General features: G+C 69.1%; 50 protein-coding genes (1 of these 50 running past the window's edge). 24 read left to right on the forward strand and 26 right to left on the reverse strand.

Annotation, left to right across the window (positions count from 1 at the left end; translation table 11 throughout):
• On the forward strand, positions 1 to 869 hold an 869-nt coding region (locus H5J31_RS12230), incomplete at its 5' end, for a YbfB/YjiJ family MFS transporter (protein ID WP_181772645.1).
• A 13-nt stretch (positions 870 to 882) separates the two neighbouring features.
• Positions 883 to 2,847 (forward strand): ABC1 kinase family protein, encoded by a 1,965-nt coding sequence (locus H5J31_RS12235; RefSeq protein WP_181772646.1) that lies wholly within the window; start codon positions 883 to 885, stop codon positions 2,845 to 2,847.
• On the opposite strand, the gene lepB is transcribed toward H5J31_RS12235, so the two are convergent.
• The 9 genes from lepB to H5J31_RS12280 all read right to left on the reverse strand — a co-directional run bounded on the left by lepB (position 2,771) and on the right by H5J31_RS12280 (position 10,502).
• Entirely contained in the window at positions 2,771 to 3,505 is a 735-nt protein-coding gene (gene lepB / locus H5J31_RS12240; RefSeq protein WP_181772647.1) for a signal peptidase I, read from the reverse strand. The two genes, H5J31_RS12235 and lepB, sit on opposite strands and share 77 nt — an antisense overlap.
• 120 nt (positions 3,506 to 3,625) lie before the next feature.
• Positions 3,626 to 3,952, reverse strand: a complete 327-nt coding sequence (locus H5J31_RS12245; RefSeq protein WP_181772648.1) for a YnfA family protein — start codon at positions 3,950 to 3,952, stop codon at positions 3,626 to 3,628.
• Between the two features lie 142 nt (positions 3,953 to 4,094).
• Positions 4,095 to 4,502: a metal-sulfur cluster assembly factor gene (locus H5J31_RS12250; protein WP_181772649.1), complete on the reverse strand. Its 408-nt coding sequence runs from the start codon at positions 4,500 to 4,502 to the stop codon at positions 4,095 to 4,097.
• Positions 4,499 to 4,948, reverse strand: coding sequence for a Fe-S cluster assembly sulfur transfer protein SufU (sufU, locus tag H5J31_RS12255; protein WP_181772650.1), 450 nt, complete (start codon positions 4,946 to 4,948; stop codon positions 4,499 to 4,501). Before sufU ends, H5J31_RS12250 begins: the two co-directional genes overlap by 4 nt.
• Positions 4,948 to 6,234 (reverse strand): cysteine desulfurase, encoded by a 1,287-nt coding sequence (locus tag H5J31_RS12260; RefSeq protein ID WP_181772651.1) that lies wholly within the window; start codon positions 6,232 to 6,234, stop codon positions 4,948 to 4,950. Before H5J31_RS12260 ends, sufU begins: the two co-directional genes overlap by 1 nt.
• Before the next feature lie 40 nt (positions 6,235 to 6,274).
• Positions 6,275 to 7,045: a Fe-S cluster assembly ATPase SufC gene (sufC, locus tag H5J31_RS12265; protein ID WP_005152224.1), complete on the reverse strand. Its 771-nt coding sequence runs from the start codon at positions 7,043 to 7,045 to the stop codon at positions 6,275 to 6,277.
• Positions 7,046 to 7,081: 36 nt separating this feature from the next.
• On the reverse strand, positions 7,082 to 8,254 hold the full coding sequence (sufD, locus tag H5J31_RS12270) for a Fe-S cluster assembly protein SufD (RefSeq protein WP_181772652.1): 1,173 nt from the start codon (positions 8,252 to 8,254) through the stop codon (positions 7,082 to 7,084).
• A gap of 2 nt (positions 8,255 to 8,256) precedes the next feature.
• Complete coding sequence (sufB, locus tag H5J31_RS12275) at positions 8,257 to 9,705, reverse strand: Fe-S cluster assembly protein SufB (protein ID WP_181772653.1); 1,449 nt, start codon at positions 9,703 to 9,705, stop codon at positions 8,257 to 8,259.
• A complete protein-coding gene (locus H5J31_RS12280) occupies positions 9,702 to 10,502 on the reverse strand; it encodes a helix-turn-helix transcriptional regulator (protein WP_407925043.1) in 801 nt (266 codons plus the stop codon). Before H5J31_RS12280 ends, sufB begins: the two co-directional genes overlap by 4 nt.
• Positions 10,503 to 10,712: 210 nt before the next feature.
• On the opposite strand from H5J31_RS12280, the gene mptB reads away from it, so the two are divergent.
• The 5 genes from mptB (at position 10,713) to H5J31_RS12305 (ending at position 16,146) form a co-directional block, all read left to right on the forward strand.
• Positions 10,713 to 12,299 (forward strand): polyprenol phosphomannose-dependent alpha 1,6 mannosyltransferase MptB, encoded by a 1,587-nt coding sequence (gene mptB / locus H5J31_RS12285; RefSeq protein WP_181772738.1) that lies wholly within the window; start codon positions 10,713 to 10,715, stop codon positions 12,297 to 12,299.
• A gap of 19 nt (positions 12,300 to 12,318) precedes the next feature.
• Entirely contained in the window at positions 12,319 to 13,245 is a 927-nt protein-coding gene (locus tag H5J31_RS12290) for an ABC transporter ATP-binding protein (RefSeq protein WP_181772654.1), read from the forward strand.
• Positions 13,242 to 14,051, forward strand: coding sequence for an ABC transporter permease (locus tag H5J31_RS12295; protein WP_181772655.1), 810 nt, complete (start codon positions 13,242 to 13,244; stop codon positions 14,049 to 14,051). Before H5J31_RS12290 ends, H5J31_RS12295 begins: the two co-directional genes overlap by 4 nt.
• Positions 14,052 to 14,115: 64 nt before the next feature.
• The gene (locus H5J31_RS12300; protein ID WP_181772656.1) at positions 14,116 to 15,084 is read left to right on the forward strand and encodes a COX15/CtaA family protein; all 969 of its coding nucleotides are present in this window, start codon (positions 14,116 to 14,118) and stop codon (positions 15,082 to 15,084) included.
• A gap of 114 nt (positions 15,085 to 15,198) precedes the next feature.
• On the forward strand, positions 15,199 to 16,146 hold the full coding sequence (locus tag H5J31_RS12305) for an acyl-CoA desaturase (RefSeq protein WP_181772657.1): 948 nt from the start codon (positions 15,199 to 15,201) through the stop codon (positions 16,144 to 16,146).
• 70 nt (positions 16,147 to 16,216) lie between these two features.
• On the opposite strand, the gene H5J31_RS12310 is transcribed toward H5J31_RS12305, so the two are convergent.
• A complete protein-coding gene (locus H5J31_RS12310) occupies positions 16,217 to 17,083 on the reverse strand; it encodes an ATP-grasp domain-containing protein (RefSeq protein ID WP_181772658.1) in 867 nt (288 codons plus the stop codon).
• On the reverse strand, positions 17,080 to 17,388 hold the full coding sequence (locus tag H5J31_RS12315; RefSeq protein WP_034311792.1) for a hypothetical protein: 309 nt from the start codon (positions 17,386 to 17,388) through the stop codon (positions 17,080 to 17,082). Before H5J31_RS12315 ends, H5J31_RS12310 begins: the two co-directional genes overlap by 4 nt.
• 95 nt (positions 17,389 to 17,483) lie before the next feature.
• Here H5J31_RS12315 and H5J31_RS12320 point away from each other — a divergent pair, with 95 nt between their 5' ends.
• Together H5J31_RS12320 and H5J31_RS12325 are read left to right on the forward strand one after the other, a co-directional pair.
• On the forward strand, positions 17,484 to 18,455 hold the full coding sequence (locus H5J31_RS12320) for a quinone oxidoreductase family protein (protein WP_181772659.1): 972 nt from the start codon (positions 17,484 to 17,486) through the stop codon (positions 18,453 to 18,455).
• Positions 18,452 to 18,988 (forward strand): GNAT family N-acetyltransferase, encoded by a 537-nt coding sequence (locus H5J31_RS12325; protein WP_181772660.1) that lies wholly within the window; start codon positions 18,452 to 18,454, stop codon positions 18,986 to 18,988. Before H5J31_RS12320 ends, H5J31_RS12325 begins: the two co-directional genes overlap by 4 nt.
• Positions 18,989 to 19,056: 68 nt before the next feature.
• On the opposite strand, the gene H5J31_RS12330 is transcribed toward H5J31_RS12325, so the two are convergent.
• The 3 genes from H5J31_RS12330 to H5J31_RS12340 form a co-directional block, all read right to left on the reverse strand.
• Positions 19,057 to 19,629 (reverse strand): FKBP-type peptidyl-prolyl cis-trans isomerase, encoded by a 573-nt coding sequence (locus tag H5J31_RS12330; protein WP_181772661.1) that lies wholly within the window; start codon positions 19,627 to 19,629, stop codon positions 19,057 to 19,059.
• Positions 19,630 to 19,639: 10 nt separating this feature from the next.
• Positions 19,640 to 21,895 carry a HelD family protein gene (locus H5J31_RS12335; protein ID WP_407925044.1) on the reverse strand — a complete coding sequence of 752 codons (2,256 nt, stop codon included), beginning with the start codon at positions 21,893 to 21,895 and terminating at the stop codon, positions 19,640 to 19,642.
• Between the two features lie 171 nt (positions 21,896 to 22,066).
• On the reverse strand, positions 22,067 to 23,047 hold the full coding sequence (locus H5J31_RS12340; protein WP_181772663.1) for a heme o synthase: 981 nt from the start codon (positions 23,045 to 23,047) through the stop codon (positions 22,067 to 22,069).
• 298 nt (positions 23,048 to 23,345) lie between these two features.
• On the opposite strand from H5J31_RS12340, the gene tkt reads away from it, so the two are divergent.
• From tkt to H5J31_RS12375, 7 genes are all read left to right on the forward strand, one after another.
• Positions 23,346 to 25,448: a transketolase gene (gene tkt, locus H5J31_RS12345; protein ID WP_181772664.1), complete on the forward strand. Its 2,103-nt coding sequence runs from the start codon at positions 23,346 to 23,348 to the stop codon at positions 25,446 to 25,448.
• A 10-nt stretch (positions 25,449 to 25,458) separates the two neighbouring features.
• Complete coding sequence (tal, locus tag H5J31_RS12350) at positions 25,459 to 26,571, forward strand: transaldolase (protein WP_181772665.1); 1,113 nt, start codon at positions 25,459 to 25,461, stop codon at positions 26,569 to 26,571.
• Positions 26,572 to 26,579: 8 nt separating this feature from the next.
• Positions 26,580 to 28,199, forward strand: a complete 1,620-nt coding sequence (locus H5J31_RS12355; RefSeq protein ID WP_181772666.1) for a glucose-6-phosphate isomerase — start codon at positions 26,580 to 26,582, stop codon at positions 28,197 to 28,199.
• A complete protein-coding gene (gene zwf, locus H5J31_RS12360; RefSeq protein ID WP_181772667.1) occupies positions 28,196 to 29,725 on the forward strand; it encodes a glucose-6-phosphate dehydrogenase in 1,530 nt (509 codons plus the stop codon). Before H5J31_RS12355 ends, zwf begins: the two co-directional genes overlap by 4 nt.
• On the forward strand, positions 29,722 to 30,732 hold the full coding sequence (gene opcA / locus H5J31_RS12365) for a glucose-6-phosphate dehydrogenase assembly protein OpcA (RefSeq protein ID WP_181772668.1): 1,011 nt from the start codon (positions 29,722 to 29,724) through the stop codon (positions 30,730 to 30,732). The genes zwf and opcA overlap by 4 nt, the downstream gene beginning before the upstream one ends.
• On the forward strand, positions 30,729 to 31,484 hold the full coding sequence (pgl, locus tag H5J31_RS12370) for a 6-phosphogluconolactonase (protein WP_181772669.1): 756 nt from the start codon (positions 30,729 to 30,731) through the stop codon (positions 31,482 to 31,484). The genes opcA and pgl overlap by 4 nt, the downstream gene beginning before the upstream one ends.
• Before the next feature lie 481 nt (positions 31,485 to 31,965).
• Complete coding sequence (locus H5J31_RS12375; RefSeq protein ID WP_181772670.1) at positions 31,966 to 33,168, forward strand: sensor histidine kinase; 1,203 nt, start codon at positions 31,966 to 31,968, stop codon at positions 33,166 to 33,168.
• Positions 33,169 to 33,181: 13 nt separating this feature from the next.
• Here the strand turns inward: H5J31_RS12375 and H5J31_RS12380 are convergent, their stop codons facing one another.
• From H5J31_RS12380 to H5J31_RS12405, 6 genes are all read right to left on the reverse strand, one after another.
• Positions 33,182 to 33,523 carry an RNA polymerase-binding protein RbpA gene (locus tag H5J31_RS12380; protein WP_034311760.1) on the reverse strand — a complete coding sequence of 114 codons (342 nt, stop codon included), beginning with the start codon at positions 33,521 to 33,523 and terminating at the stop codon, positions 33,182 to 33,184.
• Between the two features lie 65 nt (positions 33,524 to 33,588).
• A complete protein-coding gene (gene secG / locus H5J31_RS12385) occupies positions 33,589 to 33,819 on the reverse strand; it encodes a preprotein translocase subunit SecG (RefSeq protein ID WP_005152283.1) in 231 nt (76 codons plus the stop codon).
• Positions 33,820 to 33,959: 140 nt separating this feature from the next.
• Positions 33,960 to 34,745, reverse strand: coding sequence for a triose-phosphate isomerase (gene tpiA, locus H5J31_RS12390; RefSeq protein ID WP_181772671.1), 786 nt, complete (start codon positions 34,743 to 34,745; stop codon positions 33,960 to 33,962).
• Entirely contained in the window at positions 34,745 to 35,953 is a 1,209-nt protein-coding gene (locus tag H5J31_RS12395) for a phosphoglycerate kinase (RefSeq protein ID WP_328701464.1), read from the reverse strand. The genes tpiA and H5J31_RS12395 overlap by 1 nt, the downstream gene beginning before the upstream one ends.
• 9 nt (positions 35,954 to 35,962) lie before the next feature.
• Positions 35,963 to 36,967, reverse strand: a complete 1,005-nt coding sequence (gene gap, locus H5J31_RS12400; RefSeq protein ID WP_093934256.1) for a type I glyceraldehyde-3-phosphate dehydrogenase — start codon at positions 36,965 to 36,967, stop codon at positions 35,963 to 35,965.
• 178 nt (positions 36,968 to 37,145) lie between these two features.
• Positions 37,146 to 38,333, reverse strand: coding sequence for a winged helix DNA-binding domain-containing protein (locus H5J31_RS12405; RefSeq protein ID WP_181772673.1), 1,188 nt, complete (start codon positions 38,331 to 38,333; stop codon positions 37,146 to 37,148).
• Between the two features lie 109 nt (positions 38,334 to 38,442).
• Between H5J31_RS12405 and H5J31_RS12410 the strand changes: the two genes are divergently transcribed.
• Positions 38,443 to 39,405, forward strand: a complete 963-nt coding sequence (locus H5J31_RS12410) for a GNAT family N-acetyltransferase (protein WP_181772674.1) — start codon at positions 38,443 to 38,445, stop codon at positions 39,403 to 39,405.
• A gap of 267 nt (positions 39,406 to 39,672) precedes the next feature.
• Here H5J31_RS12410 and H5J31_RS12415 read toward each other — a convergent pair whose 3' ends face one another.
• The 3 genes from H5J31_RS12415 to H5J31_RS12425 are packed head-to-tail and all read right to left on the reverse strand — an operon-like array spanning position 39,673 to position 46,412.
• Positions 39,673 to 44,151: a hypothetical protein gene (locus tag H5J31_RS12415; RefSeq protein ID WP_181772675.1), complete on the reverse strand. Its 4,479-nt coding sequence runs from the start codon at positions 44,149 to 44,151 to the stop codon at positions 39,673 to 39,675.
• A gap of 9 nt (positions 44,152 to 44,160) precedes the next feature.
• The gene (locus H5J31_RS12420) at positions 44,161 to 44,901 is read right to left on the reverse strand and encodes a hypothetical protein (protein WP_181772739.1); all 741 of its coding nucleotides are present in this window, start codon (positions 44,899 to 44,901) and stop codon (positions 44,161 to 44,163) included.
• Between the two features lie 56 nt (positions 44,902 to 44,957).
• On the reverse strand, positions 44,958 to 46,412 hold the full coding sequence (locus H5J31_RS12425; protein ID WP_181772740.1) for a hypothetical protein: 1,455 nt from the start codon (positions 46,410 to 46,412) through the stop codon (positions 44,958 to 44,960).
• Between the two features lie 109 nt (positions 46,413 to 46,521).
• Here H5J31_RS12425 and H5J31_RS12430 point away from each other — a divergent pair, with 109 nt between their 5' ends.
• The 5 genes from H5J31_RS12430 (at position 46,522) to H5J31_RS12450 (ending at position 52,185) form a co-directional block, all read left to right on the forward strand.
• Positions 46,522 to 46,959: a PPOX class F420-dependent oxidoreductase gene (locus H5J31_RS12430; RefSeq protein WP_181772676.1), complete on the forward strand. Its 438-nt coding sequence runs from the start codon at positions 46,522 to 46,524 to the stop codon at positions 46,957 to 46,959.
• Between the two features lie 302 nt (positions 46,960 to 47,261).
• Entirely contained in the window at positions 47,262 to 49,820 is a 2,559-nt protein-coding gene (locus H5J31_RS12435; RefSeq protein WP_181772677.1) for a PQQ-dependent sugar dehydrogenase, read from the forward strand.
• Between the two features lie 217 nt (positions 49,821 to 50,037).
• On the forward strand, positions 50,038 to 50,640 hold the full coding sequence (locus H5J31_RS12440) for an RICIN domain-containing protein (RefSeq protein WP_181772678.1): 603 nt from the start codon (positions 50,038 to 50,040) through the stop codon (positions 50,638 to 50,640).
• Positions 50,640 to 51,632, forward strand: a complete 993-nt coding sequence (locus H5J31_RS12445; RefSeq protein ID WP_181772679.1) for a hypothetical protein — start codon at positions 50,640 to 50,642, stop codon at positions 51,630 to 51,632. Before H5J31_RS12440 ends, H5J31_RS12445 begins: the two co-directional genes overlap by 1 nt.
• 43 nt (positions 51,633 to 51,675) lie before the next feature.
• Positions 51,676 to 52,185 (forward strand): NUDIX domain-containing protein, encoded by a 510-nt coding sequence (locus H5J31_RS12450; protein WP_181772680.1) that lies wholly within the window; start codon positions 51,676 to 51,678, stop codon positions 52,183 to 52,185.
• Here the strand turns inward: H5J31_RS12450 and H5J31_RS12455 are convergent.
• Entirely contained in the window at positions 52,160 to 52,771 is a 612-nt protein-coding gene (locus tag H5J31_RS12455; RefSeq protein WP_328701462.1) for a TetR/AcrR family transcriptional regulator, read from the reverse strand. The genes H5J31_RS12450 and H5J31_RS12455 overlap by 26 nt on opposite strands.
• An 86-nt stretch (positions 52,772 to 52,857) precedes the next feature.
• On the opposite strand from H5J31_RS12455, the gene H5J31_RS12460 reads away from it, so the two are divergent.
• Positions 52,858 to 53,724 (forward strand): sterol desaturase family protein, encoded by an 867-nt coding sequence (locus H5J31_RS12460; RefSeq protein ID WP_181772681.1) that lies wholly within the window; start codon positions 52,858 to 52,860, stop codon positions 53,722 to 53,724.
• Here the strand turns inward: H5J31_RS12460 and H5J31_RS12465 are convergent.
• Positions 53,721 to 54,725: a glucosyl-3-phosphoglycerate synthase gene (locus tag H5J31_RS12465; protein WP_181772682.1), complete on the reverse strand. Its 1,005-nt coding sequence runs from the start codon at positions 54,723 to 54,725 to the stop codon at positions 53,721 to 53,723. The genes H5J31_RS12460 and H5J31_RS12465 overlap by 4 nt on opposite strands.
• Positions 54,726 to 54,835: 110 nt before the next feature.
• Complete coding sequence (locus H5J31_RS12470) at positions 54,836 to 55,744, reverse strand: alpha/beta hydrolase family protein (protein WP_181772683.1); 909 nt, start codon at positions 55,742 to 55,744, stop codon at positions 54,836 to 54,838.
• 60 nt (positions 55,745 to 55,804) lie between these two features.
• Between H5J31_RS12470 and H5J31_RS12475 the strand changes: the two genes are divergently transcribed.
• Positions 55,805 to 57,671: the 5' portion of an FHA domain-containing protein gene (locus H5J31_RS12475; RefSeq protein ID WP_328701463.1), read on the forward strand. The gene runs 1,115 nt beyond the window's last position; only the first 1,867 of its 2,982 coding nucleotides appear in the window; its start codon is at positions 55,805 to 55,807; the stop codon falls past the right edge of the window.

Genomic DNA, 57,671 nt, shown 5'->3' on the forward strand with positions numbered 1-57,671 from the left:
CCCCCTCGCTCGCGGACGCGGTCTCGCGCGTCGTCCGGGTGACCCGCCGCGATCGCGCCCAAGCCGTGGTCAACGCCGGAACCGGGCTGGGTGTCCTGGTCTCCGGCCCGGTCTCGCTGCTCGCCATCGGCGACTGGCGGCTGGCGTGGTGGGCCTTCGCGGCGGCGTCCGCCCTGGTGACACTGTGGATCGCCCGCGTCGTGCCGCCGGTCCGGGAGCAGGCGAAGACCGGACTGCCGTCACCGCTGTTCCCGCCCTCCACCAGACGGCTGCTGCCCGCCGCCGCGATGCTCGGCATGGCCAGTGCCGCGATCTGGACCTTCGGCCGGGACATCGCCGTGAGCATCGGCGGCCACGGCGAGACCGCGTCGACCGTCGTGTGGATCGTCCTCGGCGTGGTCGGCCTGGCGGGCGCGTTCACCGCCGAACTGACGTCGCGGACGGGGCTCCGCCGGACCTGGTCGGCCGGGATGATCCTGTTCGCCGTCGCGACGGCGCTGTTCGCGGTCGCCACCCGATCGCTGCCCGCGCTGATCGTCGCGGCGGCGCTCTTCGGAGCCGTCTACATCGGACTGACCGGCGTGCTGATCCTCTGGGGCACCAGGGCATATCCGGCCTCCCCCGCGTTCGGTGTCGGCGTGGCCTTCCTGATGCTGGCACTCGGCCAGGCCGCCGGGGCGCCGCTCATCGGGTTCCTCGGCGACATCGCCGATCTCCGCGTCGGTTTCCTCGCCGCCGCCGTGATGGCGATCGCCGGCGTCCTGTTCGCGCCCCGGGAGGCGACCACGACCTACAACTTCGGGGTCCGCTCCCTCTCAAGGGTGAGTTCCGTCCCGCCGGAGCGGGAATCCCGGGCGGGCCGCGCGTGATGTCCTTCTCGGCATGAACCTGCTGCTCGGCCTGCTCACCCTGCCCGTCTACGCGCTCATGCTGTGGCCGCTCGTGGTCGCCGCCCGCCGCGTGCTGGGTGTGCGGATCGGCGTGGTCCGCGCGTTCTGCGCGGCCGGCTTCGGCTGGCTCGTCGCGGGCGGCATCGTCAGCGCGTTCCCGAGGGAGATGATGACCAACGGGGCGTTCGCCGGGCTGATCATCCCGGTGGCGGGCGGCGCCTTCCTGGCGACGCTGATCTTCCTGTTCGTCGCGGAGTTCGTCCTCCCGGCGGGTTCCGGGCTCGGGCTGATCGGCCGGATCCGCTCCCTGCGCCGTCGCGCGGCCCGGACCCGGCGGTACTCGCAGATCACCCGGATCGCGATCAAACACGGCCTCGGCCGTTACCTCACCGGCCGTCGCGAACCCGGCCTCGCCCAGGTCCGGCACGCCAAACTGGCGCGTTCGCTGCGACGCGCGCTGGAGGAGGGCGGCGTGACGTTCGTGAAGCTCGGCCAGCTGCTCTCGACGCGGTCCGATCTGCTCCCGCCGGTGTTCATCGACGAACTCGGCAAACTCCAGGACCAGGTCGCCTTCGCCGACGCCGACGAGGTCGCGACGGTGCTGCGGGAAGAGCTGGGCGGGGACCCGGACGAGATCTTCGCCGAGTTCGACCCGGAACCGATCGCCGCCGCGTCCATCGCGCAGGTCTACCGCGCGAAGCTGCGAGACGGACAGGACGTGGTCGTCAAGGTGCAGCGGCCCGGCGTGCAGACACTGGTCGAGCGGGACCTCGACATCGTCCGCCGGGTGGCCGCCGCCTTGGACCTGCGCGCGGACTGGGCCCGCTCGCTCGGCGTCATCGACCTCGCCGAAGGATTCGCCGACGCGCTGATCGAGGAACTCGATTTCCGCACGGAGGCAAGGAACATCGAGGCCGTCAGCGCCGCCTACCCGCACGCCGACGTCGCCCTGCCGACCGTCCACAAAGCACTGTCCACCGAACGTGTCCTGGTAATGCGCCGCCTCGACGGCAAACCGCTCGCCGCCGCCCGGGAGCAGGTCCCGGTCGCCGAGCGGGCCAAACTCGCGCGGTCGATGCTGCGCTGCGTGCTCGGCCAGGTGATGGGCAGCGGCGTCTTCCACGCCGACCCGCATCCCGGCAACGTCCTGCTGCTCACCGACGGCAGGCTGGGCCTGCTCGACTTCGGTTCCGTCGGACGGCTGGACTCGGGACTGCGCGGCGGGCTGCAGAACCTGATCCTCGCCCTCGACCGCGGCGACCCCGCGGCGTTGCGCGACGGCCTGCTGGAGATCGTCGACCGGCCGGACGAGATCGAGGAGCAACGGCTGGAGCGCGCGCTGGGTGCGTTGGTGGCCAAGCACTTCAACCACGGACAGGCACCGGATCTGGACATGTTCACCGACCTGTTCCGGGTGATCGCCGACTTCCGGCTCAGCGTGCCCCCGCCGATCGCCGCGGTGTTCCGCGCACTGGCCACTTTGGAGGGAACGCTGGCCGCGCTGGCGCCGGGATTCAACATCGTCGTCGAATCCCGCGCCTACGCCGCCGAACAGGTGGGCGCCGGCTTGCGGCCGGAGTCGCTGCGCTCCACCGCGACCAACGAACTGATGGCCCTCCTGCCGGTGCTGCGCCGGCTGCCCCGCCGTATCGACCGGATCGGCAACGCGCTGGAGCAGGGCAGGCTTTCGGTCAACGTCCGGCTGTTCTCCGACGAACGCGACCGCGACGTGGTCACCGGCCTGGTGCACGAACTGCTGCTGGCCTTCGTCGGCGCGGCGACCGGGTTGATGGCCGTCCTGCTGCTGGGCGGCGCGACCGGCCCGGAGGTGCTGCCGGGGGTCACGCTGCACCAGATGTTCGGCTACAACCTGCTGGTGGTCAGTGCGCTGGTGGGGTTGCGGCTGCTCTTCGTCGTTTTCCGGCGGACCGGGCAACGATCACGATCGAACCGATGAAGCCGATCAGGAAGAGCCCGGCCCCGGCGACGACGAGATTGCGGTAGTCGACGAAACCGGTGTCGCTCAGCGGCTCGCCCGGGAGGCCCGCGTCGACGAACGCCGTGGTCCGCGGAACCGGCTCGGCGGCCAGGACGTGCCCGATCCCGACTACGATTCCATAGACCTTGGAGAGTTCGATGGCGCCGTTTCCGGGCTCATCGGCGTAGATCCGCGAATCGCGGGAATTCGTCCGGTCGTCTCCGGCGACGAAGATCGCCCCCGGTGGCACGGTCACCGCCTTGAAGCGAATGAAGTCTTCGAGACCACTGTCCGGCTTCCGGGCGACGTACGGCTCTTTGACCGGCTTCCCGTTGACGGTGATCGCATGGTGCTCGTCGTTCTCACAACAGGACACCACGTCACCCGCCACCGCGATGACCCGTTTGAGCATCAGCCCGCGTTCACCGCCGCTGTCCGGCAACGCGGAAAGGTCGAACACGACCAGATCACCACGGCTGACGCCCGACTCCCCGGCCGAACGATAGACCAGCCTCGTCTCGCCGGGGATCGTCGGCCCCATGGAGGAGTCGTCGCCGACGATCACCATTTGATAGCCGAAGAGCCGGAACAGGCCGAAGCCGGTACCGCCGACGCCCAGGAGCGCGACGAGGATCATCACGAGCAGGAGAGGAGAGAATCTTCGCTTCGGCCCGGGCCTCTCGACGGGCGGAGCGGGGAAGTCCGTTTCGGTCACAGCGCACATTAACGCCGCGCTCCGACATTTTCCGGCGAACACTCAAGTTCGGGGCGCGTACATGATGACGCCGACCCCGGCCAGGCAGATCAGCGCGCCGACGACGTCGTAGCGGTCCGGCCGGTAGCCGTCGGCGATCATGCCCCAGGCCAGGGATCCCGCGACGAACACTCCCCCGTACGCGGCGAGGATACGGCCGAAGTTCGCGTCGGGCTGCAACGTCGCGACGAAACCGTAAAGGCCCAGTGCCACGACACCCGTACCGATCCAGAGGTAGCCGCGATGTTCCCGCACGCCCTGCCAGATCAGCCAGGCGCCGCCGATCTCCAGCAGCGCGGCGAGCGCGAACAGCGCCATCGAGCGGATCATGCGGTTACCCAATCAAACACCCGGGCGGCCTTGAGGTGCCAAAAGTCCGTGAAGGCCTCCTTGAGGGACCCTGGGTCCCTCAAGGAGGCCTTCACGGACAGCGGCGATCCAGCCCAGAGCGTTCCAGGCGCAAAAGAGAAGGTCAGACGGTGAAGCCCAGGGCGCGCAGCTGTTCGCGGCCGTCCTCGGTGATCTTCTCCGGACCCCACGGCGGCATCCAGACCCAGTTGATCCGGAAGTCCTTGACCAGACCCGTTCCCCCGCCGACGAGCGCGGCACCGGTCTGGTCCTCGATGACGTCGGTCAGCGGGCAGGCCGCGGACGTCAGGGTCATGTCGATGGTGGCGGTGTTGTCCGGCTCGACATGGATGCCGTAGACCAGGCCGAGGTCGACGACGTTGATGCCGAGTTCGGGGTCGACGACGTCGCGCATCGCCTCTTCGACGTCCTCGACCTTCGCCACGTCGGCGCTGTCCGGGGCGGCGGCGGTCTCGGCGTCGAGGTCGGCGGCCGTGCGCCCCTCGCGGGTTTCGGTCTGCTGTTCGGTCATGCCGTCTCAACTCCGTTGGTCGTGCGGGCGACGGCGTCCTTGAACGCCATCCATCCGAGCAAGGCGCATTTCACGCGGGCCGGGTACTTGGCGACGCCGGCGAAGGCGATGCCGTCCTCCAGCACTTCCTCGTCCGGTTCGATCTGTCCCTTGCCCTGCATCAGCTCGACGAAGGCGTCCATGGTGGTGAACGCCTCCTCCACGGTGTGCCCGACGACGAGATCCGTCAAGACCGACGTGGAAGCCTGGCTGATCGAGCAGCCCTGGCCCTCGTAGGAGACGTCGGCGACCTTCCCGTCGGCGACCTTCACCCGCAGCGTCACCTCGTCGCCGCAGGTCGGGTTGACCTGGAACGACTCGCCGTCGAACGGCTCGCGCAGACCGCGGCCGTGCGGGTTCTTGTAGTGGTCCAGGATGATCTCCTGGTACATGCTCTCCAGGTTCATCAGGCCACCCCGAAGAACTTCTGCGCCTCGCGCACACCCTGCACCAGGGCGTCCACTTCGGACAGTGTGTTGTAGACGTAGAACGACGCGCGCACGGTCGCGGGGACCGAGCAGGCCCGGTGCAGCGGCCAAGCGCAGTGATGCCCGACGCGGACGGCGATGCCGAGGCTGTCCAGCACCTGGCCCGAGTCGTGCGGATGCACGCCGTCGATGACGAACGACACCAGCCCGCCGCGGTCGGCCATGTCGGTGGGGCCGATGATCCGGACGCCCGGGATCTCCCCGAGGCCGGCCAGCGCCGCCTCGGTGAGGAGGTGTTCGTGCGCCGCGACGCGGTCCATGCCGATCGCCGACAGATAGTCCGCGGCCGCGCCGAGGCCGACGGCCTGCGACGTCATCGGCGTGCCCGCCTCGAACCGCTGAGGCGGCGGGGCGAAGGTGGTCTGCTCCATGCGGACCAGCTCGATCATCGAGCCACCGGTCAGGAACGGCGGGATCGTTTCGAGCAGCTCACGACGGCCGTAAAGGACGCCGATGCCGTACGGGCCGACCATCTTGTGCCCGGCGAAAGCGGCGAAGTCGACGTCCAGCGCGTGGAGATCGACCGGGAAGTGCGGCACCGACTGGCAGGCGTCCAGCACGACCAGCGCGCCGACCTTGCGGGCCTTCTTCACCAGGAATTCGACCGGGTTGATCGTGCCGAGCACGTTCGACTGGTGCGTGAACGCGAGTACCTTGGTCCGCTCGGTGATCAGCTCGTCCACATTGGACAGGTCGAGACGACCGTCGGCGGTGACGGAGAACCACTTCAGCGTCGCGCCGGTGCGCTGGCAGAGTTGCTGCCACGGCACCAGGTTCGCGTGGTGCTCCATCTCGGTGATGACGATCTCGTCGCCCGGGCCGAGCCGGAACCGCTCGGCCTCGGGACCGGCCGTGGCGGCGTTGCTCATCGCGTAGGCGACGAGGTTGATGCCCTCGGTGGCGTTCTTGGTGAACACCAGCTCGTGCGGGGAGGCGCCGACGAACTCCGCGATCCGCACGCGGGCGGATTCGTAGGCGTCGGTCGCCTCCTCGGCGAGCTGGTGCGCGCCGCGGTGCACCGCGGCGTTCGAGGTCTCGAGGAACCGGCGCTCGGCGTCGAGCACCTGCACCGGTTTCTGCGACGTCGCACCGGAATCCAGATACACCAAGGGTTTCCCGTCCCGAACGGTCCGGGACAGGATGGGGAAGTCGGCCCTGATGGCCGCCACATCTAGCGGTACAGAGTTAGCCGTGGTGGTGGTCATCGGGCCAACTCCTCTCGGTGTAGTCGCGAAATTCCCAGGATCAGACAGCGGCCGTCTCGGCGGAGCCGGTGTACTTGACGTACCCGTTCTCCTCCAGCTCGTCCGCGAGCTCACGGCCGCCGGACTCGACGATCTTGCCGCCGGCGAAGACGTGCACGAAGTCGGGCGTGATGTGCCGCAGGATCCGCGTGTAGTGCGTGATCAGCATGACGCCCGCGTCGTTGTTCGCCTTGAACTCGTTGACGCCCTCGGAGACGACACGCAGCGCGTCGACGTCGAGGCCCGAGTCGGTCTCGTCGAGGATGGCGATCTTCGGCTTGAGCAGCGCCAGCTGCAGGATCTCGTGGCGCTTCTTCTCGCCGCCGGAGAAGCCCTCATTCACCGAACGCTCGGCGAACTCGGACGAGATGTCCAGCTTGCCCATCTCCTCCTTGACCTCCTTGACCCAGTGACGAAGCTTGGGAGCCTCGCCACGGACCGAGGTGACCGCGGTGCGGAGGAAGTTGGACATGGACACGCCCGGAACCTCGACCGGGTACTGCATGGCGAGGAACAGGCCCGCGCGGGCGCGCTCGTCGACGCTCATCTCGAGCACGTCCTCACCGTCGAGCAGGACCTGCCCGGAGGTGACTTCGTACTTGGGGTGACCGGCGATGGCGTAGGACAGCGTGGACTTGCCCGAGCCGTTGGGGCCCATGATCGCGTGGGTCTCGCCCGACTTGATGGTCAGGTTGACGCCCTTGAGGATCTCCTTGGGGCCTTCCTCGGTCGTGACCGAGGCGTGCAGATCCTTGATTTCCAGCGTAGGCATTTCTTTCCTAAAAGTCTCTTGTGGACGGACGGGGGCTCAGACGCCCACAGCTTCGAGTTCGGCTTCGATCGCGGCTTCGAGGCGCTCGCGCACCTCGGGGACACCGATCTTGACCAGGATCTCGTGGAAGAACCCGCGCACGACCAGCCGCCGCGCGGCGTCCTCGCCGATTCCGCGCGACTGAAGGTAGAACAACTGCTCGTCGTCGAACCTTCCCGTCGCACTCGCGTGTCCGGCGCCTTCGATCTCGCCGGTCTCGATCTCCAGGTTCGGGATCGAGTCCGCCCGCGCGCCCGGCGTCAGCACCAGGTTGCGGTTGAGCTCGTAGGTGTCGGTCGCCTCGGCGGCCGCCCGGATCAGCACGTCGCCGACCCACACGGTGTGCGCGCCGTCGCCCTGCAGAGCGCCCTTGTACATCACGCGGGACTTGCAGTTCGGCACCGCGTGGTCGACGAAGAGACGGTGTTCCTGGTGCTGTCCTTCGTCCGCGAAGTACAGGCCGAGCATCTCGACGTCGCCGCCCTTGTCGGCGAAGGTCGCCGTCGGCGAGACGCGGACGAGGTCACCGCCCAGGGTGATGACGATGTGCTTGAGCGTGGCGTCGCGGCCGAGCTTGAGGTGCTGCTCGGACACGTGCACCGCGTCGTCGGCCCAGTCCTGGACGCTGACCACGGTCACGTTCGCCGAATCGCCGATGACGAACTCGACGTTGTCCGCGTACGTGCCGGAGCCGACGTGGTCGAGGACGATGACGGCCTCGGAGAACTGCTCGGCGCGCACCTGCAGGTGCCCGTAGGCGACCTTGCCCTCGCCGGGGCCGGTGATCTTGATCGTCGACGGCTTCGACGCCTTGGTCTCCTTGGGCACCGTGATGACGGTGGCCTCGGTGAACGAGGAGTACGCCTGCGCGGCGATCCGATCGCTCGGGACACCCGCGACGCCGAGGCGCTCGTCGTCCCGGCCTGCCTGCTCGATCTTCAGTTCGGGCGCGGCGTCGTGGTCCACGGTGGCCGAACCCGAAGCGGTGGCGGACCCGTCGTGCAGTCCGCGCAGCCGCTTCATCGGGGTGAAGCGCCAGTTCTCCTCACGACCGCCGGGGACCTCGAAGGCCTCGACGTCGTGAGAGGTGAAGCGCTCCGCGCGGGACGTGGCCGGGATGACCACGCCCTCGCGCATCGCTTCGGAAACGTTGTTCTCGGTAACCGACATGACTAGCCGACGGACCCTTCCATCTGAAGCTCGATCAGGCGGTTCAGCTCGAGCGCGTACTCCATCGGCAGCTCACGCGCGATGGGCTCGACGAACCCGCGCACGATCATCGCCATGGCCTCGGCCTCGTCGAGACCGCGCGACATGAGGTAGAACATCTGGTCTTCGCTGACCTTCGAGACGGTCGCCTCGTGGCCCATCGACACCTCGTCGTTGCGGATGTCCACGTACGGGTACGTGTCCGACCGCGAGATCGTGTCGACCAGCAGCGCGTCACAGACCACGCTGGAACGCGAGTGGTGCGCCCGCTTCGCGATCTTGATCAGGCCGCGGTAGGAGGTGCGGCCACCGCCGCGCGCCACCGACTTCGACACGATGGTCGAGGAGGTGTGCGGCGCCAGGTGCTCCATCTTCGCGCCGGCGTCCTGGTGCTGGCCTTCGCCCGCGAACGCGACCGAAAGGACCTCGCCCTTGGCGTGCTCGCCCATCAGGAAGACGGACGGGTACTTCATCGTGACCTTGGAACCGATGTTGCCGTCGATCCACTCCATGGTCGCGCCCTCTTCGCACTTGGCGCGCTTGGTGACCAGGTTGTAGACGTTGTTCGACCAGTTCTGGATGGTCGTGTAACGGCAGCGGGCGCCCTTCTTCACGATGATCTCCACGACCGCCGAGTGCAGCGAGTCGGACTGGTAGATCGGCGCGGTGCAGCCCTCGACGTAGTGCACATAGGCGTCTTCGTCGACGATGATCAGGGTCCGCTCGAACTGACCCATGTTCTCGGTGTTGATGCGGAAGTAGGCCTGCAGCGGGATGTCCACCTTGACGCCCTTGGGGACGTAGATGAACGAGCCGCCGGACCACACCGCGGTGTTCAGCGCGGAGAACTTGTTGTCCCCGGCCGGGATCACGGAGCCGAAGTACTCCTTGAAGAGCTCCGGGTGCTCCTTGAGCGCGGTGTCGGTGTCCAGGAACAGGACGCCCTGCGCCTCCAGATCCTCGCGGATCGAGTGGTAGACGACCTCGGACTCGTACTGCGCGGCCACACCGGCGACGAGGCGCTGCTTCTCCGCCTCGGGGATGCCGAGCCGGTCGTACGTGTTCTTGATGTCCTCGGGCAGGTCTTCCCAGGAGGTGGCCTGCTTCTCACTGGACCGCACGAAGTACTTGATGTTGTCGAAGTCGATCCCGGAGAGGTCCGCACCCCAGTTGGGCATGGGCTTCAGGTCGAAGAGCTTGAGAGCCTTCAGTCGTGCTTCGCGCATCCACTCCGGCTCGGACTTCTTCGAGGAGATGTCGGTGACGACGTCCTCGTTCAGTCCGCGACGGGCGCTGGCGCCCGCCTCGTCGGAGTCCGCCCAGCCGAACGCGTACTTGCCAAGGGACTCGATGGTCTCTTCCTGGCTCATGGGCGCGGTGGTGGGAGTGCGCTGCTCGGCAGCGGCAGTCATGCGGGTTTCCCTCCATTCGGGATCCGTGCTGTGCGCCCTGGAGAGGGCGCCGTGCTTCCCGGCCGGGGTGTGGCCGGGTGACCCGCCGAAGCGACGGGTACGTGTGTGGTGCACGCGTTGTCACCGCGCGCGATGGTCGCCAGCCGCTGCACGTGAGTACCCAGAAGTTCCGCGAAAGCCTCTGTCTCGGCTTCACACAACTGGGGGAACTCGGCGGCGACGTGGGCGACCGGGCAATGGTGCTGGCAGAGCTGTTCGCCGGCACCGACCTGACGGGTCGACGCAGCGTAACCCTCCCTGGTCAGCGCCGCAGCGAGGGCCTCGGCGCGAGCGGTGGGGTCCGTGTGCTTGGTGATGGCGTCCTGATGCGGGCCGACCAGCGAAGCGACACGAGCCTCGGCGAAGGCCTTCACGGCGTCTTCCCCGGCGTGTTCGGAGAGGAACCGGATGGCCGAGGACGCGAGGTCGTCGTAGGCGTGCCCGAACCGGGCGCGACCGGCCTCGGTGAGGAGGAAGTTCTTGGCGGGACGACCGCGTCCGCGCGGCCCGCGGCGGGGCGCGTCGCGGGTCTCGGCCTCGCCGTCGGCCAGCAGCGCGTCCAGATGACGGCGGACGGCGGCGGCGCTGATCCCCAGCTGCTCGGCGACCACGACGGCCGTCATCGGCCCCTGTTCCAGCAGCAAGCGGGCCACTTCGTGCCTGGTCCGCCCCTCGGGGCCGACCTGCACGGGGACAGGCTGGACCTCGGCACGGGGCATGTCGCCACCGGCCTCGTCCTGCGTCCCCGTCTTTTTCACAACACAAGTGTGACGTATTTCCGGGGAGACGGCAAAGAGGGGTGCCTCACGGAGTGGCGTGGGTCACGTCGGCGGCCGATCGCACGGGGGTAACCACGTACCCGCTCGGTCTGTTCCCGCGATCGCTACCCTTCGTGCGTGGCAGTGGGCGAACACCCGGCACGGCGGGACACGGACGGGGCGGTACCGGAAGACCCGGCCGCGGGATCGGTGGCGACGCTGTCCCCGGTGCGCCCGCACGAACCCGAACCGCTCGACGACAAGGAACTGCGCGCGCTGAACGTCGTCCGCCGGTTCGGCGCGGTCGGCTCGCTCTTCCTGGCGCTCGGCTCGCTCGGCGCGGGTGCCGCGCCGGTGATCAACCCGGTGCAGAACATCCCGGTCCTGCGGCTGTTCACCCGGATCCCCACCGTCTCGCTCGCGATGGGCCTCGCCGGGATGGCGATCATCGTGCTCAGCTGGCTGCTGCTCGGCCGGTTCGCCCAGCCCGCGCGCCGCCGCCTCGCTACCCAGGGCCAGCTCGCCCGCACGATCGCGCTGTGGTGCGCGCCGCTGCTGTTCATCCCGCCGCTGTTCTCCCGCGACGTCTACAGCTATCTCGCGCAGAGCGAGATCGTCGCCCGCGGGATGGACCCGTACTCACTCGGCCCGGCCGAGGCGCTCGGCGTCTCCGACCCGCTGACCTCGGGCGTCTCCAACATGTGGCGCGAGACCCCGGCGCCGTACGGCCCGCTCCTGCTGCGCCTCGGCGGCTGGCTCGCGCCGCTGAGCAGCGGCAACATCGTCACCGGAGTGCTGCTGCAGCGCGGGCTCGCGCTGATCGGCGTCATCCTGATCATCTGGGCGCTGCCCCGGCTCGCCCGCCGGTTCGGTGTCCAGCCCGCGACCGCGCTGTGGCTCGGCGCGGCGAATCCGCTGCTGATCTTCCACTTCGTCGCGGGCGCCCACAACGACGCGCTGGCCATCGGGCTCATGGTGGCCGGACTGGAGATCGGCATCCGGCGCCTGCCGGTGCGGATCAAGGGCGACAGTCCCCCGCCGCTGGCGAAGGGCGAATTGCTGTTCATCGGACTCGGGGTGGCCCTCATCACCCTCGGCGTCGCGGTGAAACTGAACGCGATCCTGGCGCTGCCGTTCTTCACGGTGATGGTGGCCAGACGCTGGCACGGCCGGATCAAGGACCTGATCACCGCGGCGGTGCCGATGGCGCTGCTGTTCGGTGTCGTGCTGGTGGCGGTCTGTTACGGCACCGGCCTCGGCTTCGGCTGGGTCGGCGCGCTCGGGACGCCGGGGCTGGTCCGCTCGTGGATCTCGCCGACGTCGGAACTGGCCGCGCTCGGCGGTGTCCTCGGCATCGCGCTCGGCCTCGGCAACCACACCAACGCGCTGGTGCCGATCCTCGGCTCGCTCGGCTACCTCGTGGCGGGCGCGGTGACGGTCAAGTTCCTCTGGGACAGCTTCAACTGGCGCTACCGGCCGATGATCGGCCTCGGCGTCTCGCTCGGCGCGGTGATGGTCCTGCACGTCGCGCTGCAGCCCTGGTACCTGCTGTGGGCGATCATCCCGCTCGCCGCGTCCGCCGGGACCTCACGCTTCCGTATCGCCGCGACCATCGTCACCGCGGTGCTGCCGTTCCTGCTGCCCACGACGGGCAGCACCTTCGACGGCCGGGGTTACGTCCTGCCGTTCGCGTGGGTCGCCGCCGGGGCCGTCACGCTCCTGGGGCTGTTCATCGTCCACCGCGTCTCGCCGCTGCTGCTGTCCAGACCGTCCCCGGAGCATTCGGTCCCCGCGTGAGGCCGTATCGTGACCTGTCGTGAACACCCCCGCCGTCGAGATCACCGGGCTGGTGAAACGCTACGGATCCACCACCGCGGTCGATGGACTCGACCTGCGGATGGAACGTGGCACGCTGCTCGCTCTGCTCGGCCCGAACGGGGCCGGCAAGACCACCACCGTCGAGATCTGCGAAGGTTTCCTGCGGCCTGACGGCGGCGAAGTGCGAGTGCTGGGCATGGACCCGTCGAAGGACGGACCGGCGCTGCGGCCGCGGATCGGCGTGATGCCGCAAGGCGGCGGCGCGTATCCCGGCGTCCGCGCCGACGAGATGCTCGGCCTGGTCGCCGCGTGCGCCGCGAACCCGCTCGATCCCGCGTGGCTGCTGGACATCCTCGGACTCGCGGCGGCACGCAAGACGCCGTTCAAGCGGCTCTCCGGCGGGCAGCAGCAACGGCTCTCGCTCGCCTGCGCGCTCGTCGGACGTCCGGAACTGCTCTTCCTCGACGAGCCGACCGCGGGGATGGACCCGCAGGCCCGGCGGCTGGTGTGGGATCTGCTCGGCGCCCTGCGCGCCGACGGCGTCAGCGTCCTGCTCACCACGCATCTGATGGAGGAGGCCGAAACGCTGGCCGACACCGTGGTGATCGTGGACCACGGCAAGGTCGTCGTCGAAGGGTCTCCGCAGTCTCTGACCGTCGAGGCCGGTGAGGCCGCGCAGCTGCGCTTCAAGGCGCGTACGCGGCTCGACACCGGCCTGCTGACCGCGGCCCTGCCCGAGGGACACCTCGTGCACGAGTCCGCGCCGGGGACGTACCTCGTCGAAGGCGCGATCGACCCGCAGGTGGTGTCGACGGTGACGGCGTGGTGCGCGCAGCAGGGCGTCATGCCCGAGGAACTGCAGGTCGGCAGGCGCACGCTGGAAGAGGTCTTCCTGGAGCTGACCGGACGGGAACTGCGCGCATGACGACTCTGCCCACGCCGCCTGCGCCGCGGTTCGCCGCGGGCACGTTCACTCCGGCCCCCGGTCGCGGTTCGCTCGGCAAGATGCTGCGCACGCACGCGAAGGTCGAGGCGAGCCTGACCCTGCGCCACGGTGAGCAGATCCTGCTGACCCTGCTCATCCCGCTCGCGCTGCTGATCGGCCTGTCGCTGCTGGACATCCTGCCGTCGTCGCAGCTCGGTTCGGCGTCCAAAGTGGACTGGATCACGCCGAGGATCCTGGCGCTCGCGGTGATGTCGTCCGCGTTCACCGGACAGGCCATCGCACTCGGCTTCGACCGCCGTTATGGCGTCCTCAAACGACTTTCCGCCACCGCGCTGCCCCGCTGGCTCCTCGTCGCCGGCCGGGTCGCCGCCGCGCTCGTGGTGGTCGCGCTGCAGGCCGTCATCCTCGGTGTGGTGGCCGCGCTGCTCGGCTGGTCGCCGTCGCTCGGCGGAATCCTCGGCGCGATCCCGTTCCTGGTCATCGGCACGTTCGCGTTCGGCGCGCTGGGGCTGCTGCTCGGCGGGGCGCTGCGCGCGGAAGCCGTGCTGGCGCTGGCGAACATCGTCTGGTTCGTACTGTTGCTCGCGGGCGGCATCCTGCTGGCGCCGTCGACCATGCCGTCGGGGGTGGCGGCGATCGTCGAGCTACTGCCCTCCGGCGCGCTCGCCGAAGGGCTGCGCTCGGTACTGCTGGACGGCTCGTTCGGCTGGAAACCGTTCGCCGTCCTCGTCGGCTGGGGCGTCGTCGCCGGCGCCTTGGCGAGCAAGACCACGAAGCTCACCTGAGGTCGGCGACACAGCGGGAGCGGCCGGTGGAACGCTCTCAGGAACGGCGTTCTAGCATCGGGCGGTGCCGTTCCAGAGCCTTGTAGCGCGTCTGCCGTATCCCTCGTTCGCGGTCCAGCGAGCGGTCGCGATGGCGGCGGTGATCGCCCAGGCCGGAATCGGCGTCACCGGCTCGGTCGTCCGGGTCACCGGATCGGGCCTCGGCTGCCCGACCTGGCCGCAGTGCGTCGAAGGCAGCATCGTCCCGGTGGCACACCCCGAATTCGACGCGCTCACCCAGTGGATCGAGTTCAGCAACCGGATGCTGACCGGCGTCGTCATCGCCGTCGCCGCGCTGTGCGTGATCACCGCGTGGCGCGTGCAGATCGAGCACCCGAACCGTCGTCGTCTGGTGAAGCTGGCCTGGACGATGCCCGCAGGCGTGATGCTGCAGGCCGTCGTCGGCGGGATCACCGTGCTCGCGAAGCTCGAATGGTGGACGGTCGCGCTGCACTTCCTCGCCTCCACTCCCCTGGTGTGGCTCGCGGTCCTGCTGCTGCGCGCGTTCAAGGAAGGCGACGAGCCCGCCCGCTGGCTGATCCCGGACGCGGGCCGCAAGACGCTGATCGTGCTCGCCGTCGCGATGTGGGCCGTCCTCGTCGCGGGCACCACGGTCACCGGTGCGGGCCCGCACGGCGGCGACCCCGGCACCCACCGGCTCCAGGCACCCATCGAGACGCTCACCCAGGTCCACGGCGGCCTGCTGGTGGCCTACCTGATCGTGCTGGCCGTGTTCGGGCTCCAGCTGATGCGCGGCAGCACGCCGAAGCAGTTGTGGCGGCGCTACACCATCGTGTGGGTCATCGCGCTCGCCCAGGGCGTCCTGGGCTCCGTGCAGTACGCGCTGGGCGTGCCGGAGGCGCTGGTCTCGTTCCACGTCCTCGGCTCCGCGGCGGTGATCATCGCGACCGCCGCACTGTGGTGTGGCTCACGCGATCGCGGTCCGGTCACTTCGGCGACCGCGCCGGACCGCGAACTGGCCACCTCGAACTGACCCTCCGGCAAACCGGACGTAACCCCCGGGCGGGGTGCTCGCCAGACGCTGCCCTTACGCTGCGTCCGGTGCCCCACACGGGGGTCACCACCGAGTCGAGGCACGAGGTGTCGCATGACCGCCAGCACGGAGCCGGACGCACCGGCCAGTCAATCCAAGCCCCTGATCTCCCACCGCAGAGGGTCCGGGGAGATGCTGATACTCAAGACCTTCCTGCTGGTCCCGTTCGTCGCACTGCTCGCCGCCGTCCCGATCGTGTGGGGCTGGGGCATGACCTGGGTCGATCTCGTGCTGGCGGCCGTGTTCTACACCATCGGGACGCTCGGCGTGACCGTCGGCTACCACCGCTACTTCACGCACGGCGCCTTCAAGGCCGGCCGTCCGCTGCGGATCGCGCTCGCCATCGCGGGGAGTTTCGCGGTGCAGGGCTCGGTCATCTTCTGGGTCGCCAGCCACCGTCGTCACCATGCCTTCGCCGACCGCGAAGGCGACCCGCACTCCCCCTGGCTGTTCGGGACCTCGCCCGGCGCGCTGCTGCGCGGATTCTGGCACGCGCATATGGGCTGGATGTTCAGCCGTGAGGTGACCAACTACGAGCGGTTCGCCCCGGATCTGGTGGCCGACAAGGATCTTCGCGTGGTGAACCGCTACTTCTGGCTGTGGATCACGCTCAGCCTGGCGCTGCCCGCCGTACTCGGCGGGCTCATCAGCTGGTCGTGGTGGGGCGCGGTGACCGGGTTCTTCTGGGCCGGGCTGGTCCGGATCGCGTTCCTGCACCATGTCACCTGGTCGGTGAACTCGATCTGCCACATGGTCGGCGAGCGCCCGTTCGCGAGCCGCGACAAGGCGGCGAACTTCTGGCCGCTGGCGATCCTGTCCATGGGCGAGTCCTGGCACAACTCCCACCACGCCGACCCGACCTGCGCGCGCCACGGCGTCCTGCGCGGTCAGCTCGACGTCTCGGCGCGGGTGATCTGGCTGTTCGAGAAGTTCGGCTGGGCGCGGGACGTGCGGTGGCCGAAGCCCGAACGGTTGGCCGCGAAGCTCGTGAAACCCGCCTGACCCCGGCGCACTTAGTCCTCTGGATGCGGTAGTTGCACACGCATCTACCGCATCCAGAGAACGAAACGCGTCAGGCGAGTTGCTGGCGGACAGCGGAGGCGAAGCGCCAGGCCGCGGACGCGTCGGTCTGGCGGAAACCGAGCGAAGGCTCGACCAGCTCCAGTTCCAGCAGCGACGGCCTGCCGTCCGGCCCGGTGACGAGGTCGACGCGGGCGTAGAGCAGTTCCGCGCGCAGGATTCCCAGCAGCGCCGCGGTCGCGTCCAAAGTGTCTTCGGCCAGTGCGCGGAACGCCGCGGACGGCTGCACGGGCGCGAGCTTTTCCGTGACGTACAAACCGGATTCGTCGAGTTCCCGGCCGAGCATCGCGGCCTTCGAGAACGCGTGCGAGTACACGCCGCCGAAGAACACCAGCGCGAGCTCGCCTTCACTGTCCACACTGGACTGATACGGCTGGAGCAGCACGGTGTTCCCGTCGGCCTGCAGTCCGGCGAGATGGGAAGCGGCTTCGTCTCCGGCCTCGAACCGTCCGGCACCCCGGGAACCCGCACCGACGGCGGGCTTCAGCACGAATTCGCCCTTGGGCCAGCGCGGGGCCTTCTCGTCCGGCGCGATCAGGGTCGTCGGCACGACCGAGACACCCGCGTCGCCGAGTTCGGCCAGGTAGGACTTGTCGGTGTTCCACCGCACGACTTCGGCCGAATTGGACAGTGCGGGCACGGATTCGGCCCAGGACAGGAACTCGTCGCGGCGCTCGGCGTAGTCCCAGGTGGCGCGCAGGATGACGATGTCGGCGGCGCCGAAGTCGACGGTCGTGTCGTCCCAGGCGGCCCAGCGGCTCTTGAAACCGAGGTCGGCCAGCGCTTCGGGGACGGCGTGCTCGTCGCCGTCGCTCTCCGGCAGCGCGGCGCAGGCGACGAGGATCGCGGAACCGCTCACTTCCCGGCCATCCGGCGGCGGTGCTCGGCGCCGATCTTGGTGGCCTTCACGGTCTCGCTGTCCCATTCGGCGGGTTCGAGGTCCTCGACGGCCTCGACCAGCGCCTCGCCCGCCTCCACGGAGGTGACGACGACGTCGCCGAGCGCGCCGTCGGCGCCCACGAGCACGACCCGGGCACCGACCCGGCCGATGTTCTCCACCACCGCGCGCGACGGCTTGCCGTGCCGCTTGACGAAGTCGCGGGCGGCCGCGACCTGGCGCGACGTGGGAGCGGCGGTCTCGGTCTTCTCTTCGGTCTCAGCCACGGGCCGAGCTTAACCGCGAAAGGCCCGGGACGCGGAATAACCGTGGCGTCGGCCATAGTTGTGCCGGTCGGAACGACCTTGAACGAGGAGGATGTATGCCCACCGCAGTCCAGATCCGGCGCACCGGCGGTCCCGAAGTCCTTGAGCTGTCCGAAGTCGAGGTCGGTGAGCCCGGCGCCGGGGAACTGCTGGTGGACGTCGCCGCTGCGGGCGTCAACTACATCGACACCTATCACCGCGAGGGGATCTACCCGGTCGACACCCCGTTCATCCTGGGTATGGAGGGCGCCGGGACCGTGGCCGCGGTCGGCGACGACGTGACCGGTTTCGCCGTCGGCGACAGGGTCGCCTGGCAGGGGTCGCTCGGCAGCTACGCCCAGCGCCGGCTGCTCCCCGCCACGATCGCGGTGAAGATCCCGGACGGCGTGACCGAGGAGACCGCCGCCGCGACGATGCTCCAGGGCGTCACCGCGCACGCGCTGATCGCCTCGACCTACGAGGTCAAGGCGGGCGACGACGTCCTCATCCACGCCGCCGCCGGCGGGATGGGCCTGCTGCTGGTCCAGCTCGCCAAGGCCCGCGGCGCCCGGGTGATCGGCACCGTCTCCACCGACGAGAAGGCGGCACTCGCCAAGGAGGCGGGCGCGGACGACGTCATCCGCTACGACCAGGTCGACTTCGCCGAGGCCGCGCGTGATCTCACCGATGGCAAGGGTGTCGCGGTGGTCTACGACGGCGTCGGCAAGTCCACTGTGGACGGCAGCCTGGCGAGCCTGAAGATCCGCGGTCTGCTCGCGCTCTACGGCGCGGCCAGCGGCCCGGTGCCGCCGATCGACCCGCAACTGCTCAACCGCAGCGGCTCGGTCTACCTCACCCGGCCGACCTCCGCGCATTACGTGCTCACCCGCGAGGAACTGGAGTGGCGGGTGAACGAACTGTTCACCGCCGTCGGGGACGGCTCGCTGAACATCCGGATCGGTGGCCGCTACCCGCTGGCCGACGCCCGCCAGGCGCACGAGGACCTGCAGGGGCGTCGGACCACCGGCAAGCTCCTCCTGATCCCGTGACCGTGGTCTGGCCGGAGCAGGTCCGGCTCACCGGGGATGGTCTCGTGCTGCGCGACTGGGTCGAGGACGACGTCCCGTTCATGCCCGGCCTGTTCGACAACCCGGCCGTCGCGCGCTTCACGCCGTTGCCGTCCCCGTTCGACGAGGTGGCGGCGAAGGGGCACTACGAGAAGGGCCTCCTACGCCGCTCGGAAGGCTCGGGCCGGCGGCTCGCCATCACGATCGACGGCGGCGAACCGCTCGGCGAAGTAGTGGTGTTCCTGCATGAAGACGGCTTCGTCGAGCTCGGCTACGCGGTCGGCCCGGCCCACCGCGGACAGGACCTCGCGGCGCGGTCTCTCCGGGTGCTCACCGCGTACGCGCTGGAGCTCGGACTCGAGCCGCTCCGGCTGAAGATCGACACGCAGAACGCGGCGAGCGAGGCCGTCGCGCGCCGCGTCGGTTACTCCCCGGCCGACGTGCCGCTGGAGACCAAGGTCGAGAAGGGTATCGAGATCACCCTGCGCACCTGGGAGTACTCCGGGACCTCCTGAAAGTCCGTGAAGGCCTCCTTGAGGGACCCTGGGTCCCTCAAGGAGGCCTTCACGGACTTCGGGGCGAATCAGTTCGTGGGGGCCGGCACCGAAACCGCGTCGGTGACGAAGACCAGGGTCTCGTTCGGCGCGATGCCGCGACCGCCCTCGCCGTAACCGAGGTCCGGCGGGATGATCAGCAGCCGCCGCGCGCCCTGCTTGATCCCGTCGAGGCCGGTGTCCCAGCCCTGGATGACCATGCCGGCGCCGAGCGTGAGGTCGAACGGCTCGCCGCGGTCGAAGGAGCTGTCCAGCTTCTGCTTGTTGGACCAGGTGACCAGCGTGTAGTTCATCTTCAGCTGGGCGCCGGATTTGGCGCCCTCACCGGTGCCGGGCTCGAGGTCCTTGGTGATGAGCTTCTTCGGCGGGTCGCAGTCGTCCGGGATGGTGATGGTCGGCGCCTCGCCGAACTTCCCGGTGGTCTTGACGTCGTCGGCCGTGCACTCCTTGCCCTTCGGGGCGGCCGGGGCCGACGACGAAGCCGAGGCGGGAGCCGCTCCGGAGGTCTGCTGGCCGGAACCGGCGGTGTTCTGCTTATCGCCACAGGCCGCCAGGGCGAGGACGCCCGCGCCGATGACCACGATCTTGCCGAATGTGCGCATGCGGCCGACCTTAGCCAAGACCCTCCAGCGCCGGAACAAGGTCACCGGTCTGCACTACGCCCATCCGACGGGTCGCCCTGGTCAGGGCCACATAAAGGTCGTTGAGCCCGCGCGGGGACTCGGCGACGACCTCGTCCGGCGCGATCAGCACGACCGAGTCGAACTCGAGCCCCTTCGCCCGCTCCACCGGCATCACGGACACCCGGTCCCCTGCCTCGCCGAGGGTCGCCGAGAGCGGACCGACCAGCGGAGCCGGGCACAGGACGGCGACCGTCCCACCGTCCACAGCGGACAGTTCGGCGTCGACGAGACCGGGGAGCTCCGTGGCGAGCGCCGCCGGTTCCACGGAACGCAGCCACGGCGAGAAACCCGTCTCGCGCACCGAAATCGGCGCTTCCAGCTCCGGGTTGACGTCGGCGAGCACCCGGGACGCGACGGCCATGATCTCCGCCGGGGTCCGGTAGTTCACGGTCAGCTCTTCGAGCTTCCAACGGTCGGCGACGTACGGCGAAAGGACCTCACCCCACGACCGCGCGCCACCGGCCGAGCCGGTCTGGGCGACGTCGCCGACGAGCGTCATCGACCGGTTCGGCGACCGGCGCATCAGCAGCCGCCAGTCCATCGCGGTCAGCTCCTGCGCCTCGTCGACGATCACGTGCCCGAAGGTCCAGGTCCGGTCCTGGGCCGCGCGCTGCGCCGCCGTCATCTCGCTGCGGCGCTGCTGGCGTTCGGCGAACAGCTCGGCGTCGAGGACGTCGCCCACCCGCAGCAGCTCCTCGTCGACGATCTCCTCGTCCTGTTCGAGGATGTCGAGCACGCCTTCCGCGTACGCGCGGTCCTCCCGCTCGCGGCGGGCCCGCTCGGCACGCTCGTCGGTGTCGTCCTCGCCCAGCAGCTCGGCGAGTTCGTCGAGCAGCGGGACGTCGGCCGGGCTCCACTCCGCGTCCGTCGGACTGAAGAGATGCTCACGATCGGTGTCCGACAAGGCTTTCCCGGACGCGCTGCGCAACCGTTCGCGGTCGGCGAACAGCTCGTCCAGCACGATTTCGGGGGTGAGCGTGGGCCACAGGGAGTCGAGCGCGGCGGCCACGTTCCTGTCGGCGGCGACCTCGGCGCGGATGTCCTGGATGTCGCGCGCGTCGAGCAGGTCCTCCCCCAGTTTGCGGGCGGCCTGGCGGGTCAGCGCGTCGAGAAGGTCGGAGAGGAAGATCCGCCGGGCGAGGTTGTGCGGACGGCGTGATCGGCGGGCCCGCGTCCTCGCTTCGGTGCAGGTCTTGCGGTCGAGCATGAGGATCTCGCGTTCGAACTCGATCTCCATCACCGGTTCGGGGACGCGCTGCCGGTCGCGGACGGCGTTGGCGAGCACGTCGGCCATGGCCAGGCGGCCCTTGACCTCGGCGGCCTCGCGGGTGACCGGCCCGGTGGCGTCGAGGCCCGGGTACAGCTGCCCGATCGTGGCCAGCAGCACACCGGTCTCGCCCAGCGACGGCAGGACCTGCCCGATGTAGCGGAGGAACGTGCTGTTCGGCCCGACCACCAGCACGCCGCGCGTGGTGAGCTGCTGGCGGTGCGTGTAGAGCAGGTACGCCGCGCGGTGCAGCGCGACCGCGGTCTTACCGGTGCCCGGCCCGCCCTGGACCACGAGGACGCCGTTCGGCGACGCACGGATGATGCGGTCCTGCTCCGCCTGGATGGTGGCGACGATGTCGCTCATCTCACCGGTGCGGCGGCGTTCGAGCGCGGCCAGCAGTGCGGCCTCCCCGGCCAGCCCCAGGTCCTGGCCCTGGTCGGCGGCGGAGAGGTCGAGGATCTCGTCGTCGACGCCGACGACCTTCCGGCTCAGGGACCGGATGTGCCGCCGTCGGCGGACACCGTCGGGTGAGGCGGCGGTGGCGAGGTAGAAGGGCCGCGCGACCGGCGCACGCCAGTCGACGAGCAGCGGGCGGTAGTCGTCGTCCTCGTCGAACAGCCCGAGCCGTCCGATGTAGGTGGTCTCCTCGGCGTGGCCGGGGAGGAAGTCGAGGCGGCCGAAGCAGAGGCCCTGTTCGACGGAGCTCAGCTGGGACAGCCTGTCGGTGTACAGCGTCGTGGCGACGTCGCGTTCGGTGCGTGCCTGCGGGGTGCCGCCGGTCTGGCGCAGCGTCTGGTCGAGCCGGCGCTGTGCGTCGACGCGTTCGGCGTCGAGCTTGCGGTAAACGGTGGTGACGTACTCCTGCTCGAACGCGACGTCCTGTTCGGTCGCGTCGAGTTCCCGGTCCGGGGACACGGACAAAAGCAGCCTGCTTTCGGAGGTGGGACAAAGGGGCCGAACGGATTACAACGGCGCCCACCATCATCTCATTCCCGCACGGCACGCTTCTCGTCTCGCGTTTAGTCCTCTGGTTGCGGTACTTGCACGTGCAAGTACCGCAACCAGAGGACTAAACGCGAGACGTTCTTAGAAGGGCAGGCCGATGACCGGCAGGCCGATCGCGGAGTCGACCGCGAGGGCGACGAACACGATCATCAGGTACGTGTTCGACCGGTGGAACAGCGACATCGGCTTGGTCTCCTCGCCGCGCCGCACCGCCGCGTTCAGGCTGTGCGCGTAGAAGAGGAACCAGCCGCCCGCCAGGAGCGCGAACGTGGTGTAGATCCAGCTCGTCACCGGGACCAGCAGCAGCGTCCAGGCGACCATCACCCACGAGTAGATGACGATCTGCCGCGCCACGTGCTGCGGGGTGGCGACCACCGGCAGCATCGGCACGCCGGCGCGCTCGTAGTCGTCGCGGTACTTCATGCCCAGCGCCCAGGTGTGCGGCGGGGTCCAGAAGAAGATGACGCCGAACATCACGAACGCGGGCCATTCGACGGTGCCGGTGACGGCGGCCCAGCCGATGACGACCGGCATACAGCCCGCCGCGCCGCCCCAGACCACGTTCTGTGACGTACGCCGCTTCAACACCAACGTGTAGACGAAGATGTAGAACAGGATCGTCGCGATCGCGAGAATCGCCGAGAGCAGATTCACCGTGAAATAGAGCACGACGAACGACAGGACGCCGAGCGACAGGCCGAAGATCAGGGCGCCGCGCCGGGGAACCGATTCCTTCACCAGCGGGCGGCGCTTCGTGCGGTTCATCACCTTGTCGATGTCCGCGTCGATGACGCAGTTCAAGGCGTTCGCGCTGCCGGCGGCCATGGTGCCGCCCACGAGGGTCGCGAGAACCAGCCAAGGCGACGGGATTTCCCTGCCTGCCAGGAACATCGCGGGAATCGTGGTGACGAGGAGGAGCTCGATCACCCTGGGCTTCGCGAGGGCGGCGTACGCGCCGACGACCTGGCGGATTGTTCGCCGGCCACCGTGCGGTCGTTCACCGGTCGGATGTACGGCGCTGGTGCTGTCACTGCGTCCGTGCGCAGCGTTCACCAACGACATTTCACTCCCTGCGTCAGTTTTCGGGGCGGGCCCACCAGGCTTCCGGGTGATGTGGCGGCCCCGGATCCCTGCGATCTGAACCCTTCCTCGATGTTAGACGTGCTGTTTCCAGAGGGTGATCGCGGGTCCTCGACCGGCCGAACCATTAGGCTGGCCGCGGTAGGTCGCGGCGTACCTCTGCGAACGGCCCGGAGCAGGAATATCGTCCCTTCCGGATCGATTGAGATTAGTAGCGGTACACGTGGGTTACCCACGAGGGAAGAGAAGCCACAACCTGATGACGGGGAGTTCGAGTTCAGTGTCCGAAACCGCCTCTACCAGCGAGAAGAACCCACTCCTCCGGCGCAACGTGCCCGCCGACTGGACCGACCTCGACACGCGGGCCGTCGACACCGTTCGGGTGCTCGCCGCGGACGCGGTCGAGAACTGCGGCAGCGGTCACCCCGGCACCGCGATGAGCCTCGCGCCGCTCGCCTACACGCTGTTCCAGCGGACGCTGCGCCACGACCCGGCGGACCCCGAGTGGCCCGCCCGTGACCGCTTCATCCTCTCCGCGGGGCACTCGAGTCTCACCCTCTACATCCAGCTGTACCTCGCCGGGTTCGGCCTGGAGCTGGAAGACCTGAAGCAGCTTCGCAAATGGGACTCGAAGACCCCGGGTCACCCGGAGTACCGCCACACCAAGGGCGTCGAGACCACCACCGGCCCGCTCGGCCAGGGTCTCGCCAACGGCGTCGGCATGGCGATGGCGGCCCGCCGCGAGCGCGGCCTGCTGGACCCGGAGCCCGCCGTCGGCGAGAGCATCTTCGATCACTACGTCTACGTGGTCGCCTCCGACGGTGACATCGAAGAGGGCGTCACCGCCGAGGCTTCGTCGATCGCCGGCCGCCAGGAGCTCGGCAACCTGATCGTCTTCTGGGACGACAACGAGATCTCGATCGAGGACGACACCAAGATCGCGCTGTCCGAGGACGTCGTGAAGCGCTACGAGGCCTACGGGTGGCACACCCAGGTCGTCGAGGGTGGCGAGGACGTCGTCGCGATCGAAGAGGCCATCAAGGCCGCGAAGGCCGAGACCGAGCGCCCGTCGTTCATCGCGCTGAAGACCGTCATCGGGTACCCGGCGCCGAAGAAGATGGGCACGGGCAAGGCCCACGGTGCCGCGCTGGGCGCCGAAGAGGTCGCCGCGGTGAAGGAGATCCTCGGCTTCGACCCGGAGCAGAACTTCCAGGTCGACGACGAGGTCATCGCGCACACCCGCCAGGCCGTCGACCGCGGCAAGACCGCGCGCGCCGAATGGCAGGAGAAGTTCGAGGCGTGGGGCGCCGCCAACCCGGAGCGCAAGAAGATCGCGGACCGGATGTCCACCCGCACGCTGCCCGAGGGCTTCGCCGACAACCTCCCGAAGTGGGAGCCGGACGCCAAGGGCATCGCGACCCGCAAGGCCTCCGGTGAGGTGCTCAACGCGCTCGCCGAGCCGCTTCCCGAGCTGTGGGGCGGTTCCGCGGACCTCGCGGAGAGCAACAACACCACCATGAAGGGGGCCGACTCGTTCGGCCCGGAGAAGGCTTCCACCGACATGTGGAAGACCAGCCCGTACGGCCGGACGCTGCACTTCGGTATCCGCGAGCACGCGATGGGCTCGATCCTCAACGGCATCGCGCTGCACGGCGGCACCCGCCCCTACGGCGCGACGTTCCTGATCTTCTCCGACTACATGCGCCCGCCCGTGCGACTGGCCGCGCTGATGAAGGCGCCGGTCACCTACGTGTGGACGCACGACTCGATCGGCCTGGGCGAGGACGGCCCGACGCACCAGCCGATCGAGCAGCTCTCCTCGCTGCGCGCGATCCCCGGCCTCAACGTCGTCCGCCCGGCGGACGCCAACGAGACCGCGTACGCGTGGAAGGCCGTCCTGGAGGACGTCCACCACCCGTCGGGCCTCGCGCTGACCCGGCAGAACGTGCCGGTCCTGGAGGGCACCAGCGCCGAAGGCGTCAAGCGGGGCGGCTACGTCCTCGCCGAGGCGTCCGACGGCAAGCCCCAGGTCGTGCTGATCGCGACCGGCTCCGAGGTGCAGCTGGCCGTCGAGGCCCGCAAGACCCTCGAAGCCGACGGCATCACGGCGAGCGTCGTCTCGATGCCGTGTGTCGAGTGGTTCGACGCGCAGGACCAGTCCTACAAGGACTCGGTCATCCCGCCGTCGGTCAAGGCACGCGTCTCCGTCGAAGCCGGTATCGCCCTTTCGTGGCACCGCTTCACCGGTGACGCCGGGGAGAACGTCTCGATCGAGCACTTCGGTGCCTCGGCCGACGCCGGCACTCTGTTCCGCGAGTTCGGTTTCACCGCGGAAGCCGTCGTCGACGCCGCCCGTCGCTCGATCGCCAACACCAAGAACTGAAGGGGAAAGCATGAGCAACGACAAGCTCGCGCAGCTGTCGGAGGCCGGTGTCTCGATCTGGCTCGACGACCTGTCCCGTGAGCGCCTGAACACCGGCAACCTCGCCGGCCTGATCCGCGACAAGCACGTCGTGGGCGTGACGACCAACCCGACGATCTTCGCCAACGCGATGTCGAAGGGCGAGGCGTACGACGAGCAGACCAAGGAGCTCGCCGCCCGCGGCGCCGACGTCGAGGCCACCATCCGCGAGCTGACCACCACCGACGTGCGCAACGCCGCGGACCTGTTCCGCGACGTCTACACCGCCACGAACGGGGTCGACGGCCGGGTGTCCATCGAGGTGGACCCGCGGCTGGCCAAGGAGACCGACAAGACGGTCGCCGAGGCGCAGGACCTGTGGAAGACCGTGGACCGGCCGAACGTGCTGATCAAGATCCCGGCCACCGAAGAGGGTCTCCCGGCGATCACCCGCACCCTGGCCGAAGGCATCAGCGTCAACGTCACGCTGATCTTCTCGGTCGAGCGCTACAAGAAGGTCATCGAGGCCTACTTCGCCGGGCTGGAGCAGGCCAAGGCCAACGGCCACGACCTCAAGGGCATCCACTCGGTCGCGTCGTTCTTCGTGTCCCGTGTGGACACCGAGATCGACAAGCGGCTCGACGCCATCGGCACCGACGAGGCCAAGGCGCTGCGCGGTGAAGCCGCCATCGCCAACGCGCGGCTCGCCTACGCGGCGTTCGAAGAGCTCTCCGCCACGGACCGCTGGAAGAAGCTCGCCGAGGCGGGCGCGAACGCGCAGCGCCCGCTGTGGGCCTCCACCGGGGTGAAGGACCCGGAGTACTCCGACACCCGCTACGTGGACCAGCTCGTCGTCAAGGACACGGTCAACACGATGCCGGAGAAGACCCTCGACGCCGCGGCGGACCACGCCGACGTCACCGGCGACACGGTGACCGGCAAGGGCGCCGACGCGCAGGCCGTCTTCGACAAGCTGAGCGCCGTGGGCATCGACATCACCGACGTGTTCCTCACCCTGGAGAACGAGGGCGTCGAGAAGTTCGAGAAGTCCTGGGTGGAGCTTCTCGAGACCGTCACCGGGCAGCTGGAAAAGGCAAAGGACTGAACTGGACCATGGCAGGGGAAACGACCGGCGTCGAAATCGTCGACGCCGCCCTGGCCGGCCGAGCCGCTCCGTTCGCGGAGCGGCTCGTCGCCGACCAGGTCGCATCGAAACTGGCGTCCCAGGACGCCACACTGTGGGGTCCCGAAGCCGAGTCCGAAGCGTCGATCCGTCTCTCGTGGACGACGCTGCACAAGTCCTCGCGGCCGTTGATCGGCGAGATCGAGGCACTGCGGACCGAACTGCGTTCGGAGGGCGTCGACCGCGTCGTCCTGGCGGGCATGGGCGGTTCGTCGCTGGCACCCGAGGTGATCACCGGGACGGACGGCGTCGCGCTGACCGTCCTCGACACCACCGACCCGGGTCAGGTCGCCGACGCTCTCGCCGGTGACCTGGAGCGGACGGTGCTGGTGGTGTCGTCGAAGTCCGGCGGAACCGTCGAGACCGACAGTCACCGGCGGATCTTCGCGAAGGCCTTCGCCGACGCGGGCATCGACGCGGCGCGGCGGATCGTGGTCGTCACCGACCCCGGCTCCCCGTTCGCGGAACTGTCCGAAAAGGAGGGTTACCGTAAGGTCTTCCTCGCCGACCCGAACGTCGGCGGCCGCTACTCGGCGCTGACCGCGTTCGGGCTCGTCCCGTCCGGCCTCGCCGGCGCGGACATCGCGCGCCTGCTCGACCAGGCCGCTTCGGTGGCCGACACGCTGGCCGCCGACTCGGCGGACAATCCCGCGATCAAGCTCGCGGCGGCGTGGAGCGCGGCACACGAAGAGGGCGCCGAGAAGGTCGTCATCGCCGATACCGGTTCCGGCATCAAGGGCTTCGCAGACTGGGCGGAGCAGCTGATCGCCGAGTCCACCGGCAAGCAGGGCACCGGTCTGCTGCCGGTCGCCGTCGAGGGTCCGGACTCCCCCGGGTTCGCCGACGCGAAGTCCGACGCCACCCCGGTGGCGGTCGGCCAGGCCGAAGGCACCGCGAAGATCTCCGTGACCGGCTCGCTCGGCGCGCAGTTCCTGCTGTGGGAGTTCGCCACCGCGTTCGCCGGACGGCTGCTCGGGATCAACCCGTTCGACCAGCCCGACGTCGAGGCCGCCAAGAAGGCCGCTCGGTCGCTGCTCGACAACCCGGACAAGCTCAAGGGCGGCGAAGAGCCGTCCACTGTGGACGGCGCGGTCCAGGTGTTCGGATCGGACGGGGTTTCGACGGAAGGAAAGCTCGCGGACATTCTGCGGGCTTTCTTCGATTCCGCCCCGGAGACCGGCTACATCGCGGTGCAGGCGTACCTCGACCGTCTCGACGACGCGTCGACGTCGATCCTGCGCGGCGAGATCGCCAAGCGGACCGGCCGCCAGACCACCTTCGGGTGGGGACCGCGGTTCCTGCACTCCACCGGGCAGTACCACAAGGGCGGACACCAGAACGGCGTCTTCCTGCAGCTCACCGGCGCCGTCGAGCAGGATCTCGACGTTCCGGACCGGCCGTACACCCTCGGTGTCCTGCAGCACGCGCAGGCGCTCGGTGACGGCCAGGTGCTCGCGGAGCACGGTCGTCCGGTGCTGCGCCTGCACCTCACCGACCGGGCCGCCGGCCTGGCGGAACTGGTCCGCGCGGTACAGGAGGTCGGCGAGTGACGCGAGCCTGGAAGAACCCGCTGCGCGATCCGCGCGACAAGCGGCTGCCGCGGATCGCCGGGCCGTCCAGCCTGGTCATCTTCGGCGTGACCGGTGACCTCGCCCGCAAGAAGCTGATGCCGGCGATCTACGACCTCGCCCACCGCGGGCTGCTGCCCGCCGGGTTCTCGCTGGTCGGTTTCGCCCGCCGGGACTGGGAGCACCAGGACTTCGGCGAGCTCGTGCACGACTCGGTCAAGGAGCACGCGCGGACGCCGTTCAAGGAGTCGGTGTGGAACCGGCTCGCCGAGGGCATCCGTTTCGTCCAGGGCACCTTCGACGACGACGACGCCTTCGACAGGCTCGCGCAGACGGTCAAGGATCTCGACGCCGAGCGCGGGACCGGTGGCAACACCGCGTTCTACCTGTCGATCCCGCCGAGCGCGTTCCCGGTGGTGACCAAGCAGCTCGCCCGCTCCGGCCTCGCCGACGCGAGTGACGAGACCTGGCGCCGCGTCGTCATCGAGAAGCCGTTCGGCCGCGACCTCAAGAGCGCCAAGGAACTCAACGAGATCGTGAACGACGTCTTCCCCGAGGAGTCGGTGTTCCGCATCGACCACTACCTCGGCAAGGAGACGGTGCAGAACCTGCTGGCGCTGCGCTTCGCGAACCAGCTGTTCGAGCCGATCTGGAACGCCAACTACGTGGACCACGTGCAGATCACCATGGCCGAGGACATCGGTCTCGGCGGTCGCGCGGGGTACTACGACGGCATCGGCGCCGCACGCGACGTCATCCAGAACCACCTGCTGCAGCTCCTCGCGCTGACCGCGATGGAGGAGCCGGTCTCGTTCGCCCCGCGCGCGCTGCGGGCGGAGAAGGTCAAGGTGCTCTCGGCGACGAAGCCCTTGGAGCCCTTGGACGAGACCACCGCGCGCGGCCAGTACGCGGGCGGCTGGCAGGGCGGCTCGAAGGTGCCGGGCCTGTTGCAGGAAGGGGGCTTCGCGAAGGACTCGACGACCGAGACCTACGCCGCGGTCACCCTGGAGGTGCAGAACCGACGCTGGGCGGGTGTGCCGTTCTACCTGCGGACGGGCAAGCGGCTGGGCCGCCGGGTCACCGAGATCGCCGTGGTGTTCAAGCGGGCGCCGCATCTGCCGTTCGACTCGACGTCGACCGAGGAACTGGGGCAGAACGCCCTGGTGATCCGGGTGCAGCCCGACGAGGGCATCACGCTGCGGTTCGGGTCGAAGGTGCCGGGGACCACGATGGAGGTCCGCGACGTCACCATGGACTTCGGCTACGGGCACGCGTTCACCGAGTCGTCCCCGGAGGCCTACGAACGGCTCATCCTGGACGTGCTCCTCGGTGAGCCGTCGCTGTTCCCGGTGAACGAAGAGGTCGAACTCTCCTGGGAGATCCTCGACCCGATCCTCGACCACTGGGCCAAGAAGGGCGCGCCCGAGCAGTATCCGCCGGGGTCCTGGGGACCGCCGTCGGCGGACGAGATGCTGGAGCGTACCGGCCGTAATTGGAGGCGTCCGTGATCATCGACCTGCCGTCGACCACGACGTCGCAGCTGAACAAGAAGCTCGTCGAGATCCGCGAACAGGGCGGGCAGGTGGCGCTCGGACGAGTGCTGACGCTCGTCATAGTGGCCGACGACGACGACAAACTCGAAGAGGCGATCGAAGCCGCCAACGAGGCCAGCCGGGAGCACCCGTCGCGGGTGATCGTGGTGGCCAAGGGCGCGCGGACCGCGGCACCGCGGATCGACGGCCAGATCCGGGTCGGCGGCGACGCCGGCGCGAGCGAGGTCATCGTCCTGCGGCTCTACGGACCGCTGGCCGCGCAGGGGCAGAGCGCCGTCGTGCCGCTGCTGCTGCCGGACGCGCCGATCGTCACCTGGTGGCCCGGCACGGGTCCGAAGGCTCCGGCCAAGGACCCGCTCGGTGAACTGGCCCAGCGCCGGATCACCGACTCCGCGGCGGAGAAGGCGCCGGTCCGGGCCCTCGCCACGCGAGCGAAGGCCTATGTGGAGGGTGACACCGACCTGGCGTGGACCCGGCTGACCCACTGGCGGGCGCAGCTCGTGTCCGCCCTGGACCTTCCGCCGTACGAGAAGGTCACCGGCGCGACCGTGACCGGGGAGGCCGACTCGCCGTCGACCGAACTGCTCGCGGGCTGGCTGGCCGAGTACCTGAAGGTGCCGGTGAAGCGGGTCAAGAGCACCGGTGCCGCCGGCATCATCTCGGTGACGCTGGAGCGGCGTTCCGGCCCGGTGGAACTGCACCGGCCGGACGGGCGGGTCGGTTCGCTGACCCAGCCGGGCCAGCCGACGCGGCGGATCGCCCTGCAGCGGCGGGACAACAAGGACTGCCTGATCGAGGAGCTGCGGCGGCTCGACCCGGACGAGGTCTACGAGGCTTCGCTGAACGGGCTCTCGAAGATCTCGTCGGGCACCGCGACGAAGGCCACCCCGGCCGCCGCCAAGAAGCCGGCCGCTCCCAAGAAGAAGGCCACCGCCGCCGCTGCGAAGAAGAGCGACTCATGAGCAAGACCGAGGTCGTCGTCTACGAGAACCCGGACCTCCTGGCCGCCGCCACGGCGGCCAGGCTGGTCACCCGGCTCGTCGACGTCCAGGCGGCCAAGGGTTCGGCTTCCGTGGTGCTCACCGGTGGCGGCACCGGGATCGCGATCCTGAAGGAACTGCGCGACTCCGGTGCCCGCGACGCCATCGACTGGTCGCGTCTCGACGTCTACTGGGGCGACGAGCGGTTCGTCCCGGCGGACTCGGACGAGCGGAACGAGAAGCAGGCCCGTGAGGCCCTGCTCGACCACGTCCCGCTCGACCCGAAGCGGGTGCACGCCATGGCACCCTCCGACGGCGAGTTCGGCGACGACGTGGATGCCGCCGCGGCGGCCTACGCGGAGGTCCTGACGGCCGAGGTGCCCGCTTTCGACATCATGCTGCTCGGGCTCGGCGGGGAGGGGCACACCGCCTCGATCTTCCCCGAGAGCCCGGCGGTGTACGAAACGGAGCGCTCGGTCGTCGCGGTGCGCGACTGCCCGAAGCCGCCGCCGACCCGGATCTCGCTGACCCTGCCCGCGATCCGTCGCGCGCGGGAGGTCTGGCTGGTCACCGGCGGCGACGCCAAGGCGGACGCCGTCGCGCAGGCGCTGGCCGGTGCGGGCGAGGTCCAGATCCCGGTGGCGGGAGCGCGCGGCAGCCGTCGCACACTCTGGCTGCTGGACCGGGGTGCCGCTTCGAAGCTCACGAAGGTCTACCAGACTCCTACGGCCTGACCTGAAGTACCTGAAGGCCCCCTTCCTTACGCAAGGAAGGGGGCCTTCAGGTATTTGGGGCCTGCCAAGTGCCCACCGCCTGGCGGAAGTCCGTGAAGGCCTCCTTCCCTACCCTGAAGGTAGTGAAGGAGGCATTCACGGACCTGCACGAAAAGTAGCCGCCTGGGGGCGCAAAGTGATGAAGATCAACTCCTGCCGATTCCGCCGTCAGAATCGGACCGTTCGTTCGTCGAAGTGAGCAGAAGTGATCTACGGACCACCGAGCCCGGGTGGTCCGGTCCGCGCTCGACCGACCGAACGTTCATGCACTTGTCCGCAGAACGGACAGTGACCGGGCAGTCGCTAGCCCGACTGGGGGAAACTTACCGCCCTTGTACATCCACCCGTTAGCATCCGCACATTTGTTCGTTCCTGCGCGTCCCGATCGGGCGAAGAACACGTCTCACCATTCAAGTCCACAAGACGAGTGAGGTCGCCAGCGATGAGCACAGAGGGTCTCTCGATGCCAGGTATCTCGGTGGGCGGCTCCGGAGCGGACGCCGCCGACCGGATGCGCCGTGCCGCCGGGGTCATGTCGTTCGCCAAGATCAAACGTCCGGCGCTGGTCGCGCTGGGCGTGGACACGCTCGCGATCTTCCTGGCCGCACTCGACGTCTGGCTGGTGATCCCCGAGAAGGCCCAGCCGTACTCCATCTATCTGTCCGGCGCCGCGTGCCTGGGGCTCGCCTTCCGCCGCAAGCTGCCGTTCCTCGCGGTGATCGCCACCGTCCCCGGTTTCCTCGCGGGCTGGTCACAGCTGGCCGCGATGATCGCGCTCGGGTTCCTCGCCACCCGCAAGCAGATGCACTGGCAGACCTGGACCGGGTTCGCGCTCGTCTTCACCTGCCGGTTCGTCCAGTGGCCGCTGCCCGACTTCGTGGAGCTCAGCTGGCGCGAACACGTCCTGGACGGGATCTACGGCGTCATCGTCGCCGGGATGCCGGTGGCCATCGGCCTGCTCATCGGAGCACGCACCGAGATCTCGCAGAAACTCGCCGAACTGGCCGCGAGCCGCGATCGTGAGCGCCGATTCCACGCCGACGCGGTCCGCGCGGAAGAACGCGCCCGGCTGGCACGCGAGATGCACGACGTCGTCTCGCACCAGATCACGCTGATCGCGATGCAGGCCGGCGCGCTGCAGGCGCAGACCAACGACGCCCGTTCGCTCGAAACCGCGCAGGTCATCCGCAAACTGAGCACCAAAACGCTCGAAGAACTGCGTTCGCTGGTGAGTGTGCTGCGTTCGGGCTCCGAGGACGACGGGCCGCGGCCGGGGATCAACGAACTCGACCGGCTGATCCGCGGCTCGGACGTCCCGGTGCATCTCACCGTCGAACGGGTTCCGGAACTGCTGCCCAGCCAGGTTTCGGCGGCGGCCTACCGGACCGTGCAGGAATGCCTCACCAACGTGCACAAGCACGCACCGGGCGCCACCGCGACCATCCGGATCCAGGGTGAGCACGGCTCGCTCAAGGTCGAGATACGCAATGAGCGCGCCCGGACTTCCGGTGCGGCCCTGCCCTCGGGAGGGCACGGGCTGACCGGTTTAGCCGAACGCGCTCGACTGCTGGGTGGAAGCTTCGAAACCGCCGACACCGAGGACGGCGGGTTCCGGGTGCGTGCCCGGTACCCGCTCGACCGGTAGGCCTCGGGGAGTCTCAGATCTCCCGGCGCTGGCGCAACCGCTCCAGCGCCTCGGCGAGGATGGCCTCGCCGTCGGCGTCGGAACGCCGTTCCTTCACGTAAGCCAGGTGGGTCTTGTAAGGCTCGGTCCGCGGCGCCGCAGGAGGGTTCTTCTCGTCCTGCCCACCGGGGAGCCCGCAGCGCGGGCAATCCCACTCGTCGGGAATCTCGGCGTCCATCGAGAACGATGGCTGCGCCTCGTGCCCGTTGGCACACCAGTAGGAGATGCGGCGCCGCGGCGCCGACTCACCCCGTTCCGATTCGCCCGAAGGTCCGGCACCCACACGGGTGCCCCGAATCGCGTTACCGCCAACCATGAATCCTCACACCTATAGGGATCGGCGGCGCGCCCCCCATAGGCACGCCGAAACACCTGGATCGATCAGACCTTGAGCAGGAGCCCCAGGCCGATGATGCTGATCAGCCACACAGCGCCCAGCAGCAGCGTGATCCGGTCGAGGTTCTTCTCGGCCACGCTCGAGCCCGAGAGGCTCGACTGCATGCCGCCACCGAACAGCGACGACAGACCGCCACCACGGCCGCGGTGCAGCAACACGGCGACCACCAGGAAAAAGCTGGAGGCGATCAACAGGATTTGCAGGAACAGCTTCATGTCATCCTCTGCGCTCTTGGAGAATGCAGGAAAACGGTGTGCCGTCGGCGGCTCATGACCACCGGAACACACCGTACTCCTGGACTCGTCCACTGCTGTGTGACGGACCGGATACCCAGGTTACCCGGTAGGTGCCCCGATCAGGGCAGGGGCCCGCCCGCGGCGAGTGCGCAGAGTTTGGTGAACTCGTCACCATCCAGGCTGGCACCACCGACGAGGGCACCATCGATGTTCTCGCAGGCGACGAGATCACTGATGTTGTTGGCCTTGGCCGAGCCCCCGTAGAGCACTCGGACCGAGGACGCGACCTCGGCGCCGTACTTCTCGGCGAGGGTGGCGCGGATGGCTCCGCACACCTCCTCGGCGTCCTGCGGGGTCGCGACCTTGCCGGTCCCGATGGCCCACACCGGCTCGTAGGCGACGACGACGTCCTTGACCTGCTCGTTCTTGAGCCCCTTGAGGCCCTCGATCAGCTGGGTCGTGGTGTGGGCGATGTGCTCGCCGGCCTCGCGGACCTCGAGTTTCTCCCCCACGCACAGGATCGGCGTGATGCCGTGCTTGAGCGCGGCCTTGACCTTCTTGTTGACGAGTTCGTCGGACTCGCCGTGGTACTCGCGCCGCTCCGAGTGCCCGACGGTGACGAAGCTGCAGCCCAGCTTCGCCAGCATCGGGCCCGACACGTCACCGGTGTAGGCACCGGAGTCGTGCGGCGACAGGTCCTGGGCGCCGTAGGTGAGCGACAGCTTGTCGCCGTCGGTCAGCGTCTGGACGCTGCGGATGTCGGTGAACGGCGGCAGGACCGCGACGTCGACCTTCGCGTAGTACTTCTCCGGCAGGGCGAAGGCGATCTTCTGAACCAGCGCGATGGCTTCGAGGTGGTTCTGGTTCATCTTCCAGTTGCCGGCGATGAGCGGTTTGCGCGCCACTAGTCGTTCTCTCCCAGCACAGCGACTCCGGGCAGTTCCTTGCCCTCCAGGTACTCCAGCGACGCGCCGCCGCCGGTCGAGATGTGCGAGAAGCCGTCCTCGGGGAGGCCGAGCTGACGCACGGCCGCGGCGGAGTCGCCACCGCCGACGACGGTGAAGGCGTCGCTCTCGACGAGTGCTTCGGCCACGGCACGGGTGCCGCCGGAGAAGGACTCGAACTCGAACACGCCCATCGGGCCGTTCCAGAACACGGTCGCCGCGTCGGCCAGCTTGCCCGCGAACAGCTCGCGGGACTTCGGACCGATGTCGAGACCCATGCGATCGGCCGGGATGGCCGTCGCGTCGACGACGTCGAACTCCGCGTCGGCGGCGAAGCCGGTCGCGGCGAGGACGTCAACCGGCAGGATCAGTTCGACGCCGCGCTTCTCCGCCTCGGCGAGGAAGCCGCGGACCTGGTCCAGCTGGTCTTCCTGCAGCAGCGAGTTCCCGACCTCGTGGCCCTGGGCCTTGAGGAAGGTGTACGCCATGCCGCCGCCGATGAGCAGCCTGTCGACCTTGGTCAGCAGGTTGGCGATGACGCCGAGCTTGTCCGACACCTTCGCGCCGCCGAGCACGACGACGTACGGCCGCGCGAGGTCCTCGGTGAGCTTCTTGAGGACATCGACCTCGGCGAGCACCAAGCCGCCCGCGTACGCCGGAAGCGCCCGCGCGACCTCGTAGACCGAAGCCTGCTTGCGGTGCACGACACCGAAGCCGTCGGACACGAACGCGCCGCCCGGGACCAGCGCGGCCAGCTCGGCGGCCAGTTCCTGGCGTTCGGCCTCGACCTTGCTGGTCTCACGCGCGTCGAAACGCACGTTCTCCAGCAGGGCCACCTGACCGTCGGTCAGGCCCTCGACGGTGGCCTTGGCGGACTCGCCGACCATGTCACCGGCCAGCGGGACGTCGACGCCGAGCAGCTCGGTGAGCTTCGCGGCGACGGGCGCGAGCGAGAACTGCGGGTCCGGCTCGCCCTTGGGACGGCCGAGGTGCGCCGTGACGACCACCTTCGCGCCCGCTTCCGCGAGCCGCTTGAGGGTGGGCAGGGCCGCGCGGACGCGGCCGTCGTCGGTGATCTTGTCCCCGTCGAGCGGGACGTTCAGGTCGGATCGCACGAGTACGAACCGGCCCGAGACGTCCTCGCCCAGCAGGTCTTCGAGGTTCTTCAGCGCCATCGGTCAGGAAAGCTTGTTGCCGACGAGCTTGACGAGGTCGGCGAGGCGGTTGGAGTAGCCCCACTCGTTGTCGTACCAGCCGATGACCTTGACCTGGTTGCCGATGACCTTGGTCAGCGGGGCGTCGTAGATGCAGGACGCCGGGTCGGTGACGATGTCGGCCGAGACGATCGGGTCGTCGCTGTAGCGCAGGATGCCGGCCAGGGGGCCCTCGGCGGCGGCCTTGTACGCGGCGTTGATCTCCTCGAGGGTCGCGCTCTTGGTCAGCGTGACGGTGAGGTCGGTGGCCGAGCCGGTCGGGATCGGGACGCGCAGCGCGTAGCCGTCCAGCTTGCCCTGCAGTTCCGGCAGGACCAGGCCGATGGCCTTGGCCGCACCGGTCGAGGTCGGGACGATGTTCAGCGCGGCGGCGCGGGCGCGGCGCAGGTCCTTGTGCGGCGCGTCCTGCAGGTTCTGGTCCTGCGTGTACGCGTGGATGGTGGTCATCAGGCCCTGCTCGATGCCGAACGAGTCCTGCAGGACCTTGGCCAGCGGGCCGAGGCAGTTCGTGGTGCAGGAGGCGTTCGAGATGATGTTCTGCGAGCCGTCGTACTTGTCGTCGTTGACGCCCAGCACCACGGTCAGGTCCTCGCCCTTGGCGGGCGCGGAGATGATGACCTTCTTCGCGCCGCCGGCGAGGTGCGCCTTCGCGGCGTCGGCGTTGGTGAAGAAGCCGGTCGACTCGACGACGACGTCCACGCCCAGGTCGCCCCAGGGCAGGTTGGCCGGGTCGCGCTCGGCGAGGGCCTTGATCGTCTTGCCGTCCACGACGATGCCCTCGTCGCTGACGCTGACCTCGCCCGGGAAGCGGCCGAGGATGGAGTCGTACTTCAGCAGGTGGGCCATCGTGGCGACGTCGCCGAGGTCGTTGAACGCGACAACCTCGATGTCGTGACCGGCGGCCTGCACGGCCCGGAAGAAGTTGCGGCCGATGCGGCCGAAGCCGTTGACACCTACGCGAACCGTCACTGCTGCCACTCCCTTGAGACTCGTCCGGGATCGCCCCGGTAAGACGTCCTTTACTCGGGCGCAACCCTAGCGTGCGAGCTCGGGCGGCCCTCTTTGCCCTGACGAGACTTCCACCACTCGGTGGGTCAGGTCAAGAATCGATTAAGTGGTTCGCCACCAGGACGTCTACCGAAAACTCTCAGCTTCGTTGTGCTAGCCGTCGCTCCAGCGGCGTCCGCATCCGTGGCGTGACTCGCACCTCTCCGAACCACTCGGCCAGGTGGTTCGCCTCCGCTTCGACGGCCCTCTCGACGTCCGCGCCGACGTCCTCCAGGAGGTGGTGGACGACCTCGCCGTCCGCACGCTGCGCCCAGGCGCCGACGATCCGGCCGTCCGCCCAGACGGTGGGCCCGATGTTGCCGGTGCCGTCGAACAACGGCGCCCGGTGCGGGCCGAGGTACCAGTCGCGCTCGATCCAGCCCATCGACGTCGGGTCGAGCGACGGGAGCAGCGCGACCCAGGGTTCGGGTTCGGCGACCGGCTCCAGATCGTCGGCGAGGACGACGCCCGGAACGCCGTCGAGGTCGACCTCGACCGGCTGAATCGCCGCGAGCGCCTTCTTCGTCTGGCCGACGGTCCAGCCGGTCCACCACCGGAGGTCCGCGATCGGGGCCGGGCCGTAGGCGTAGAGCCACTTCCTGGCGAGTTCGAACCTGGCGGCGTCGGCGTCCCATTCGGCGAGGCCGTCGGGCAGCCAGTCCGCCATCGGGGCCCAGAAGTACTGGCTGCTGATCCAGCTGCCGCGCGGGCGCCCGCGCACGATGCGGCCGTCGACCGCGAGCTGGAACAGGACGCGGCTGGTGACGTTGGCGATCGCCTCGTACGGTTTGCCCTTCGCCATCAGCAGCTGCTGCTTGAGGCGCGGCTCGTCCTCGCTCAGCTGCTGCGCCGTCGCGGAGCCACGGGCCCGCAGCGCCCGCTCGGTGGCGTCCTCGACGTCGGCCAGCCAGCGTTCCGGATCGGGCACGTTCTCCGGATGTCCCTGCTGGCCGAGATGCTGTTCGAGCAGACGGCGCTGCTTCTTGGCGATGTCGGCGGAGCAGGCCGCCTGGACGAGTGCCGCGTTCTCGTGCCCGACGACGAACACCGTACGGCGCATCCCGAGCATCCGGATCAGCGTCCGCTCGTCGTAGAGCGCCTTCTCCACCTCCGCGACACCGTCACCCTTGACGCGCGCCCACGCCGAAAGGTGCACCGACGCCGGATCCGTGGCGTGCAGCGCGACGACCGCGTCCGCCGCGGCGTGCACCGACTCGGCGGGCGAGGTGAGGTGATGACGCGTCGCGAGGCGGGCGCGGCGCTGCGGGATGCCGATCTTGAGGGTCACGGATCGTTCCTACCACCGGGGTACGACACCGGCGCTCCACCCGAACACGACTTACCGGAGCCGGGAAATGATGCGACAGGGGGCATACGTGGGGAATACCGTCAGCCGAATGTTCGGAGACCTCACGTGGCGACCGCTCACCGACAAGGACGCCAAGGCGTCGGCGGACCTCCTCAACGCCATCGAGACCGTCGACAAGATCGGCGAGAACTACCCCGAAGAGGACACCCTCACGGAGTTGGTCGACCCGTACGCGGATCTGGATCGCGCGAGCCTCGCCGCCTTCGACGGTGACGTGATGGCCGGGTACATGAAGGTCCGCTTCAAGCCGCTCGCGGAAGAGGTCCATCGGGTCTTCCTCGACGGCGGGGTCCATCCGGCGTATCGCCGCCGGGGTATCGGCACGACGCTCGTCGAAGCCGGGATGGAGGCGGCGAAGACGCTGCACGCGCTGCATCACCCGACGCTGAAGCTCGCGATCGATTTCCACAAGGCCGAGCACATCGCGGGTTTGGCCGAACTCGTGCGCTCGCGGGGCTTCAGACCGGTCCGCTACTTCCAGCGCATGGAGCGACCCCTCGGCGACGCGATCCCCAGCGCGGTGATCCCCGCCGGGATGCGGGTCGAGCCGTGGGCGTCACGGAACGACGAAGACTTCCGGTCGGTCCGGAACGCTTCGTACGAAGACCACTGGGGTGCGGCGCCGATGCCCGTGGACCACTGGAAGAACAAGATCACCAACCAGACGTTCCAGCCCGACGTCAGCTTCCTGCTCCGCGACGCCGCCGGGATTCCGGTGGGAATCCTGGTGACCATGTGCTGGGAGGCCGACACGGAGGCCACCGGCGTCCTCGACGCGCACTTCATGGTCATCGGAACGCTTCGGGAGCACCGGAAGCGAGGCGTCGCGAGTGCGCTTCTCGCGCACGCGCTGCGGGCCGCCACCGACCAGGGTTACGCCCGGGCCAGTTTGAGCGTGGACTCGGCGAGCCCGTCGGGTGCGCCCAGGATCTTCGCGAAGGCCGGGTTCACGGCGAAGATGCGGTACGTGCGGTGGGCGCTGGAGGTCTGAAGCGCTGGAGTACCGGGTGGTCGTGAGTGGCAATGAGGGTTCTCTTGAGGGGTAAGTCGAATGTGGCGCGTTCGACCCCTGCCGCCGGCCCAGGTGAAGGGTTGCGAAAGCCACTTTCGCAACCTTGAACGTTGCGAAAGTGGCTTTCGCAACACCGTCTCGCCGGCGGACCCGCGCCGGACCGAGGGGTGCGAGTGGCGATTCGGGTTCTCTTACGACCCTCTTTGCCACCGCCGGGAAGTGCCCCGGTGTGCCACCTGATCCCAGCTACGCCGACTCCTCCTCGGAGTCCTCCGGAGCCTCAGCCGGCCGCGTGAACAACCGCGTCGCCGAGAGCCGCGCGACACCGTCCGGGTCGCCGAGTTCGTCGGTCGCGTTGCGGATGGTCGCGTCGACGGACAGGTACTTCCGCCCCGCCCGCAGGTCCGCGTCGTTGCGCAGCCGCACGATCAGCGGGAACTCGCTCAGCGCGCCCGCGTCGAACAGGCCGGTCGTGTAGATCAGCTGAACACCGAGCGCCTCCGCGACCGCCCGCTGCAGTTCCAGCAGGTAGCCTGCCGACGCGCGGCCGATCGGGTTGTCGAGGAACAGCACGCCGGAGTGCCGGTTGCGTGCCTTGCCGCGGTTGTTCGCCCGCAGCGCGGCGAGCGTGCAGTACAGGATGATCGCCGCGGTCAGCTGCTGGCCGCCGGAGAACACGTCGCGGATCTCGGAGACGCGCTGGCGTTCGGTCCGCAGCACGGAGTCCGGCTTCAGCATGTCGACCCGGAAACCCTTGGGGGCGGCGGCCTGGACGCCGCGCAGCACGAGCGAAAGCCCGTCCCGTTTGACGTCCCGGCCGTCGGAGGTCTTCCCCACCGCGGCCTCGTCGACGACCTCGCCCAGTTTCTCGGCGAGCACGTTGTCTTCGAGTTCAGTGAAGCGGATCCGCAGGAATTCCTGGCCGGACCAGTCGCCGAGGCCGTCCGGGAGCCGTGAAACCCGTTGCGCGGCACGGAGTGTGCGCAGGGCGCCGTCGACCATGCCCTGCAGGCGGGTGATGATGCCGCCGCGGTGACGGTCGATCTGCGCGAGGTCGTCGGTGAGCGTGCGCAGACGCGGCCGCAGCGCTTCGGCCCATTCCGCGGCGTGCCCGGGCAGCTGGTCGCGACGGACCGAGATCACCTGCTGCCGTACCGGTGTGCTGAGCTTTTCGAACCGCTTGTCCGTGGCGTACTGCGCCAGCTGGTCGGCTGCGGCCCGCACCCGGCGGTCGCCCGCGTCGGCGGCGTCCTGCGCTTCGGTGAGCGCGGAGTTGAGCCGGGAGTGCTTGGTGCGCGCGGATTCGACGTCGCCGTCGAACGCCGCCTCATCATCCTCTTTGGACAGAAGGTGCGCCATCGACTCGGCCAGCAGGCCGAAGCCGGACGCGGACGTCTTCGCGGATTCCAGGGTCGCTTCGGCGGCGGCGCGACGTTCCTGCAGTTCCTCCCACTTCCGTGCGGCGGCGGAGACTTCGAGGCTGGCGTCGTCGATCAGCGCGAGTCCGTGCTCGATGTCCTTCGGCCGCGCGTCGGACGAGATCGCGGCGAGCGCCGACGGCTGCTCCGGAAGCTGGCTCAGCTCGGCCTTGCGGGTCGCGACCAAGCCGACGATCTCGGTGCGTTCGTCTTCCAGCACGGCGACCGCCCGGTTCGCCCGCGCCTGCGCGGCCGCCCGCGCCGAAACGTCGGAACCGTCCGGTGTCTCCAGCAGTTCCGCCGCCCGCTCGCGGACGGCGTCGTCGAGCGCGTCGACGGCGGCCCGTGCCGTGGCCTCGATACCTTCCGCCTGGTCGAGTTCGGCCCGCAGGTCGCTGCCGACCTCGACCTTCGCGTACGCCTCGGAAGCCGACGCGAAGGTACGCCGCAACGCGTCGACAGGTTCGGCGGGAACGGGGTCGTTCTCGGTGACGTCGCTGGATCCCGGAACCTCGGCCAGTTCCGACTTCGCGGTCGTCGCGGTGCGCCGGTGGCCGTCGGCGGTGCGCTGTTCCTCGCCGGCCTGCTCACGCAGCCGGGACGCCTTCGCCGACGCTTCCGTCGCCGTCGACTCGGCCCGTTCGGCGACCTCGGTCGCCCGCTCGACGTCGTCCGTCCACTCGGGAATCTTCGCGGCACGCGTCGCGAGCGCTTCCAGCCCGCGAGCCCGCTCCCCCGCCTCGGCCGACGCCGTGCGCAGTTCGGGAACGCGCTCCCGCAGTCCGGTCGCCTTCTCCCCGAGGCGCTGGAATTCCTTCTCCGCCTGGTCCAACGCGGTCTGCGCGGTCTCGTGCGCGGTGCGCGCGTTCTGCAACTGCTCGGCCAGTGTCGCGATACTGCCGGGCGGGTAGTCCTCGCGCCAGGTCTTGAGCTTCCACGACAACGCGCTGTCATCGGCCAGCGAAGTCGCCAGCGTCTCCAAACGACGCTGCCGCTCCGCGTGCCGGAGCGCGATGGCCTCACGCTCGGCGTCGGCGGCTTCCTCGTCGTACATCGCCGGGTTGGGCGGGACGAGGAACTCGATGCCGGCCTCGCCCGGAAGGCGACCGGTCGTGGTGGCCCCGGTCGTGGCGACCGGGATGATCGTCATGGGCAGCAGCCGCCGCTCGGCGAGCACCTTCTCGGCGAGCCGGACCTGCTCCGGTTCGTTGAGCAGGATCCCCGAGACGAGCTGGGGCGCGCGGGCCAGCACGGCCGCCCGGCGCTTCTTGTCCAAAGTAGACAGATAGCGCCAGCCGGACCACGCGTTCATCCCGGCGGCTTCCAGCGCGTCCAACGCGGCCTGGACCTCTTCGGTGGCGGGCAGAAGACCGCCGGAGCCGAGCGCGTTCAGCGCGCGCTCGTCGACCGATTCCTCCATCCGCAGGGAGGTCTGTTCCTTCTCGGCGGTGATGCCCGCCTCGCGGAGGCGCTCCAGCAGCACCGGAAGATCCGTCTCCAGCGCGACGTCGTCCGCGCCGAGGAGTTCGGTCAGCCGGGGTTCGACGGCGAGCGCGTCGGTGCGCCGGTTGGCCCGGTCCAGCTCTTCGGCGGCGCGCTCCAGCCGGTCCTTTGTGGACCCCGCGAGCCGGTGCGCGTCGTTGACGGTCGCTTGGGCGGCCCGCAGATCCTCCGCGACCCGCTCGAGTTCCTGCTCGCGACGGACGAGTTCGGCGGCCGTCGTCTCGGACTCGGTCCGGGCCAGGCGCGCCGCTTCGGCGACGTCGGCCCCGGCTTTGAGCGCTCCGGAGCGGACGGTTTCCGCGATCTCCTCCCGGACTTCGGCGATCCGCGCGCCCAGCCCGCGAGCCTCCGCCCGGCGCGAGGCCGCGAGATTCGCCGACTCGTCGCGTTCCGCCTGGGCCTTCTCCGCTTCGGCACGCAAGGCACCGACGTGGGCTTCGGCCTTCGCCGCCTGATCGGTGGCGTTCTTGGCCAGCGCCAGCAGGCCCCGGGCGAGCGCGGCCGCGGCGGTGTTGCGCGCCTGCAGCGCGGGCTGTGCCTTCTGCTCGCGATTCCCCACCAGTTCCCGGAAATCACGGGCCTTGCGCGCGGCGTTGAGGTGGTTGAGCACGGTGGAGCATTCGCGCCAGGCCTCGGCGGCGGTCTTGGCTTCGGCCAGTTCGCCGTCTATCCGCTTCTTGCTCTCCTGCGCCTCGTCGAGCCGCAGTTTGCCGACCAGACGGCGGAGTTCGGTGACCCCGGCGGTGAGCCTGCGGTGGTCGCCCTCGGCGAGTTTCTCCGCCGACTTCACCTCGTCGACGTGCTGGTCGAGCCCGCTCAGCCGCTCGTTCTCCAGCTTGTCGCGAGCCGCGACCTGAGCGGCCAGCGTCCGCATCTCGGCGCGGGCGGCGTCGGCCAGCTTCCGCGACGCGGCGGCGACGCCCTCCTCCTCCGCCAGCGGCGTGAGCAGTTCGAGCGCCCCGGCGACGAAGTCCCGCTCCGACAGGAGGTCCCCGCGCTGGGCGAGGTTGTGCGCGTAGGTCGCGACGACCTCGGCGAGGTCCTTCGGCTCCTCCTCCGAAAGCACCGCGCGCAGCAGGAACTCGACGAACGCCTCGTCGGTGCTGAACGCGAACGCGTCCGCCGCCTCACCCTCACCGGCGTTCATCGCGCGCTGGTAGCGGAAAAGCTCGGTGTCGAGGCCCAGACCGTCCAGCCGCGACGTCCACTCGTGGTGGCGCCGGGTCCAGAACAGCTCCAGTTCCGGCTCCCCGCCGTGCACCTTGTCGAGCTGGTCGTGGAACCCCGACATCGTCAGCAGCCTGCCGTCCGAAGTCAGCGGCAGCGTGTCCAGATCGAGCGACGGCGTGGGCCGGAAGGCGTACCAGGAATCGACCAGGTTCTCCGAATCCGACGACACCACATGCCCGCGCCACTCCGACACCTTGCCGGTGATGACCCGGTGGCCGGTCTCGACCTGCAGCCACTCCAGCACGACGTGCGAAACGTCCTTGGCGGTGACGAACTTCTCCAGCACCTTGGTGTTCGTCGTGCCGACGACCTGACGACGGCCGGGCAGCATGACCGAGAAGATCAGCTTGATCAGGACGGATTTACCGCCGCCGTTCTCCAGGAACAGCACGCTCGCCGGCGACGGGCGCCGCGGCGGCCCCTCCCCCGCCAGGTGGATCCCGGCGCTGAACAGCGCGTCCTGCTTGGGCGCGGTGATGGCCGCGCCGACGCCGCTGAAGTCCAGCACGACGTCCTGGTACCGCGCGCCCGCCGGGCCCACCGAGTGCAGGCGAACCCGCGAAAGCTCGTACATCTTCTCCCCTTAAAGCGTGTCCGACGCGGCCGCGCGCAACGTCCCGCCGCCGTTGGCGACCGAGACCACGTTCAGCGCGAGCAGATCGTCGAAGGCCGCGTCGGCGGCGAGTTCGCGCACCTGCACCTGGTAGCGCGGTGTCGTGCGGTAGGTCCCGCCCTGTTCCCCGCTGACCTGGACCAGGAATCCCTGATCGGCGAGGAAACGCAGCGCCCGCGCGACCATGCCGCGGGTCGTGTCCGACGCGAGCCTGCCGTCCTTGGTCGCCGCCGCCGCGGGACGCCGGGCGTAGGCGCGCCAGGCCTGTTCGAGTTCGGGCGCGTCGGCCAGCGGGTCGCTGTTCGCCTCGGCGTCGGCCGCGCGTTCGTCGAGGATCCGGCAGGCTTCCCGCACCATCGCGTCCACCTGCTCGACGCTGACGCGGCCGATGTAGGTGTCGTTGGCGAGGTCGTCCGGGCGCGGGTAGCCGAGCGCGGCGGTGGCGAGGTGGATGAGCCCGTGCAGGACCTTCTCGGTCTCGCGGCGCTCACGGATCTTGCTCTGGCGCGCGTAGCTGTCCATCTTGATCTCGAAGACGGACTCGTCGGTCGCCGCCAGCACCGCGCCCGCCTGGAGGTTGACCTCCAGCACCATCAGCCCGAGCCCGGCCGCGACCGCGTGGGTGAGCTGCTTGAACGCGCTGTCCTCACCGTAGCGCCGGACGAGATCGCCGTAGACGACGTCCCGCGACGGCAGCTGCTTCGGGCGCATGCCGAACGAGACGAGCCGGGCCGCCGATTCGACGTCCCCTGCGGAAATCCCCGTCGTCACGCGACCTCCTCCTCTTCTTCTTCGTGGCGATCGACCCGCGCCGACGACAGCAGCAGATCCGCTCCGCCGAACTCCGGGTCGTCGAGCAGCGTGCCGTCGTCGACGGCCAGCAGAACCTGGCGCTCCCCCAGCCGGAGCGCCGCGCCGACCCCGGGACTGTAGGCGTGCACCGCGCGCAACGCGACCAGGGCGGGCAGCGCCGGGTCGATCCGGCGGGCCTCTTCGAGCAGGCCGGACAGCCGCCGCGGTACCTCGGGCAGGTCGAGCAGGTCGTCGGCGAGCCGCCATTGCTCGTCGCCGAACTTGTCGGTGACGTCGGCGGGCATCAGCTCCGGTTCGGGGATCTCGCCGACGAGCTGGTCGCGTTCGGGTGCCGGCCGCAGCAGCAGCGACACCAGCGAAGACAGCGACGGCACCGTCGGCGGGGAGATCCCGGCCCCGGCGTGGAAGAACGACTCGGCGGGTGCGACGGCGTCGGAGATCGGCAGGCGCAGCGTCGGCATCAGGAGCTGGCCGAAGAGGTCGATCGTCGCGCGCTGCGGCGGCCCGGAGAACTGCTGGCGGTCTTGCTCGGCGCGGAACACCGCCCCGGCGTCGGCGAGCCTCGACTGCAGCCGCGTGTGGCGCCGGATGCAGTCGCCGACGATGTCGACGAGTTCGGCGGCACGACGTTTGCGGTCGAGGTCCTCGGTCTCGTCGCGGGACGCGGTGATGTTCTTGAGGATCGCGTTCTCGGCGCGGAAGCGGGACTCGATATGGGAAAGCGCCTGGTCCAGCAGGTCCGGGACCTCACGCTCCCAGTCGACCGCGCGGACGTCGCGCCGGGTGGCGTCGAGTTTGGCGCGCAACGTCTCGCCGTACTGGACAGTGCGGTAGCGGGCCTGCTCGGCGGCGAGCTTCGCGTCGGCGAGACGGCCGCGGTTGATCAGGTTCTCGAGTTTGACCTCGGCCGCGATCTGCGCGGATTCGACGTCGGTGTCCAGCGCGCCGACCAGGACGTTGATCGCCTCGTCGGTGGCGCGCAGGTAGACCTCGCCGTCGGGCGCGGCCAGCTCGACCAGCAGCTTGAAGTCGAACTGGCGGCGCTGGTAGCCGCCGCCCGGGCCGATGGAGCCGTAGACGCGGCGGAACCCCCGGTCGGTGGTGCCGACGTTGATCAGGTTGTCGAGCACCCAGCGGGCGACCTTGGCGTGCTCGTCCGGGGTCCGGCCGGGTGCCTGGAGCGCGACGAACGGCAGCAGCCGGACGATGACCTGTTCGTGGTCGGCTCCGGTGTCGAAATCCATCGATACGGTGACCTGGTCGATCGTATGCAGCGCGATCTCGGCCATCTGGTAGATCGTGGCGTCCGCCCAGTCCAGTTTCGCCTTGCGCGCGTCGAGGTCGTGCAAGGGCGCGGTGCAGGCCAGCGCCTTGAGGCGGCGGGTCAGCCCCTCGTCGGCCAGCCCCATCCCGGTCAGCTCGTCGTCTCGCACAGCAGGCCAGGCTAGTCGGCACCCCCGGCACCCCGCACGGGTGACCGGGGTGCCGGGGGTTCCGGACGCCGGTAGCGTCTGGTTCATGCGTGAAATGAGCCGTGACGAGTGGTGGCAGTTCGCGAGCGAGGGCACCCGGACGGGCATGCTCGGCCTGGTCCGCGCCAACGGCGCCCCGATCGTGACGCCGGTGTGGTTCCTGCTCAATGAGGGGCCCGAGGGCGACGAACTGATCTTCACCACCGGCACGGACACCCTCAAGGGGAAGGCGATCCGCCGCGACGGCCGGATCTCGCTGGCCGTCGACGACCAGAAGCCGCCGTACTCGTACGTGCAGTTCACCGCCGAGGCCGTGCTGCACGACGACTACGACGAGATGCTCGAATGGGCGACCCGGCTCGGTGGCCGGTACATGGGCGAGGACCAGGCCGAGGCGTACGGCAAACGCAACGCCGTACCCGAGGAGTCCTTGGTGCGAGCACGGATCACGAAGGTCATCGCGCGGGCCGACATCGCCGGCTGACACCCTCTTCCTTCTTCCTCCCGCGTTTAGTCCTCTCGATGCGGTCCTTGCACGTGCAAGGACCGCATCGAGAGGACTAAACGCGTTCTGGGGGGCGTCCCGGTGGCCGGGCACACCCGGATGTGCCAGTCAGAGGTGACACTCCGTGTTGATGTTGGTCGACTATTGACACGAAGCACCCGCTGGTGTGTGATCTGACCCATAGATAGGAAAGTTTCCTAACTAAAACTCCCCGCTCTCCCCGGGCCTCGCCCGGTCCGCCGTTGTACCTCCCTAACCCGACTTCACGCATGGAGGCTCCAGTGGCACCCCGACCACCGTGGCGCGCGCTTCTCACGTGTACCGCCGCAACGGCGATCACCTTCGCCGTACTGCCCGCCCTGCCCGCCGGCGCGGCGCCGACCGACTACGAGTCCGAAGCCGCGACGATCTCCCAGGGCGCCGTCGAATCGAACCACGCGGGCTATTCCGGCACCGGGTTCGTGAACTTCGACAACATCGCCGGCAGCCACATCGAGTACACGGTGAACGCCGCACAGGCCGGAACCCAGACGCTGACCTTCCGCTATGCCAACGGAACCACGGTCGACCGTCCGGTCGCGCTGAGCGTCAACGGCACCGCCGCCGGAACGCTGTCCTTCCCCGGCACCGGCGCTTGGACGACCTGGAAGACCGTCACCAAGGACGTCACACTCGCCGCCGGGGTCAACAAGATCCGCACCACCGCGACGACCGCGAACGGCGGTCCCAACGCGGACAAGCTCACCGCGAGCGGAGTGGCCGACGCCGAAGCGCCGACCCCGCCCAAGAACCTGGCAGCCAAGGACATCAAGGCACGCTCGGCCACCTTCACCTGGGAGGCCGCGACCGACAACGTCGGCGTCGTGCGCTACGAGGTCATGCGCGGCGGCAACATCCTCAAGACCGTCGACGGGAACACGCTCACGGCGACCGTCGACAACCTGACGCCGAACACCGCCTACGACATCTCCGTCGGCGCCTTCGACGCGGCCGGAAACCCTTCGCAGCAAAGCAATGTCGTGCAGTTCACGACGCCACCGAGCGGGGACACCACGCCGCCGACCGTGCCGGGGAACCTGCGCTCGACGTCGGTGACGGCGAACAGTGTCTCCTTGGCGTGGAACGCTTCCACCGACGACAGCGGCACGATCGCGGGTTACGACGTCTACCAGGGCACCGCGAAGGTCGCGACGACGCCTTCACTCGAAGCCACGATCACCGGCCTGACGGCGAACACCTCGTACACCTTCACGGCCAAGGCGCGGGACCTCGACGGCAACGCCTCCGCGGCGAGCAACGCGCTGACCGCCAAGACGAGCGGTAACGCGGGCGGCGGAATCCCGGAGTACGACAAGGACATCGCCAAGGTCGACCTCGCCTGGTCCGTCGACTTCCTCCCCGACGGCACGGCGCTCGCGACCGAACGGGACCGCTTCGAGATCCTGCGGATCACGCCGTCGGGCCAGAAGACCACCGTGGGCAAGGTGCCCGGCGCGGTCGGGACGAACGGCGAGGGCGGCCTGCTCGGCCTGGCGATCTCGCCGAACTACGCCACCGATCACGCGATCTACCTGTACCACACGGCTTCCGGCGACAACCGGATCGTGAAGATGACCTACGACAACGGAACGCTGTCCCCGACGTCGACACCGGTGCTCACCGGGATCGCGAAGAACCGTTACCACAACGGTGGAAGGCTGCGCTTCGGTCCGGACGGCAAGCTGTACGCCACGGCCGGCGACGGACAGAACAAGGACACCCCGCAGAACAAGGGTTCGCTCAACGGGAAGATCCTGCGGATCAACCCCGACGGTTCGGCGCCGGGCGACAACCCGTTCTTCTCCACCGGCGGCAACGCGCGGTACGTCTGGAGCTTCGGACACCGCAACCCGCAGGGCCTGGCCTGGGACTCCCGCGGCCAGCTGTGGGCGTCGGAGTTCGGCGACGGCACCCAGGACGAGCTGAACCTGATCCAGAAGGGCGGCAACTTCGGCTGGCCCCAGTGTGAAGGCACCTCGGGCAGCTGCGGCGGCACGGTCGCACCGAAGAAGACCTGGCCGACGAGTTCCGGCGGGCCGAGCGGGATCGAGATCGTCAACGACTGGGTCTACGTCGCGGCCGTCACCAGCGAGCAGGTGTTCGCCACGCAGATCAACGCCGCGGGCAACGGCGTCGGCTCGGTGCAGTCGCTGTTCTCCGGCCGCTGGGGCAGGCTCCGCTCGGTCACCAAGACCCCGGACGGCGGCCTGTGGCTCACCTCGACGAACGCGGACAAGAACGGTGGCACGCCGAGCGGGATCGACAACGTGGTGGTGCGCCTGAAGTTCCCTGGTTCCTCGCAGCCCGGCGCGTTCAAACTGGCCAGTTCCGCGTTCGCCGACAACGCCTCCATCCCGGGCAAGTACACCTGCTCCGGTGACGGCACCGCGGGCCAGGACACCTCCCCGCCGCTGGCGTGGGGGCCCGGGACCACGGGCGCCAAGGGCTACGCCGTCGTCTTCGCCGACGTGGCCAACAGCGGCAACAAGCTGCACTGGGCGATCTGGGACATCCCGGCGTCCGCGACATCGCTACCCGAAGGTCTGGGAGCGGGCTTCACCGTCCCGAACCAGAACGGGGCCAAGCAAAAGGCCATGGGCAGCGGGGCGAACTCGCAGAAGTACTTCGGTCCCTGCCCCGGTGGCTCCAGCCATCCGTACACGTTCACGCTGTACGCGCTGAACACGGCGACGGTTCCGGGCCTGACCTCGTCCTCGACGATGGCGCAGATCGAGACGGCGATCAAGAACGCGTCGAGCGCCAACGTCAAACTTCGCGGCACTTCCAACGCCGCGACCTGAGTCGCGGTCGGGGTGTCCGGAGCGGCGCCGGACACCCCGACCGTATCCAGTGTGGACACCGATGACCGCCACCCCGTCCGGGATTCCCCGACGGGGTGGCGTTTTCGTGGGAAAGAACCACGTTGACGCGGCTGCCCGGTGGCGGCAGGATCATGGTGAGCAGGCTGTCCTGGTCGGGGCCCAGTGGAGACACCTGCGCGAACTGGGGAGAAGATTAATGCGTAATCTCAAGCGATTCCTCGTGTCCATGACCGTCCTCGCCGGATTCTCGGCCCTGTTCGGCGCGCCCGCCGCGCAGGCGGACGAGCGCGTCGACCTCGGCCAGCTGTCGCTGCGTCCGGCGAAGGTGCACGGTGCCGGCTTCTCCGCGCAGCAGCAGGCGTACCTGATCGGCCCGGCCTCCGACGAGAGCCGCTGCCTGGACGCGGATCTGGGCACCATCAACGGAAACGGCACCAAGGTCCAGCTCTGGACCTGCATCATCGGCCCGGACAACACCATCCCGGCGAACCAGGCCTGGTACGTCACCCAGATCCCCGAGGGTCACTTCCGGTTCCAGAACGTCCACAATGGACGTTACCTGGACGCCGACCTCGGCTCGATCAACCGTAACGGCACCAAGATCCAGCTCTGGGACTACCTGCCCGCCGCGTCGAACCAGTGGTTCACCGTCACCGAGAACCCCGAGGGCTACCTGCGCCTGCAGAACGTGCGCAGCGGCCGCTACCTCGACTCCGACCTCGGCACGGCGGGCCGTGACGGTGGCGTCGTGCAGCTGTGGGACTTCGTGGCGGGCGCCAAGAACCAGTGGTGGTTCTGATGCGAAGCCCAGGGCGGCGGCTGGCCGCCCTGGGCGCGGCGCTCCTCGTGGCGGTGACCGGGCTGCAGACGGCAGAGGCCACGTCACCGATGGAGGCCACCTCCTGTTATTGGCGCCAGACCCATTTGCCGATGCCGGCGGGGATCGAGTTCGCCTACGTCAGCGGTTCCGCCGGAACCGAGTGGATCGTCGCGAACGGCAGCAACTATCCGGATCCCGACTACGGCATCATCTGGCACAACGAGCAGCCTCGACTCATGCTGCGGTTTCGCGGCGGTGGTGAGAATCGACCGCGTGACATCAACGCGAACGGCACCGTGACCGGGGTGAGGTTCGGCCCGTCCGGTAAGCCGGAACCCTATGTGTACAAGACCTTCTACCGCTGGCTGCCGAAACCGGCTGCTGGAAACACCTATGCCACCTGGATCAACGATCGCGGCGACATCGCGGGATTCGTGGATGTCGACGGTGTCATGAAGATCATCTATTGGCGGGCGGGCGGCACGGACTACGAGATGCTCGGTGACGGCTTCCCGGTCGGGATCGACGGGACCGGACGAGTGGTCTCCGGCACGGGAGAGATCTACCACGCGGACGGTACCCGTGGCACGCTTCACGCCCCGGCCGGCCTCAGCGGGATCGCCGCAGGGCAGTTCAACGAGGGTATGACGGCCGGCTACGGCACCGACGCGAACGGCGAACGAGTGGGCGTGGTGTGGGACGCCGTGGGCAACGTGGTCTCGACCATTCCCCACGCGACCGCGAGGGCCGCCAACCCCCAGGGGCTCGTCCTCGGCATCGTCGGCGCGTACGGGGGAAGCGCGGCGGAGGTCTGGCGGAACGGGAGACACGAGGTCACGCTCGCCAATCCGAGGCCGCAATTCGCGGAATCCCCTCAGCCGTACAGCGCGAACGCGGATGTGACAGCGGACGGCGCGATCATCGCCACCCCGATGGGCCTTCCCCGGCCTTCGTACTGGCGTTGCTCGTGAGTTCCTGATGTCCGGTCCTTCACCGGCCTTTAGACTTCGGCCGGTGAAGGACTGGACGTTCTGCCCGCGCTGCGGAAACCGGACCCGGCTCACCGGCGATGGCCGGGAGACCCACGCCGAGTGCCCCGAGTGCGGCTTCGTCAAATACGACAACCCGCTGCCGACCACGGTCGGCCTGGTCCTCGACGGCGACCGGATCCTGTTGCTGCGCAGGGCACACGAGCCCCGCAAGGGCAGCTGGGACACCGTCGGCGGATTCCTTTCCGGAACCGAGACCGCCGAAGAGAACCTCGTTCGCGAAGGTCTCGAAGAGATCGGCTGTGAACTCCGGAATCTCCGGTTCGTCGGGTCGTACTCGTCCGCTTACGGCGACACGGGCCTGATGACGATCGGGCTCGCCTTCACCTGCGAACTCCCACCGGACGCCGAAATCGTGCTGTCGGAGGAGAATTCCGAGTTCGCCTGGTTCCCGCTGGACGACCGCCCGCCACTCGCCTTCGCCGACTGCGAGGCGGCGGCAGCGTCGCTCACCAGCCGAACAGGTTCCGCATGATCCGCTCGCAGCGCGCCGTCATCGCCGCCGCGTCCTGATCCGGCTGGTCGATCCACCAGCTGATCAGCGAATCGACCACCCCGGTCCACACCTGCGCGATCGCCTCGATGTCACGTTCGTCGTCGAGCCCGCGGGAACGCATCAGCTGGGCGGCGCCGATCAGCGCGAATCCGTCGAGCCGGAAGCGGTAATCGGTCGCGACACCGGCGATCTCGCCGCTCGACGGCACCGTCGGGTCACGCAGCAGCTTCCAGGCGTAGCGGTCGTGGTCGAACGTCTGGAAAATGGCCGAAAGCACCGCCAGCGGCATCCGCTCGGGCGGCTCGCTCTCCTGCGCCATCGTCTCGGCGACACCTTCGGTCAGCCTGTCCCCCGCCCGGTTCAGGCAGGCGAGGTAGAGCCCGTCCTTCGAGCCGAAGTACTGGTACAGCAAGGGTTTCGTGACACCGACCCGACGCGCGATCTCCACCATCGACGCCCCGGCGTACCCGTTCCTGCCGAACTCCTCCGTACCGGCGCGCACGATCTGGGTTTCCCGCTCTTCGCGGGGCACGCCCTTCGTGCCGACGGCCCTTGCTTCTGTCACGGCGGTTATCTTACCCTGAGGTAAATGACCCTAGGGTAAGTTACCTGAAGGTCAGATAACCGGGGGTCGAGACAGGGAGAGGCGTGGTGGCGGACTTTCTTGCCCATCTGAGTGACCCGGTGCTGCTGGCGACACCGGTGTTCCTGCTGTTCGTGGCGATCGAGATCCTCGCGCTGCACGTGCTGGGCCACGACGACAACGTCATCGGCTACAGCGTCAAGGACACGCGGACCAGCATGTCCATGGGCGCGGTGGCGGTCGTGATCAACGGCGTCTTCCGGATCTTCATGCTGTTCGTGTTCGCCGCGCTCTACGCGCTGGCGCCGGTGAAGTTCAGCCCGGACGACTGGTGGACCTGGGTGCTGATGCTGCTCGGCCAGGAACTCGTCTTCTACGCCTACCACCGGGCCAGCCACCGCGTCCGGATCATGTGGGCGGGCCACCAGGTCCACCATTCGAGCGAGCACTACAACTTCTCGACCGCGCTGCGGCAGAAGTGGACCCCGTACTTCCAGCTGCCGTTCTGGTCGATCCTCGCCTTCGCCGGCATCCCGCCCTGGATGATCCTCACCGGGCTGTCGATCGACCTCGTCTACCAGTTCTTCGTGCATACGGAGAAGATCCGGAAGCTGCCGCGCTGGTTCGAGTACGTGTTCAACACACCTTCACACCATCGTGTGCACCACGGCAGCGACCAGGAGTACCTGGACGCGAACTACGGCGGAATCCTGATCATCTGGGATCGCCTGTTCGACAGCTTCGTCCCCGAAGGCAAACGACCGACCTACGGGCTGACCAAGAACATCGAGACCCACAACCTGCTCAAGGTCGGCTTCCACGAGTACGGCTCGATCCTGCGCGACGTCCGCGCGGCCGGGTCGTGGCGGGACAAACTCGGGTACGTGTTCGGGCCGCCGGGCTGGCAGCCCGCGCGGGCCGAGGCGATGAACTAGGCCGTCTCCCGCAGAACCGGCGCGTTCTCCGGCCGCGTCTCCGGCGGGAGGCTCGCCAGCGGCGGCCGCTGCGTGCACATCACGTCGGTGAGCACCAGTTCCCGCTCGACGCCTTCGCCGGAGCCACGCCGGAATTGGGCGAGCAGGGTCGACGGCGGCGCGGCGGAGATCAGGCGGCCGCCGCGTTCCAGCCGGTCCATCAGGGTCAGCATGATCTGCCCGGCCATCCGGCCGAGGGCCTGTGTGCTCTGGTGGCGATGCACGCGGTGCCCGAGGTCGACCTGCGCGAGCGCGTCGAGCCCGCGGAGTTCGAGCAGATCGATCAGGTGCCCGACCTCGACACCGTAGTTGGTGACGAACGGGATGCGCTCCAGCACCTCACGGCGCCCGGCGTACTCCCCGGCGAGCGGCTGCACGAAGCCGGCGAGTTCCGGCCAGTACATGTTCAGCAGCGGGCGCGCGACGAGTTCGGTGACCCGCCCGCCGCCGTCGGGCTCGCTGGCCTCCCCGCTGTCGAGAGGACGGTGGTAGAAGCCCTTGACGTAGTCGATGGACGGGTCGGTGAGCAGCGGCCCGAGCAGGCCGGTCACGTAGCCGGGGGTGAAGTCGTAGAGGTCGCCGTCCACGAAGACGACGATGTCACCGGTCGTCTCGGCGACGCCCTTCCACAGCGCTTCCCCTTTGCCCGGCAAGCCTTCCAGCCCGGGGAAGACCGCGTCCTGCGCGACGACGTCCGCCCCGGCCGCGCGGGCGACGTCGGCGGTGGAATCGGTCGAATGGCTGTCCACCACGAGGATCTCGTCCACCAGACGATGGCGTTCGACGAGTTCGCGCCGGATGGTGCCGACGATCGTGCCGACGGTCTTCTCCTCGTCGCGCGCCGGGATCACCACCGAGACCCGCGTCCCGCGTTTGGCGGCGAGCAGTTCCGCCACGCTCCAGTCGGCCGCCCGGCTGCTGCGCCGCGTGAGCCAGACGCCGACCTCCGTCGAAATCCGCATGCCGTCCCCTTCCTCGATGATCACCACCGAGCTTCGAGGGACGCTGTTTCCTTCCGTCGTCGCCGCGGAAACCGCTGCGTTACGCCTGACGGGCGCAGGTAACAGGCGGGCTAGGCCAGCGCGGCCGAAAGCGCCTCGCCCGTCCGTCGCTTGGCCAGGTAGAAGGCCGCCTCATGCGGTTTCGAGCCATTGTCGACCGTGTAACCGCTGTCGAGGACGCCTTCCGCGCCGGGGAAGAGCGGCGTGAGATCCGGGCGCGCGGCGACGAGGTCGTCCCGGTCGGCCAGGTTCACCCAGCGCGCGACGCCGGGCGGGATGGACGGCGGCTGCGGGCGGGTCCGCTCGTAGACCACCGTGCGCAGGCCGAGCGGCGAGCCCAGGGTAAGCAGCAACGGCAGCGGGCGGCCGTGCAGATGAGCGGCCTCGTAGGCGACGACCGATCCGAGCGAATGCCCGATGATCACCTCGGTCTCCGGCCCGATGTGCTCCGCGACCCGCTCCTGCACGCGTTTCCGGATCGTCTCGTCGGTGAGATACAGCGTCACCTGCTTGAGCGCCTTCACCACGACACGTTCGGCGAACGCGACGCCGAGCCGGGCGAAGGGGCGCAGGCGTACCAGCGCGTTCAGCACCGGGCGGGCGGCCGCGCGCACCCCTTGGTACTCCTCGGCCGGACCACCCAGCCGGGCCAGCTCGGCCCGGGCACGGTCGCGGTCCGTCTCGCGGGACGCCGAATGCGCCGCGTTCCTCAGCCACTCCCCCGCCAGTTCCTCGGCGAGCCACCACTCTTCGACGCTCAGTTCGTCGCCGCCGCCCTGCTGGCCGTCGCGGAGGAAGAGGTCGCCGTAGAAGGCCATCCGTGCGGCGCCGGGGCGGGAATCGCGCCACAGGTCGTCGGCCAGCGCCGGGGCGCCGGCGAGCCGGACCCCGCCCGCCAGGCTCGGCAGCCATTCGGCCTCGAGGGTGTCCGCGGACTTCTGTTCCTGGGCGATGCCGTGCACCAGAACGATCCGAGCCATGGTGACCAGTATGGTCGAAGTGCTTGCCGGTGCACCCGCCGATGAGACAAAGTGATCTCCGTGGGAGAGCGGAGGTCGTTGGTCGTCGCGTCGCAATGCGATTCGTTGAACCTTCTTTCGTTCCTCCCCGACGTCGGACACGACGTTTCGACGGCTCTGCTCGATCCCGTGATCGGCGGCTGTGTCCCGGCGCTCGCGGACGGTCGCGGCCTGCTCGTCGACCCGACGTTGACCGAACTCGACGACGCGCTGGTCGAGGCGTTCGAGCGCGCGTCGGAGGACGAGGCGACACTTTTCCTTTCGCTCGTCGGGCACGGTGAATACGCCGACGACGACTTCTACTTCCTCACCAAGGAAACCAGCCTGCCGGTGGACAGCCGGAAGTCGTTCCTGTTCGCCCAGCGGATCAAGGAACTGCTCGGCCGCTACTCCACACTCGACGGGCTCGTGATCCTGCTCGACACCTGCCATGCGGGGATCGGCGCGCTCCAGGCCGGCAGGCGCTGGCTCCGGATCGTCGGCGAGGCGGGCAAACGCTTCGACCTGCTCACCGCGTCCGACGACCGGGTCGCGGCCAACGGCTGCTTCAGCCGTTCGCTGGTCACCGTGCTGCGTTCGGGGCACGAAAGTCTCGGCGAGCTCGTGCGCTGCGCGGATCTCAAACGGGTCATCGCCGGGCTGTGCCCGATGCAGACCGCCGTCCACCTCGGTTTCGACGGCACTCGCGAAACGCTCGAAGCCGATCAGGGACTGTGGCTCGCGCTCAACTCGTCCCCCACCTGGCGCCGTTCTCCGCTGTCGGGCAACCCGGCCGCCCCCGACATCGAACGGCTGACCGCGAAGTACAAGCAGAATCCGCAACTCGGCGAGACCGTCGGGCATCTGCTCACCGGCGCCCGGCTGGTCGCGATCACCGGTGACGCCGGATCGGGGAAGTCGACGATGCTGGCGGCACTCGCGCGGCCTTCGGTGGCCGGGGCCTATGTGCCGCCGGACTTCCTGCACGCCGTCCTGTTCGCCTCCCGCGGTCAGACGGCGGAACAGATCGCGCGGGAACTCGCCCGCCAGCTGCGGCGCACCGTCCCCGGCTTCACCGAGGCGGGAGAGGCGTTCTCAGGCGGTCTCGACGACGACGCACGCAGTGGCGCAAGCGCTTTCGATCTGCTGATCCTCGGCCCGCTACGGACACTCGCTCCACAGTGGACGGACAGCCCGGTGCGGATCGCGGTCGACGGTCTGGACGACGTCGACCCCGACGTCCACGACCGGCTGGCCGGCTTCCTGTGGAGCCTGTCGACCGATCCGGAGCTGACGTGGCTGAAGACCGTGGTGGCCGCGCGGGACCCGAAGGACCTTCCCGTCGCCGTCGCGGTGCGGCTGATCCCGGTGCCCGCCCCCTGGAAGCCACCGACCCTCGATCCTCCGATCGTCTTCAGGCCGGGCTCGACGCAGTCGGGACAACAGGGATCGGCACAACCGTGGGACGAGACGGGGCACTGGACGGACAGCCGGGAAGCCGGCAGCAGCTCACCCACGTCGCCGAAGATCACCCCCGCCACCCTGATCATCGACGTGCCCGGACGGCCGCCCGTCAACCACGAACTCTCCTACGGGCTCACGACGCTCGGCCGCAGCAGGCGCGCCGCCCTCCGCGTCAGCGACTCGCGCGTTTCCCGGCTTCACTGCGAAATCCAGTGGGACGGCACGACCGCGTGGCTTTCCGATCTCGACTCCGCCAACGGCACACTCGTCAACGGGCGGCGGGTGCTGAACGCCGAACTCATGCACCGCGACGTGATCCGGATCGGCGACGCGACCATCACCTTCATCAGCGTCAGCCAGGAAGAGGTCTGGCCGGAGGCCGACGAAGACACCGGCTCGATCTCGTCGCCCCGGCCCGAACGCGCGGTCCTGCTGGACCTCCTGC

The organism is Amycolatopsis pittospori (assembly GCF_013870525.1).
Lineage (GTDB): Bacteria > Actinomycetota > Actinomycetes > Mycobacteriales > Pseudonocardiaceae > Amycolatopsis > Amycolatopsis pittospori.

Bases quoted from the DNA above. Each gene is read 5' to 3' on its own strand.
- H5J31_RS12440 (WP_181772678.1), top strand. From the start codon at position 50,038: ATGCGTAATCTCAAGCGATTCCTCGTGTCCATGACCGTCCTCGCCGGA.
- H5J31_RS12260 (WP_181772651.1), bottom strand. From the start codon at position 6,234: ATGACCACCACCACGGCTAACTCTGTACCGCTAGATGTGGCGGCCATC.
- H5J31_RS12355 (WP_181772666.1), top strand. From the start codon at position 26,580: ATGGCAGGGGAAACGACCGGCGTCGAAATCGTCGACGCCGCCCTGGCC.
- sufU (WP_181772650.1), bottom strand. From the start codon at position 4,948: ATGAACCTGGAGAGCATGTACCAGGAGATCATCCTGGACCACTACAAG.
- H5J31_RS12235 (WP_181772646.1), top strand. From the start codon at position 883: ATGAACCTGCTGCTCGGCCTGCTCACCCTGCCCGTCTACGCGCTCATG.
- tal (WP_181772665.1), top strand. From the start codon at position 25,459: ATGAGCAACGACAAGCTCGCGCAGCTGTCGGAGGCCGGTGTCTCGATC.
- H5J31_RS12250 (WP_181772649.1), bottom strand. From the start codon at position 4,502: ATGACCGAACAGCAGACCGAAACCCGCGAGGGGCGCACGGCCGCCGAC.
- H5J31_RS12425 (WP_181772740.1), bottom strand. From the start codon at position 46,412: ATGGGGCTGGCCGACGAGGGGCTGACCCGCCGCCTCAAGGCGCTGGCC.
- H5J31_RS12430 (WP_181772676.1), top strand. From the start codon at position 46,522: ATGCGTGAAATGAGCCGTGACGAGTGGTGGCAGTTCGCGAGCGAGGGC.
- H5J31_RS12445 (WP_181772679.1), top strand. From the start codon at position 50,640: ATGCGAAGCCCAGGGCGGCGGCTGGCCGCCCTGGGCGCGGCGCTCCTC.
- H5J31_RS12295 (WP_181772655.1), top strand. From the start codon at position 13,242: ATGACGACTCTGCCCACGCCGCCTGCGCCGCGGTTCGCCGCGGGCACG.
- pgl (WP_181772669.1), top strand. From the start codon at position 30,729: ATGAGCAAGACCGAGGTCGTCGTCTACGAGAACCCGGACCTCCTGGCC.
- H5J31_RS12470 (WP_181772683.1), bottom strand. From the start codon at position 55,744: ATGGCTCGGATCGTTCTGGTGCACGGCATCGCCCAGGAACAGAAGTCC.
- sufC (WP_005152224.1), bottom strand. From the start codon at position 7,045: ATGCCTACGCTGGAAATCAAGGATCTGCACGCCTCGGTCACGACCGAG.
- H5J31_RS12410 (WP_181772674.1), top strand. From the start codon at position 38,443: ATGTTCGGAGACCTCACGTGGCGACCGCTCACCGACAAGGACGCCAAG.
- H5J31_RS12375 (WP_181772670.1), top strand. From the start codon at position 31,966: ATGAGCACAGAGGGTCTCTCGATGCCAGGTATCTCGGTGGGCGGCTCC.
- H5J31_RS12320 (WP_181772659.1), top strand. From the start codon at position 17,484: ATGCCCACCGCAGTCCAGATCCGGCGCACCGGCGGTCCCGAAGTCCTT.
- H5J31_RS12415 (WP_181772675.1), bottom strand. From the start codon at position 44,151: ATGTACGAGCTTTCGCGGGTTCGCCTGCACTCGGTGGGCCCGGCGGGC.
- sufD (WP_181772652.1), bottom strand. From the start codon at position 8,254: ATGTCGGTTACCGAGAACAACGTTTCCGAAGCGATGCGCGAGGGCGTG.
- H5J31_RS12380 (WP_034311760.1), bottom strand. From the start codon at position 33,523: ATGGTTGGCGGTAACGCGATTCGGGGCACCCGTGTGGGTGCCGGACCT.
- lepB (WP_181772647.1), bottom strand. From the start codon at position 3,505: ATGATCCTCGTCGCGCTCCTGGGCGTCGGCGGTACCGGCTTCGGCCTG.
- secG (WP_005152283.1), bottom strand. From the start codon at position 33,819: ATGAAGCTGTTCCTGCAAATCCTGTTGATCGCCTCCAGCTTTTTCCTG.
- H5J31_RS12305 (WP_181772657.1), top strand. From the start codon at position 15,199: ATGACCGCCAGCACGGAGCCGGACGCACCGGCCAGTCAATCCAAGCCC.
- H5J31_RS12245 (WP_181772648.1), bottom strand. From the start codon at position 3,952: ATGATCCGCTCGATGGCGCTGTTCGCGCTCGCCGCGCTGCTGGAGATC.
- H5J31_RS12340 (WP_181772663.1), bottom strand. From the start codon at position 23,047: ATGTCGTTGGTGAACGCTGCGCACGGACGCAGTGACAGCACCAGCGCC.
- sufB (WP_181772653.1), bottom strand. From the start codon at position 9,705: ATGACTGCCGCTGCCGAGCAGCGCACTCCCACCACCGCGCCCATGAGC.
- H5J31_RS12330 (WP_181772661.1), bottom strand. From the start codon at position 19,629: ATGCGCACATTCGGCAAGATCGTGGTCATCGGCGCGGGCGTCCTCGCC.
- H5J31_RS12465 (WP_181772682.1), bottom strand. From the start codon at position 54,725: ATGCGGATTTCGACGGAGGTCGGCGTCTGGCTCACGCGGCGCAGCAGC.
- H5J31_RS12420 (WP_181772739.1), bottom strand. From the start codon at position 44,901: ATGCGCCCGAAGCAGCTGCCGTCGCGGGACGTCGTCTACGGCGATCTC.